Annotated in this window: 54 protein-coding genes; 19 read left to right on the top strand and 35 right to left on the bottom strand. The window is 71.0% G+C overall.

Going from position 1 to position 57077, the window contains the following annotated elements:
* The coding region (locus AB0D94_RS07515; protein ID WP_362047025.1) for a transposase at positions 1–260 on the top strand (260 nt) is incomplete at its 5' end.
* Here the strand turns inward: AB0D94_RS07515 and AB0D94_RS07520 are convergent.
* Positions 257–553, bottom strand: a complete 297-nt coding sequence (locus tag AB0D94_RS07520) for an MTH1187 family thiamine-binding protein (RefSeq protein WP_362047028.1) — start codon at positions 551–553, stop codon at positions 257–259. The genes AB0D94_RS07515 and AB0D94_RS07520 overlap by 4 nt on opposite strands.
* A complete protein-coding gene (locus AB0D94_RS07525; RefSeq protein WP_362047031.1) occupies positions 550–894 on the bottom strand; it encodes a DUF3817 domain-containing protein in 345 nt (114 codons plus the stop codon). The genes AB0D94_RS07520 and AB0D94_RS07525 overlap by 4 nt, the downstream gene beginning before the upstream one ends.
* Positions 895–1057: 163 nt before the next feature.
* On the opposite strand from AB0D94_RS07525, the gene AB0D94_RS07530 reads away from it, so the two are divergent.
* From AB0D94_RS07530 to AB0D94_RS07550, 5 genes are all read left to right on the top strand, one after another.
* Positions 1058–1696, top strand: coding sequence for an AIM24 family protein (locus AB0D94_RS07530; protein ID WP_362047034.1), 639 nt, complete (start codon positions 1058–1060; stop codon positions 1694–1696).
* Complete coding sequence (locus AB0D94_RS07535; RefSeq protein WP_362047037.1) at positions 1696–2346, top strand: AIM24 family protein; 651 nt, start codon at positions 1696–1698, stop codon at positions 2344–2346. The genes AB0D94_RS07530 and AB0D94_RS07535 overlap by 1 nt, the downstream gene beginning before the upstream one ends.
* Before the next feature lie 11 nt (positions 2347–2357).
* Positions 2358–3152, top strand: coding sequence for an AIM24 family protein (locus AB0D94_RS07540; RefSeq protein WP_362047615.1), 795 nt, complete (start codon positions 2358–2360; stop codon positions 3150–3152).
* A 65-nt stretch (positions 3153–3217) separates the two neighbouring features.
* A complete protein-coding gene (locus AB0D94_RS07545; protein WP_362047618.1) occupies positions 3218–3694 on the top strand; it encodes a MarR family transcriptional regulator in 477 nt (158 codons plus the stop codon).
* Positions 3695–3826: 132 nt separating this feature from the next.
* Positions 3827–4402: a PepSY domain-containing protein gene (locus tag AB0D94_RS07550; protein WP_362047040.1), complete on the top strand. Its 576-nt coding sequence runs from the start codon at positions 3827–3829 to the stop codon at positions 4400–4402.
* A gap of 174 nt (positions 4403–4576) precedes the next feature.
* Here the strand turns inward: AB0D94_RS07550 and meaB are convergent, their stop codons facing one another.
* Positions 4577–5536 (bottom strand): methylmalonyl Co-A mutase-associated GTPase MeaB, encoded by a 960-nt coding sequence (gene meaB / locus AB0D94_RS07555; RefSeq protein WP_362047043.1) that lies wholly within the window; start codon positions 5534–5536, stop codon positions 4577–4579.
* Between the two features lie 43 nt (positions 5537–5579).
* Positions 5580–6779 (bottom strand): acetyl-CoA C-acetyltransferase, encoded by a 1200-nt coding sequence (locus tag AB0D94_RS07560; protein ID WP_362047045.1) that lies wholly within the window; start codon positions 6777–6779, stop codon positions 5580–5582.
* 137 nt (positions 6780–6916) lie between these two features.
* Between AB0D94_RS07560 and mce the strand changes: the two genes are divergently transcribed.
* Positions 6917–7345, top strand: a complete 429-nt coding sequence (gene mce, locus AB0D94_RS07565) for a methylmalonyl-CoA epimerase (RefSeq protein WP_031150483.1) — start codon at positions 6917–6919, stop codon at positions 7343–7345.
* A gap of 64 nt (positions 7346–7409) precedes the next feature.
* On the opposite strand, the gene AB0D94_RS07570 is transcribed toward mce, so the two are convergent.
* Positions 7410–7826, bottom strand: coding sequence for a transposase (locus AB0D94_RS07570; protein WP_362047049.1), 417 nt, complete (start codon positions 7824–7826; stop codon positions 7410–7412).
* Positions 7827–8279: 453 nt separating this feature from the next.
* On the opposite strand from AB0D94_RS07570, the gene scy reads away from it, so the two are divergent.
* From scy to AB0D94_RS07600, 6 genes are all read left to right on the top strand, one after another.
* Positions 8280–12749 carry a polarized growth protein Scy gene (scy, locus tag AB0D94_RS07575; RefSeq protein ID WP_362047052.1) on the top strand — a complete coding sequence of 1490 codons (4470 nt, stop codon included), beginning with the start codon at positions 8280–8282 and terminating at the stop codon, positions 12747–12749.
* A 193-nt stretch (positions 12750–12942) separates the two neighbouring features.
* Complete coding sequence (locus AB0D94_RS07580; RefSeq protein WP_030386920.1) at positions 12943–13881, top strand: cellulose-binding protein; 939 nt, start codon at positions 12943–12945, stop codon at positions 13879–13881.
* A gap of 114 nt (positions 13882–13995) precedes the next feature.
* Complete coding sequence (locus AB0D94_RS07585) at positions 13996–15018, top strand: ATP-binding cassette domain-containing protein (protein WP_362047057.1); 1023 nt, start codon at positions 13996–13998, stop codon at positions 15016–15018.
* Positions 15019–15020: 2 nt separating this feature from the next.
* On the top strand, positions 15021–15791 hold the full coding sequence (locus AB0D94_RS07590) for an ABC transporter permease (RefSeq protein WP_362047060.1): 771 nt from the start codon (positions 15021–15023) through the stop codon (positions 15789–15791).
* Between the two features lie 134 nt (positions 15792–15925).
* Entirely contained in the window at positions 15926–17041 is a 1116-nt protein-coding gene (locus AB0D94_RS07595) for an ABC transporter ATP-binding protein (RefSeq protein ID WP_362047063.1), read from the top strand.
* Complete coding sequence (locus AB0D94_RS07600) at positions 17038–17886, top strand: ABC transporter permease (RefSeq protein ID WP_362047066.1); 849 nt, start codon at positions 17038–17040, stop codon at positions 17884–17886. The genes AB0D94_RS07595 and AB0D94_RS07600 overlap by 4 nt, the downstream gene beginning before the upstream one ends.
* A gap of 85 nt (positions 17887–17971) precedes the next feature.
* On the opposite strand, the gene AB0D94_RS07605 is transcribed toward AB0D94_RS07600, so the two are convergent.
* Positions 17972–18331: an ATP/GTP-binding protein gene (locus AB0D94_RS07605; RefSeq protein ID WP_362047069.1), complete on the bottom strand. Its 360-nt coding sequence runs from the start codon at positions 18329–18331 to the stop codon at positions 17972–17974.
* A 250-nt stretch (positions 18332–18581) separates the two neighbouring features.
* On the opposite strand from AB0D94_RS07605, the gene AB0D94_RS07610 reads away from it, so the two are divergent.
* Positions 18582–19613, top strand: coding sequence for an LLM class flavin-dependent oxidoreductase (locus AB0D94_RS07610; RefSeq protein ID WP_362047072.1), 1032 nt, complete (start codon positions 18582–18584; stop codon positions 19611–19613).
* Between the two features lie 50 nt (positions 19614–19663).
* Here the strand turns inward: AB0D94_RS07610 and AB0D94_RS07615 are convergent, their stop codons facing one another.
* Positions 19664–20056 (bottom strand): SCO5389 family protein, encoded by a 393-nt coding sequence (locus tag AB0D94_RS07615; RefSeq protein WP_030660337.1) that lies wholly within the window; start codon positions 20054–20056, stop codon positions 19664–19666.
* 220 nt (positions 20057–20276) lie between these two features.
* On the opposite strand from AB0D94_RS07615, the gene nucS reads away from it, so the two are divergent.
* On the top strand, positions 20277–20948 hold the full coding sequence (nucS, locus tag AB0D94_RS07620; protein ID WP_362047076.1) for an endonuclease NucS: 672 nt from the start codon (positions 20277–20279) through the stop codon (positions 20946–20948).
* Positions 20949–21030: 82 nt separating this feature from the next.
* On the opposite strand, the gene AB0D94_RS07625 is transcribed toward nucS, so the two are convergent.
* The 3 genes from AB0D94_RS07625 to AB0D94_RS07635 form a co-directional block, all read right to left on the bottom strand.
* Positions 21031–23628, bottom strand: a complete 2598-nt coding sequence (locus AB0D94_RS07625; RefSeq protein ID WP_362047079.1) for an ATP-binding protein — start codon at positions 23626–23628, stop codon at positions 21031–21033.
* A gap of 181 nt (positions 23629–23809) precedes the next feature.
* Complete coding sequence (locus AB0D94_RS07630; RefSeq protein ID WP_362047082.1) at positions 23810–24133, bottom strand: STAS domain-containing protein; 324 nt, start codon at positions 24131–24133, stop codon at positions 23810–23812.
* Positions 24134–24302: 169 nt separating this feature from the next.
* Positions 24303–25151, bottom strand: coding sequence for a 3-hydroxyacyl-CoA dehydrogenase family protein (locus AB0D94_RS07635; RefSeq protein ID WP_362047085.1), 849 nt, complete (start codon positions 25149–25151; stop codon positions 24303–24305).
* 263 nt (positions 25152–25414) lie between these two features.
* On the opposite strand from AB0D94_RS07635, the gene AB0D94_RS07640 reads away from it, so the two are divergent.
* Positions 25415–25987 (top strand): cob(I)yrinic acid a,c-diamide adenosyltransferase, encoded by a 573-nt coding sequence (locus tag AB0D94_RS07640; RefSeq protein ID WP_362047088.1) that lies wholly within the window; start codon positions 25415–25417, stop codon positions 25985–25987.
* A 35-nt stretch (positions 25988–26022) separates the two neighbouring features.
* Here the strand turns inward: AB0D94_RS07640 and AB0D94_RS07645 are convergent, their stop codons facing one another.
* Positions 26023–26595 carry a hypothetical protein gene (locus AB0D94_RS07645; protein WP_362047091.1) on the bottom strand — a complete coding sequence of 191 codons (573 nt, stop codon included), beginning with the start codon at positions 26593–26595 and terminating at the stop codon, positions 26023–26025.
* A gap of 207 nt (positions 26596–26802) precedes the next feature.
* On the opposite strand from AB0D94_RS07645, the gene AB0D94_RS07650 reads away from it, so the two are divergent.
* The 3 genes from AB0D94_RS07650 to AB0D94_RS07660 all read left to right on the top strand — a co-directional run bounded on the left by AB0D94_RS07650 (position 26803) and on the right by AB0D94_RS07660 (position 30864).
* Positions 26803–28005, top strand: a complete 1203-nt coding sequence (locus tag AB0D94_RS07650; protein ID WP_362047094.1) for a histidine kinase — start codon at positions 26803–26805, stop codon at positions 28003–28005.
* Positions 28006–28156: 151 nt separating this feature from the next.
* Positions 28157–28822 (top strand): response regulator transcription factor, encoded by a 666-nt coding sequence (locus AB0D94_RS07655; RefSeq protein WP_362047097.1) that lies wholly within the window; start codon positions 28157–28159, stop codon positions 28820–28822.
* Positions 28823–29007: 185 nt separating this feature from the next.
* Complete coding sequence (locus tag AB0D94_RS07660) at positions 29008–30864, top strand: glycoside hydrolase family 18 chitinase (protein WP_362047100.1); 1857 nt, start codon at positions 29008–29010, stop codon at positions 30862–30864.
* Positions 30865–31100: 236 nt separating this feature from the next.
* On the opposite strand, the gene AB0D94_RS07665 is transcribed toward AB0D94_RS07660, so the two are convergent.
* The 24 genes from AB0D94_RS07665 to nrtL all read right to left on the bottom strand — a co-directional run bounded on the left by AB0D94_RS07665 (position 31101) and on the right by nrtL (position 56601).
* Positions 31101–31547 (bottom strand): DUF2550 domain-containing protein, encoded by a 447-nt coding sequence (locus tag AB0D94_RS07665; RefSeq protein ID WP_362047103.1) that lies wholly within the window; start codon positions 31545–31547, stop codon positions 31101–31103.
* 161 nt (positions 31548–31708) lie between these two features.
* A complete protein-coding gene (locus AB0D94_RS07670) occupies positions 31709–32080 on the bottom strand; it encodes a F0F1 ATP synthase subunit epsilon (protein WP_361754900.1) in 372 nt (123 codons plus the stop codon).
* A 165-nt stretch (positions 32081–32245) separates the two neighbouring features.
* Positions 32246–33688 (bottom strand): F0F1 ATP synthase subunit beta, encoded by a 1443-nt coding sequence (atpD, locus tag AB0D94_RS07675; protein ID WP_266784486.1) that lies wholly within the window; start codon positions 33686–33688, stop codon positions 32246–32248.
* The gene (locus AB0D94_RS07680; protein ID WP_362047107.1) at positions 33688–34605 is read right to left on the bottom strand and encodes a F0F1 ATP synthase subunit gamma; all 918 of its coding nucleotides are present in this window, start codon (positions 34603–34605) and stop codon (positions 33688–33690) included. Before AB0D94_RS07680 ends, atpD begins: the two co-directional genes overlap by 1 nt.
* A 20-nt stretch (positions 34606–34625) precedes the next feature.
* Complete coding sequence (gene atpA / locus AB0D94_RS07685) at positions 34626–36221, bottom strand: F0F1 ATP synthase subunit alpha (RefSeq protein WP_362047110.1); 1596 nt, start codon at positions 36219–36221, stop codon at positions 34626–34628.
* Between the two features lie 130 nt (positions 36222–36351).
* Entirely contained in the window at positions 36352–37167 is an 816-nt protein-coding gene (locus tag AB0D94_RS07690; protein WP_362047113.1) for a F0F1 ATP synthase subunit delta, read from the bottom strand.
* On the bottom strand, positions 37164–37715 hold the full coding sequence (locus tag AB0D94_RS07695; protein ID WP_362047116.1) for a F0F1 ATP synthase subunit B: 552 nt from the start codon (positions 37713–37715) through the stop codon (positions 37164–37166). The genes AB0D94_RS07690 and AB0D94_RS07695 overlap by 4 nt, the downstream gene beginning before the upstream one ends.
* 42 nt (positions 37716–37757) lie before the next feature.
* The gene (atpE, locus tag AB0D94_RS07700) at positions 37758–37982 is read right to left on the bottom strand and encodes an ATP synthase F0 subunit C (protein ID WP_030545783.1); all 225 of its coding nucleotides are present in this window, start codon (positions 37980–37982) and stop codon (positions 37758–37760) included.
* 77 nt (positions 37983–38059) lie between these two features.
* Positions 38060–38866 (bottom strand): F0F1 ATP synthase subunit A, encoded by an 807-nt coding sequence (gene atpB, locus AB0D94_RS07705; RefSeq protein WP_362047621.1) that lies wholly within the window; start codon positions 38864–38866, stop codon positions 38060–38062.
* Between the two features lie 241 nt (positions 38867–39107).
* The gene (locus AB0D94_RS07710) at positions 39108–39545 is read right to left on the bottom strand and encodes a hypothetical protein (RefSeq protein WP_362047119.1); all 438 of its coding nucleotides are present in this window, start codon (positions 39543–39545) and stop codon (positions 39108–39110) included.
* A gap of 274 nt (positions 39546–39819) precedes the next feature.
* Positions 39820–41166: an MraY family glycosyltransferase gene (locus AB0D94_RS07715; protein ID WP_362047625.1), complete on the bottom strand. Its 1347-nt coding sequence runs from the start codon at positions 41164–41166 to the stop codon at positions 39820–39822.
* Between the two features lie 104 nt (positions 41167–41270).
* Complete coding sequence (gene glyA / locus AB0D94_RS07720) at positions 41271–42500, bottom strand: serine hydroxymethyltransferase (protein ID WP_362047122.1); 1230 nt, start codon at positions 42498–42500, stop codon at positions 41271–41273.
* Between the two features lie 76 nt (positions 42501–42576).
* Positions 42577–43209, bottom strand: coding sequence for a protein-tyrosine-phosphatase (locus AB0D94_RS07725; RefSeq protein ID WP_362047125.1), 633 nt, complete (start codon positions 43207–43209; stop codon positions 42577–42579).
* Entirely contained in the window at positions 43206–43853 is a 648-nt protein-coding gene (locus AB0D94_RS07730) for an L-threonylcarbamoyladenylate synthase (RefSeq protein WP_362047128.1), read from the bottom strand. The genes AB0D94_RS07725 and AB0D94_RS07730 overlap by 4 nt, the downstream gene beginning before the upstream one ends.
* A gap of 49 nt (positions 43854–43902) precedes the next feature.
* On the bottom strand, positions 43903–44748 hold the full coding sequence (prmC, locus tag AB0D94_RS07735; protein ID WP_030295285.1) for a peptide chain release factor N(5)-glutamine methyltransferase: 846 nt from the start codon (positions 44746–44748) through the stop codon (positions 43903–43905).
* A 56-nt stretch (positions 44749–44804) separates the two neighbouring features.
* Positions 44805–45884: a peptide chain release factor 1 gene (gene prfA / locus AB0D94_RS07740; RefSeq protein WP_362047131.1), complete on the bottom strand. Its 1080-nt coding sequence runs from the start codon at positions 45882–45884 to the stop codon at positions 44805–44807.
* Between the two features lie 126 nt (positions 45885–46010).
* Positions 46011–46229, bottom strand: coding sequence for a 50S ribosomal protein L31 (gene rpmE / locus AB0D94_RS07745; protein WP_362047134.1), 219 nt, complete (start codon positions 46227–46229; stop codon positions 46011–46013).
* A 207-nt stretch (positions 46230–46436) separates the two neighbouring features.
* Entirely contained in the window at positions 46437–47555 is a 1119-nt protein-coding gene (locus AB0D94_RS07750; RefSeq protein WP_362047137.1) for an LCP family protein, read from the bottom strand.
* Between the two features lie 337 nt (positions 47556–47892).
* Positions 47893–49983, bottom strand: coding sequence for a transcription termination factor Rho (gene rho, locus AB0D94_RS07755; protein WP_362047140.1), 2091 nt, complete (start codon positions 49981–49983; stop codon positions 47893–47895).
* A gap of 430 nt (positions 49984–50413) precedes the next feature.
* Positions 50414–51340, bottom strand: a complete 927-nt coding sequence (gene thrB, locus AB0D94_RS07760; RefSeq protein WP_362047143.1) for a homoserine kinase — start codon at positions 51338–51340, stop codon at positions 50414–50416.
* Between the two features lie 283 nt (positions 51341–51623).
* Entirely contained in the window at positions 51624–52694 is a 1071-nt protein-coding gene (gene thrC, locus AB0D94_RS07765; RefSeq protein ID WP_362047146.1) for a threonine synthase, read from the bottom strand.
* Positions 52695–52700: 6 nt separating this feature from the next.
* Complete coding sequence (locus tag AB0D94_RS07770; RefSeq protein ID WP_362047628.1) at positions 52701–53990, bottom strand: homoserine dehydrogenase; 1290 nt, start codon at positions 53988–53990, stop codon at positions 52701–52703.
* A 159-nt stretch (positions 53991–54149) separates the two neighbouring features.
* Positions 54150–55541, bottom strand: coding sequence for a diaminopimelate decarboxylase (lysA, locus tag AB0D94_RS07775; protein ID WP_362047149.1), 1392 nt, complete (start codon positions 55539–55541; stop codon positions 54150–54152).
* Positions 55542–55560: 19 nt separating this feature from the next.
* Positions 55561–56601 (bottom strand): ArgS-related anticodon-binding protein NrtL, encoded by a 1041-nt coding sequence (gene nrtL / locus AB0D94_RS07780; protein ID WP_362047152.1) that lies wholly within the window; start codon positions 56599–56601, stop codon positions 55561–55563.
* Positions 56602–57077: the final 476 nt, after the last annotated feature.

Genomic DNA, 57077 nt, shown 5'->3' on the forward strand with positions numbered 1-57077 from the left:
AAGCAACGATCGCCCAGCCGGACGACCAGCGCGCGAAGCGCCGCAGGCGCGGCCGGGCCGGCGGCCGCCCGCCGGCCTTCGACCGCGAGCAGTACCGCCGGCGCAACACCGTCGAACGCAGCATCGGGAAGCTCAAGCAACACCGGGCCGTCGCGACTCGGTACGACAAACGCGACTACATCTTCAACGGCACCCTGGCCACAGCAGCCATCGTGATCTGGCTCCGCGACCTCATCAAAGAGCCATCAGACACGGCCTAGCCCTCGGCGAGGTGCCGTTCCACCGTCTCGATCTTCGAGGTCATGCCGTCGCTGACGCCGGGGCGGATGTCCGCCTTGAGGATGAAGGAGACCCTGGGCGCCCGCGCCTCCACGGCGGCCACCGCGCGCCTGACCACGTCCATCACCTCGTCCCACTCACCTTCGACGGTGGTGAACATGGCGTCGGTGCGGTTGGGCAGGCCGGACTCGCGCACCACGCGGACCGCGTCGGCCACGTACTCGCCGACCTCCTCGCCGACCCCCAGCGGGGTCACGGAGAACGCGACGATCATGCGTCGGCCGCCGCACGGGCACGGGCCGCGATCACGCTGTCGGCCTCGTCACGCTTGAGCAGCTTGTCGCCGTACAGCCCGCCGAAGGGCAGCAGGGCGAGGCCGAAGAACAGCAGGACCTTCATGAACGGCCACTTCGCCTTGTTCCAGACATCCAGCAGGAAGATCGCGTAGATGACGAAGAGGACCCCGTGGAGGATACCGAGCGGCATCATCAGGTAGTCGATGTCCGAGATCCGGCTCAGCAGCGAGCCGAAGATCAGCAGCGCCGGGAAGGACAGCGCCTCCGGGACGGAGATGAGGCGCAGCCGGTGCAGGGCGGAGGCGGTCTTGATGTCCACGGAGAACCTTCGGGGTGGAGGTCAGGGTCCGTCCCAGTGTCTCAGCCGCTTTGCTGGATCTTGACCCGACCCCCGGTCCGAAATGGGCCCCTGGCGCCCGAGTGTGGCGCATATCGGCCACAGGGCCCTGTTCGGGCTCGCCCGCTGCCGATAACGTCATCCTGTGGCTCAGTTCCGACTCCAAGGCAGCAAGGTGCTCGCCGTCGACCTGACCGGGGATGCCGTCAAAGCGAAGAACGGCTCCATGGTCGCGTACGACGGTCAGATGGCCTTCAAGAAGATGTCCGGCGGCGGTGAAGGCCTCCGGGGGATGGTGACCCGGCGGCTGACCGGCGAACAGATGACCGTGATGGAAGTGCAGGGACACGGCACCTGCTTCTTCGCGGACCGCGCAAGTGAGATCAATCTGGTCAATCTGCGTGGCGAGAAGCTCTACGTCGAATCCAGCAACCTGCTGTGCACGGACGCCGGTCTGCGCACCGGCACGACCTTCACCGGCCTGCGCGGCGGGGCGACGGGCAACGGCCTGTTCACCACGACCGTGGAGGGTTCGGGGCAGGCGGCGATCATGTCGGACGGTCCGGCGGTGGTGCTGCGCGTGAGCGCCCAGTACCCGCTCTCCGTCGACCCGGGGGCGTACATCGCGCACACCGGCAACCTCCAGCAGTCGTTCCAGTCGGGCGTGAACTTCCGCACGCTGATCGGCGAGGGCTCCGGCGAGGCCTTCCAGATCCGCTTCGAGGGCGAGGGCCTGGTGTACGTCCAGCCCAGCGAGCGCAACACCGTCGGGGGTGACATCTGATGCCGTTCCGCGAGGTCAACTCCAAGATGGTCGAGGCCCAGGTCGTCCCGGGCCAGAAGATGTACAGCCAGCGCGGCGCGATGCTCGCGTACCGCGGCGAGGTCTCCTTCACCCCGAGCCTGACCGGCGGTCAGGGCGGGGTCATGGGCATGATCGGGCGCCGGGTGGCGAACGAGCAGACCCCGCTGATGACGGTCGAGGGCAGCGGCACGGTGATGTTCGGCCACGGCGGCCACCACATCCAGGTGATCAGCCTGACCGGCGAGACCCTCTACGTCGAGGCCGACCGGCTGCTCGCCTTCGACGGCACCCTCCAGCAGGGCACGATGTTCATGGGCTCGCAGGGCGGCGTCATGGGCATGGTGCGCGGCCAGGTGACCGGGCAGGGCCTGTTCACGACCACCCTCAAGGGCCACGGCTCGGTGGCCGTGATGGCCCACGGCGGGGTCATCGAACTCCCCATCACCCCGCAGCGCCCGGTCCACGTGGACCCGCAGGCGTACGTGGCCCACCACGGAGACGTCCGCAACAAGCTCTCCACGGCGCTGGGCTGGCGGGACATGGTGGGGCGCGGTTCGGGTGAGGCGTTCCAGCTGGAGCTGTCCGGCCAGGGCGCGGTGTACGTACAGGCCTCGGAGGAGAAGCTGTGAACTTTGGCCCCGTGACGGGCGGACCGGGCGGCCCGACCGTCTTCGACCCGTACACCCTGCCCTCCGACGACAACGTGAACGCGTACACCTTCTGCGTGGAGCTCAAGGGGAGCCAGTGGTTCCTGCAGAAGGGCAAGATGATCTCGTACTACGGGAGCATCGAGTTCAACGGCATCGGCAACGGCCGCTTCGACCGCCTGCTGCGCACCAGCTTCCACTCGCCGCTGCACGCGAGCGACTGGGTGGTGGCCGAGGGGCAGGGCAAGATGCTGCTCGCCGACCGGGCCTTCGACGTGAACTCGTACGACCTGGAGAACGGGAACCTGACGATCCGCTCAGGCAATCTGCTCGCATTCCAGCCCTCCCTCGCGCTGAAGCAGTCGATCGTCCCGGGCTTCCTGACGCTGATCGGAACCGGGAAGTTCGTGGCGGCGTCCAACGGACCGGTGGTGTTCATGGAGCCGCCGCTGCGCGTGGACCCGCAGGCGCTCGTGGGCTGGGCGGACTGCCCCTCGCCGTGCCACCACTACGACCACGGCTACATGTCGGGCGTGATGGGCGGGCTGCGCTCGCTCACCGGCATCGGGGGCGCCTCGGGCGAGGAGCACCAGTTCGAGTTCGTGGGGGCCGGGACGGTGCTGCTGCAGTCCTCGGAGATGCTGATGGCGGAGCAGGCGGTCGGCACGGTCGGCGCGGGCGCGGCCACGGGCAACGCGCAGGGCGTTCCGGGGTCCGGCCAGGGACAGCTGGGCGTGCCGCGGATGCCGGGGCAGCTGGGTGATCTCCAGCGCCGCTTCGGACTGTGATCCCTCAGACCATCCGATTTTTGTACGTAATTCAACTTCTTAGGTAGAGTTCATTCATGGAGACCGTGGAGACCGAGACCGCCACCCGCTGGCTGACCGACGCCGAGCAGTGTGCCTGGCGCACCCACCTGGACGTCAGCAGGCTGCTGATGCACCAGCTGGAAAAGGATCTCCAGCCCTTCGGGCTCACGAACAACGACTACGAGATCCTCGTGAACCTCTCGGAGTCGGGCGACCACCGGATGCGGATGAGCGATCTCGCGACCGCCACCCTGCAGTCCAAGAGCCGGCTGTCCCACCAGATCACGCGCATGGAGGCGGCGGGCCTGGTCCGCCGCGTCAACTGCGAGTCCGACCGCCGCGGCCTGTACGCGGTGCTCACGGACGAGGGCATGGAGACGATGCGCAAGGTCGCCCCGCACCACGTGGCGTCCGTACGCCGTCACTTCATCGACCTGCTGCCCCCGGCGGCGCTGGCGGCGCTGCGCGACTCGCTCAACCCCGTGGCCGACCACCTGAGGGGCAACCGCGGCAAGATCTGAGGCCCGCGGCCCGGCGCGGGGGCGCTCGGCGCGCCTTCCGCCACCCCCGGCCGCAGAATGGTCGGTGTTGCTCGCTGCCGGCCGCCCGCCGCACAAGCACAGGCGCCGTGGCCGGCCTGAGGAGGTCCAGCCATGAAGCGCAACGTGTGCATCTCCGCCGCCGCGGCCGTCGTCCTGATGGCGGGAGGCCCGGTGGCGGCCGCGACAGCGGCAGCCGCCGACACGGCGAGAACCGTCCCCGCGGCCGCCGTCGCCCGGGTCGACGTGACGGCCGAAGGGGCGGCCGACGCGGCCGTGAAGCACTACCCGGGCGTCGTCGAGTCCCTCGACAGGGACGGCTCGGTCTGGCACGTGGACGTGGTCAGCAAGGACGGCAAGGGCCACGCCGAGCTGGAGCTGAACGCCGAGGGCGCGGTCACCCAGGAGGACAAGGACGCCAACGAGGACGCCGACGAGCACAAGGCGCTCCTCGCCGCCAAGGTCACGGCCGGACAGGCCGCCAAGGCGGCCCTCGCCGCCCACCCGGGGCAGGTCTGGCAGGTCGAATGGGACGACGGCGACGACGGCGGCCAGGCGCCGTACTGGCACGTCGAGGTCAGGGCTGCCGACGGCAAGACCTCGGACGCCGCCGTGGACGCCACGACCGCCAAGGTCACCTCGCCGCCCTCGGACTCGGACGGCGACGATGACCAGGACGGCAACTACTGACGGCCGATTCCGGCCCCGCCGACATGGGACGGCACCTACTGACGGCCCCTTCCGGCCCGCCGACCTCCGGGGCGCGGGCGTCCGGGGCGCGGGCGTCCGGGGCGCGGGCGTCCGGGACGTGCGGGCTCCGGAGCCCGGCGCCCCCGCAACGGCGCCGCACCCGCCCCGCGTGCCTCAGCCCTCGGTCAGCGTCGCCAGCAGCGCGTCGGCGGCCGCGTAAGGATCCAGCTCCCCCTCGGCGACCCGGGCGGCCAGCGCGTCCAGATGCGCGTCGCCGTGCAGGTCGGCCATCCGGGCCCGCAGCGCGGTCACCGCGATGGTCTCCACCTCCCGCGCCGCACGCGCCGCCCGCCGCTGCGCCAGCACCCCGCGCTCGTCCATCCACGCGCGGTGCTTCTCCAGCGCCTCGACCAGCTCGTCGATGCCCTCGCCCCGCGCGGCGACGGTCTTCACGATCGGCGGCCGCCAGTCACCGGCACCCCGGGACTCCCCCAGGCCCAGCATGTGGTTCAGCTCCCGGGCGGTGGCGTCCGCGCCGTCCCGGTCCGCCTTGTTCACCACGTAGACGTCGCCGATCTCCAGGATGCCCGCCTTCGCGGCCTGGATCCCGTCGCCCATCCCCGGTGCCAGCAGCACCACCGAGGTGTCCGCCTGCGAGGCGATCTCCACCTCGGACTGCCCGACCCCGACCGTCTCGACCAGGATCACCTCGCAGCCGGCCGCGTCCAGCACCCGGATCGCCTGCGGGGCGGCCCACGCCAGCCCGCCCAGGTGCCCCCGGGTGGCCATCGACCGGATGTACACGCCCGGGTCCGAGGCGTGGTCCGACATCCGCACCCGGTCCCCGAGCAGCGCCCCGCCCGAGAAGGGCGAGGAGGGGTCGACCGCGAGCACGCCGACCCGCTTGCCCGCCTTGCGGTACGCCGACACCAGAGCCGAGGTGGACGTGGACTTGCCCACGCCCGGGGACCCCGTGAGGCCCACGACGTACGCCCCGCCGGTGAGCGGGGCCAGGGCGGCCATGACCTCGCGCAACTGCGGGGACGCCCCCTCGACAAGCGAGATCAGCCTGGCCACGGCCCGCGGTCGGCCTTCACGGGCCTGCTCCACCAGCGTGGGGACGTCCACCGTCATACGTGCTGCGCTCCTCGGCTCTGTACGGGTACGGCAGGTGTGCTTACTTGCGGACGTGGACGATCAGCGCGTCGCCCTGACCACCGCCGCCGCACAGCGCGGCCGCGCCGGTCCCGCCGCCGCGACGCTTGAGCTCCAGCGCCAGGTGCAGCACCACACGGGCGCCCGACATGCCGATCGGGTGGCCCAGGGCAATGGCGCCGCCGTTGACGTTCACCTTTTCCGGGGTCACGCCGAGGTCCTTCATTGACTGCACGGCGACCGCCGCGAAGGCCTCGTTGATCTCGATGAGGTCCAGGTCGGAGACCTGGAGCCCCTCCTTCTTCAGGGCGTGCAGGATCGCGTTGGACGGCTGCGACTGGAGGGAGTTGTCGGGGCCGGCGACGTTTCCGTGCGCACCGATCTCGGCGATCCACTCCAGGCCCAGCTCCTCGGCCTTCGCCTTGCTCATCACGACCACGGCGGCCGCGCCGTCGCTGATCTGCGAGGAGGTGCCGGCGGTGATGGTGCCGTCCTTCGCGAAGGCCGGGCGCAGCCTGCCGAGGGACTCCACCGTGGTCTCCGGGCGGATGCCCTCGTCCTGGGAGAAGATCACCGGCTCGCCCTTGCGCTGCGGGATCTCGACCGGGGTGATCTCGGCCTCGAAGACGCCGTTCTTCTGCGCGGCGGCGGCACGCTGGTGGGAGCCGGCGGCGAACTCGTCCTGCGGGGCGCGCTCGATACCGAGGCGGGTGTTGTGCTTCTCGGTGGACTCGCCCATGGCGATGTTCTCGAAGGCGTCGGTGAGGCCGTCGTAGGCCATCGCGTCGAGCATCTCGATGGCGCCGTACTTGTAGCCCTCGCGGGACTTGGGCAGCAGGTGCGGCGCGTTGGTCATCGACTCCTGGCCGCCCGCGACCACGATGTCGAACTCCCCGGCGCGGATGAGCTGGTCGGCCAGTGCGATGGCGTCCAGGCCCGAGAGGCACACCTTGTTGATGGTGAGCGCGGGGACGTTCATCGGGATGCCGGCCTTGACCGCGGCCTGGCGCGCGGGGATCTGGCCCGCGCCCGCCTGGAGCACCTGGCCCATGATCACGTACTGCACCTGGTCGCCGGAGATTCCGGCCCGGTCCAGCGCGGACTTGATGGCGAAGCCGCCGAGGTCGGCGCCGGAGAAGGACTTCAGCGAACCGAGCAGCCGCCCCATGGGGGTGCGGGCCCCGGCGACGATCACGGAAGTGGTGTTGTTCGATCCGGACATGAGGCACAGCCCCTTGAGGATGAGGAGTGAACGAGGGTTTACCTGAATGTACTGAGCGGTACCCGCGGCGTCACCGGGCTGCCGGTGTGATCGCTGGCACGTTGCGTGACCCCCCTCCGCAGCGGTGCACTGGTCCCATGCTGACAAGAATCGACCACATCGGGATCGCCTGCTTCGACCTGGACAAGACTGTCGAGTTCTACCGTGCCACGTACGGCTTCGAGGTGTTCCACACCGAGGTCAACGAGGAGCAGGGTGTGCGCGAGGCCATGTTGAAGATCAACGAGACCTCCGACGGCGGCGCCTCCTACCTCCAGCTCCTGGAGCCCACCCGCGAGGACTCCGCGGTGGGCAAGTGGCTGGCCAAGAACGGGGAGGGCGTCCACCACATCGCCTTCGGCACCGAGGACGTCCGCGGTGACTCGGAGGCCATCCGCGGCAAGGGCGTCCGCGTCCTCTACGACGAGCCCCGCACCGGCTCGATGGGCTCCTCGATCACCTTCCTGCACCCCAAGGACTGCCACGGGGTCCTCACCGAACTGGTCACGGCCAACCCTGACCACTGACTGGGCCGGACCCGATTCCCCGGCCGTTGGAGTCCTCTCCCCCGCGTGAGGGGGAGATTCCCGCCTACCTTGCGGTGGCGGGTTTGACGCGACGGGCGCGCCTGACGACTGCCCTCCCGGCAGCCGGGATCGCCACGAGGCCGATCCGGTAAAGGTGCAAGACATTCCTTGCCGCATTGTGGTCGGCGTTGCCGGACCAGCCGCAGTCAGGGTTCTTGCACACGAACACAGCCTGGGACTCCCGGCTGCCGGGAATGGCGTGACCACAGGATGAGCAACGTCGGGAGGTTCCGGCGGCGGGGACCTTGTGCAGGGTGCCGCCTCGCTGGATGAGCTTGTACTCCAGCATCGTGGCCTGTGCGGGAAGTACCGCCAGGAAGTCGGTCTCCTTGCGGGCCTGCCGGATCGCAGCATCGGCGTCGGCCAGAGTCCGCCTCTCCCTGGGCATCATCTGCCACCACGCGTGCAGAAGATTCCACATCGTCCGCGCCGCATGCGCCTGTTCATCCGCCCTCATGGCAAAGGCCGGGGACAGCGCCAGCCGGGCCCGATGTCCCGAAAATCGCGCCCGCGTCTCCCCTGAGTCCCCGCCCACACCGCCACTACAGCACAGCAACCACCTCCAATGGGACCAAAGAGCGGAACAGGCATCAGGCACGACAGCTGGTACAACGCACACATAGTCGGCTGGGGGTGCGATCCGGCGCTCCGCGCTGCGAACCAAGGTGCCCCTGGTCTTCGCCCCGAGGGCCGGGCCATGGGCAAGGCCAGAGGTAGAGTGGCCATGGCTCGGCCGGGGTTCGGTGCGGAGACGGGGTCGGGGCCTGTGACCCTTGCCCCGGTATCTGACACCATTCCCCGGGGGCGTCGTTCAGCGGGCGAGCGATGCTCATTGGGAGTGAGCTTGCGACCAGGGGACGGATGGGACCGCGCTGTGCGGGGCTACGAAAGCCAGGAGAGCCATCAGGCCGAGGCCGACCACCTCTCGCGCTTCGAGGCCGAGATGGAGCGGCTGAAGAAGGAGCGCGGGAAGGCCGTCCAGCACGCTGAGGACCTGGGATACCAGGTCGAGGTGCTGCGCGCCAAGCTCCACGAGGTACGCCGGGCTCTGGCGTCCCGCCCCGCCTACGACGGCGCGGACATGGGGTACCAGGCGGAGCAGCTGCTCCGCAATGCCCAGATCCAGGCCGACCAGATGCGCTCCGACGCCGAGCGCGAGCTGCGCGACGCCCGGGCGCAGACCCAGCGCATCCTCCAGGAGCACGCCGAGCACCAGGCCCGGCTCCAGGCCGAGCTGCACACCGAGGCCGTCAACCGCCGCCAGCGCCTGGACCAGGAGCTCAACGAGCGCCGCCAGACCGTCGAGGCGCACGTCAACGAGAACGTGGCCTGGGCCGAGCAGCTGCGTGCCCGTACGGAGTCCCAGGCGCGCCGGCTCATGGAGGAGTCCCGCGCCGAGGCCGAACAGGCCCTGAACGCCGCCCGGGCCGAGGCCGCCCGCCTCGCCGAGGAGGCCCGCCGCCGGCTGACCTCCGAGGCGGAGGCCTCCCGCGCCGAGGCCGAGTCCACCCTGCTGCGGGCCCGCAAGGAGGCCGAGCGGCTGCTGACCGCCGCCTCCGCGCAGGCCCAGGAGGCCAGCGAGCACGCGGAGCGGCTGCGTTCCACCACCTCGGCCGAGGCCGAGCAGACCCGCCAGCAGACCCTCGACCTCGGCCGGGTGGCCGAGTCGCGGGTACAGGAGGCCGACGCCGCGCTGCGCGAGGCCCGCGCCGCGGCCGAGAAGCTGCTCGCCGAGGCCAAGGAGAGCGCCTCCCGGCAGCTCGCCTCGGCGGAGTCCGTCAACGAGCAGCGCACCCGTACCGCCAAGGAGCAGGTGGCCCGGCTGGTCGGCGAGGCCACCAAGGAGGCCGAGGTCCTCAAGGCCGAGGCCGAGCAGTTGCTGGCGGACGCCCGCGGCGACGTGGAGCGGCAGCGCGCCGAGGCCGGGGAGCAGGCCCGCGCGGCCGCCGCCGAGGAGTCCGCGGCGCAGCTGGCGAAGGCCGCCCGGACGGCGGAAGACGTTCTGAACAAGGCCTCCGAGGACGCCCGGGCCACCACCCGGGCGGCATCGGAGGAAGCCGAACGGATCCGCCGCGAGGCGGAGTCCGAGGCCGAGCGGCTGCGTTCGCAGGCGGCGGCGACGGCGGACGAGCTCAAGGGCGCCGCGAAGGACGACACCGAGGAGTACCGGGCCCGTACCGTCGAGCTCCAGGAGGAGGCCCGGCGGCTGCGCGGCGAGGCGGAGCAGCTGCGCGCCGAGGCCGTCGCCGAGGGCGAGCGGATCCGCGGCGAGGCCCGCCGCGAGGCGGTCCAGCAGATCGAGGAGGCGGCCCGGACGGCCGAGGAGCTCCTCGGCAAGGCCAAGGCGGACGCGGACGAGCTGCGCGGCGGGGCGAACGCCGAGAGCGAGCGGGTCCGCGCCGAGGCCGTGGAGCGGGCGACCACCCTGCGCAAGCAGGCCGAGGAGACCCTGGAGCGCACCCGCGCCGAGGCCGAACGGCTGCACGCCGAGGCCGCGGAACAGGCGGAAGCCGTACGGTCCGAGGCGGACGCGGAGGCCCGGCGGCGGCGCGAGGAGACCGAGCAGGCCCTGGCCGCGAAGCGGGCGGAGGCCGACGAGGAACTCGTACGGCTGCACACGGACGCCGAGAGCCGGCTGGGCACGGCCGAGCAGACCCTGCGCGATGCCCGGGCGGCGGCGGAGAACATCCGCAAGGAGACCACCGAGGAGACCGACCGGCTGCGGGCCGAGTCGGCCGAGCGCAACCGCACCCTCCAGGCACAGTCGGAGGCGGAGGCCGAACAGCTGCGCACGGACGCGGCCGAGGACGCCGGGCGGGTCCGCGCGGAGGCCGAGCAGGTCGCCGTACGGCTGCGCGGCGAGGCCGAGGCCGAGGCGGAGCGGGTGCGCTCCGAGGCGCAGGAGACCGCGGACCGGCTGCGCGCGGAGGCGAAGACCGCCGCCGAGCGGGTCGGCGCGGAGGCCGCCGAGGCGCTGGCCGCCGCGCAGGAGGAGGCCGTCCGGCGGCGCCGGGAGGCCGAGGAGACCCTGTCGTCGGCGCGGACCGACGCCGGCAACGAGCGGGCGCAGGCCCGCGAGCAGAGCGAGGAGCTGCTGGCCGCGGCCCGCAGGCGCTCCGAGGAGGCGCAGGCCGAGGCGGCCCGCCTGACCGAGGAGGCCGAGCGGCGCGCGTCGGAGCTGGTGGCGGCGGCCGAGGCCACCGCCCAGCAGGTACGGGACTCCGTGGCCGGGCTGCACGAGCAGGCCGAGGAGGAGATCACCGGGCTGCGCAGCGCCGCCGAGCACGCGGCGGAGCGTACGAAGACGGAGGCCGAGGAAGAGGCCGGCCGGGTCCGCGCCGACGCCTACGCGGAACGCGAGCGGGCCACCGAGGACGCGAACCGGGTCCGCAGCGAGGCACGTGCCGAGACCGACGCGGCGAAGGCGCTGGCCGAGCGCACGGTCGGCGACGCGATCGCCGAGGCGGAGCAACTGCGCACCGACACGGCCGAGTACGCGCAGCGGGTGCGCACCGAGGCCACCGACGCGCTGGCGGCGTCCGAGCGGGACGCGGCCCGGACCCGGGCGGACGCCCGGGACGACGCGAACCGTATCCGCGGCGAGGCGGCCGAGGCCCTGGAGGCGTCGCGCGCCGAGGGGGCCCGGATCGTCGGCGAGGCGAAGGCCGAGGCCGACCGGCTCACCGAGGAGACCCTGGCGGCCAACGCGGCCACGGTCGGCGAGGCCACGGCGGAGGCCGAGCGGATCACCGCCGAGGCCGCCGCGGCCGCGGACGCGACCCGCGCGGAGGCGGCCGGCACGCTGGACGAGGCCCGCGTGGAGGCGGGCCGGCTGCGCACGGAGGCGGCCGAGCAGGCCGACCGCCTGGTCGGCAAGGCGGCCTCGGAGGCGGAGAAGCTCACGTCCCAGGCGACCGCGACGATGGCGGCGGCCGAGCGGGACGCCACGCGCATCCTGGTCGACGCCCGTACCGAGGGCGACCGGCTGGTCGACGAGACCCGCGCGGCCAACGAGCTCATGGTCGGCGAGGCCGCGGCGGAGGCCGAGCGGCTGCGCGCGGAGGCCGCGCGGACCCTGGACGACGCCCGCGCGGAGGGCGGCCGGATCATCGGCGAGGCCACCGCGGAGGCGGACCGCGTCACGGTGGCGGCGAACGAGACGCTGGCGGCCGCCGAGAGGGAGTCCGAGCAGACCCTGGACGAGGCGCGCGCCGAGGCCGGCCGGCTGCGGAGCGAGGCCGCCGAGCAGGCGGACCGGCTCATCGGCGAGGCCACGTCCGAGGCGGACAAGCTCACGGCGCAGACCCGCAAGGACAACGAGCGCACGGTCGGCGAGGCCGCGAACGAGGCCGAGCGGCTGCGCGCGGAGGCGTCGGAGGCGCTGTCCTCGGCGCAGGAGCACGCGACCCGTACCCGGTCGGAGGCCGAGCGGGTCAAGGCGGAGGCGGCGACCGAGGCGGAGCGCGTCCGCGCCGAGGCCCGTACGGAGTCCGAGCGGCTGCTGGACGAGGCCCGCGAGGAGGCCAACAAGCGCCGCAGCGAAGCTGCGGAGCAGGTCGACCGGCTCATCACCGAGGCCTCGGCGGAGGCCGACAAGCTCACCGGCGACGCGCAGAAGCAGGCTCTGGCCGCCACCACGGCGGCCGAGGAGCAGGCGGACGCGATGGTGGACGCCGCCCGCAAGGAGGCGGCGCGGATCACCTCGGAGGCGACCGTCGAGGGCAACTCCATGGTGGAGAAGGCCCGTACGGACGCGGACGAGCTGCTGGTCGGCGCGCGTACGGACGCCTCGGCCATAAGGGAGCGGGCGGAGGAGCTGCGCGGCCGCGTCGAGGCGGAGGTCGAAGAGCTGCACGAGCGGGCCCGCCGGGAGTCGGCCGAGCAGATGAAGTCGGCCGGCGAGCGCGTGGACAAGCTGGTGCGCGCGGCGACCGAGCAGAGCGTGGAGGCCGAGGCGAAGGCCAAGGAGCTGGTGTCGGACGCGAGCAGCGAGGCGAGCAAGGTGCGCATCGCGGCGGTCCGCAAGGCGGAGGCGCTGCTCAAGGAGGCCGAGCAGAAGAAGGCCGAGCTGTCGCGGGAGGCCGAGTCGGCTCTGGCGGAGGCCCGGGCGGAGGCCGACCGGATCGTCGAGGAGGGTCGCCGTGAGCTGGAGGTCCTGGTGCGGCGGCGCGAGGACATTCAGGCGGAGATCTCCCGTGTCCAGGACGTTCTTGAGGCGTTGGAATCATTCGAGGCGCCTTCGGGTGGCGCGAAGCCCACGGTCGGCGGTCAGGGCGCGGGGGGCGTGAAGGCCGGAGCGGCAGCGGGTTCCACTCGATCGGGCGGTAAGACGTCAGAGGGCTAGTCGGTGCGCTGGATGTGTGCTCCTGATGGAGGTTCAGGCGAACGAGTGACAACCATTCTGTCGCCTTGCCACTCAAAAGGGGTGTCATTGTCCAGATCAAACGTGGAATGACTCGATGACACGCCGCCTGGGCGCCTAGGATTCCCCTAACACCTCACGTAGCACCTCATCGGTCTCATTCGACAGGAACCCCATGAGCGACACTTCCTCCCCCTTCGGCTTCGAGCTCGTGCGGCGTGGTTACGACCGCGGTCAGGTGGACGACCGCATTACCAAGCTGGTCTCCGACCGCGACAGCGCCCTTGGACGTATCAACTCTCTGGAAAAGCGGATCGAGGAGTTGCACCTCGAGACGCAGAACGCCCAGGCCCAGGTGAACGACGCGGAGCCGTCGTACGCCGGCCTCGGCGCCCGGGTCGAGAAGATCCTGCGCCTGGCCGAGGAGGAGGCGAAGGACCTGCGCGAGGAGGCCCGTCGCGCGGCCGAGCAGCACCGTGAGCTGGCCGAGTCGGCTGCCCAGCAGGTGCGCAACGACGCCGAGTCGTTCGCCGCCGACCGCAAGTCGAAGGCGGAGGACGAGGGCGTCCGCATCGTCGAGAAGGCCAAGGGCGACGCCTCCACCCTGCGCGCCGAGGCCCAGAAGGACGCGGCCTCCAAGCGCGAGGAGGCCGACGCCCTGTTCGAGGAGACCCGCGCCAAGGCCGCCCAGGCCGCCGCGGACTTCGAGACCAACCTGGCCAAGCGCCGCGAGCAGTCCGAGCGCGACCTGGCCTCGCGTCAGGCCAAGGCCGAGAAGCGCCTCGCGGAGATCGAGCACCGCGCGGAGCAGCTGCGCCTGGAGGCCGAGAAGCTGCGTACGGACGCGGAGCGCCGTGCCCGCCAGACCGTGGAGACGGCGCAGCGCCAGGCCGAGGACATCGTGGCCGACGCCAACGCCAAGGCCGACCGCATCCGCAGCGAGTCCGAGCGCGAGCTGGCGGCGCTCACCAACCGCCGCGACTCCATCAACGCGCAGCTCACCAACGTCCGCGAGATGCTGGCGACGCTCACCGGTGCGGCCGTCGCGGCGGCCAACCCGATCGTGGACGACGAGCCGGTCACCCGTGGGGTCCCGGCGCAGCAGAGCCGCTAGTACAGAGCGCCGGTACGCCGATTCCTACTCGCTGGTAGCGAAACTGGCACGTCAGGGCCGTATGTCACCTGTTTGAGGTGGCGTACGGCCCTTCCGCGCTCTAGCGTGGCCCGCATGATCGAGCTTGAGGGCCTTACCAAACGATTCGGCGCGAAGACCGCCGTGAACAACCTCAGCTTCCAGGTCAGACCGGGGGTGGTGACCGGCTTCCTCGGCCCCAACGGGGCCGGGAAGTCCACGACCATGCGCATGATGCTCGACCTCGACAATCCGACCAGCGGGACGGTCCGGATCGACGGGAAGCACTACCGGGACCTGCGGGAGCCACTGAAGTACATCGGCGCGCTGCTGGACGCCAAAGCCATGCACGGCGGCCGCAGCGCTTACAACAACCTGCTCTGCCTCGCGCAGTCCAACAGCATTCCGGAGAGCCGGGTCGGGGAGGTACTCGACCTGGTCGGACTGACGGCCGTGTCGAAGAAGAAGTCGAAGGGATTCTCCCTGGGCATGGGGCAGCGGCTCGGCATCGCCGCCGCACTGCTCGGCGACCCGGAGATCTTGATGTTCGACGAACCCGTCAACGGCCTGGACCCGGAAGGAATTCTCTGGATCAGGAATCTCATGAAGGGTCTTGCGGCGGAAGGACGGACGATCTTCGTTTCTTCCCACCTCATGAGCGAAATGGCGCTGACCGCAGAGCATTTGATCGTGATCGGGCAGGGAAAGCTGCTGGCCGACACGTCGATGGCCGATTTCATCCACCAGAACTCGCGCAGTTACGTCCGGCTGCGCTCCCCGCAGCAGGAACGGCTCAAGGACGTCCTGCACGCGGAAGGAATCGACGCCATCAGCGTTCCGGCCACCGGGGCGCTGGAGATCGACGGTGTGGGTCCGGAGCGGCTCGGCGAACTGGCCGCCCAGCACCAGATCGTCCTGCACGAACTCAGCCCGCAACGGGCTTCACTGGAAGAAGCGTTCATGCGCATGACGGCGGATTCCGTCGAGTACCACGCTCACGCGCCCGGGGTCCCGGGGACCCTGGGGGCTCCTGGCATGTCCCCCGACAACCCGGCCCGGCCGGCCGACGTCCCCGCCTGGGGCGCCGGCTTCGAGGCGACGCGCAAGGGCGGCGAGTGACCATGTCCTACCCTGCCGTCCTCCGGTCCGAGTGGACCAAGATCCGCACGGTCGCCTCCACGAGCTGGACGCTCGCCCTCGTCTTCCTCGTCACCGTCGGGTTCGCCGCACTGTTCAGTGCCACGTTCGACACGAGCAGCATGAACGCGGCCGACCGGGCCACCTTCGATCCCACCGCCATGAGCCTCAGCACGATGCAATTCGGTCAGCTGGCGATGATCGTCTTCGGCGTGATGGTCGTGAGCACCGAGTACAGCACGGGCATGATCCGCACGTCGCTGGCCGCCGTGCCGCACCGCGGCCGCTTCCTGCTCGGCAAGATGACCGTGGCGACGGGGCTTGCCCTGGTCGTCGGGCTGCTGACCAGCTTCGTGTCCTTCTTCCTCACCCAGGCACTCCTCGGTGAGGCAGGCATCGGGATCGGCGAGGAGAACGTGCTGCGCGCCGTGGTCGGCGCAGGTCTGTACTTGGCGCTGCTCGCCCTGTTCTGCATGGGCGTGGCGGCCATGCTGCGCAGTTCGGTCGCCGCCATCAGCCTCCTGATCCCGTTCTTCCTGATCGTCTCGAACCTCCTCATCGGCTTCGACGCGACCCGTACGGTCGGCCAGTACCTGCCGAGCAACGCCGGGGGACGGATCATGCAGGTCGTGCCCAACGCCTTCGGGTCGCCCGAGACCCCGTACGGCCCGTGGGCCGGCTTCGGGATCATGGCCCTCTGGACACTCGCCTCGGTGCTCGGGGGCTACCTCGTCCTCCGCAAGAGGGACGCCTGACGTACTACGGGTGATCCCCGGGTCGGTCTCAGGGGCAGCTCAGGGATCGGCCCGGGACGGAACCAGCGGGGACTCGTTATCCTCTTAACCCTTACGCGGGCGAAAGTCGTCCCGGCCTGGTAAGGGGCAGCAAGATGATCGAGGCAGTCGGACTGACCAAGCGCTTCGGCGCGAAGACCGCCGTCGACCAGTTGTCCTTCCAGGTCAGGCCGGGGCACGTCACCGGATTCCTGGGGCCCAACGGCTCCGGGAAATCCACCACCATGCGCATGATCGTCGGCCTCGACCGGCCCACGTCCGGTCATGTCACGATCAACGGCCTCCCCTTCCGGGAGCTGCCGAACCCCCAGCGGCACGTCGGTGCCCTGCTCGACGCCAAGGCCGTCCACGGCGGCCGCCGGGCCCGTACCCACCTCCTGTCCATCGCCCAGCTCTCCGGGATCCCGGAGCGGCGGGTGGACGAGGTGCTGGCCGTGGTCGGCCTCCAGGACGTCACCCGCCAGCGCGCGAAGGGCTTCTCCCTCGGCATGGGGCAGCGGCTCGGCATCGCCACCGCCCTGCTCGGGGACCCGCAGGTGCTCCTGTTCGACGAGCCGGTCAACGGGCTCGACCCCGAGGGCATCCTCTGGGTCCGCAACCTCATGCGGCAGCTCGCCTCCGAGGGCCGGACCGTCTTCGTCTCCTCGCACCTCATGAGCGAGATGGCCCTGACCGCCGACCACCTGATCGTGATCGGCCGGGGCCGGCTGCTGGCCGACATGGGCACCCAGGAGTTCATCACGCACAACTCGGCCGGATTCGCTCGGGTACGCGCGGCCGACACTGATCCCGATGGCCGGGACACGCTGGGTACGACCCTGACCAAGGCGGGCGGCCGGGTCCTCCAGGAACCCGACGGAGCACTGCGCGTGACCGGGCTGGAGCTGCCCCGCATCTCGGATCTCGCGCACGAGGCGGGCGTACGGCTGTGGGAGCTGTCACCGCACCGGGCCTCGCTGGAGGAGGCGTACATGCGGATGACCCAGTCCTCCGTCGAGTACACCTCCTCGGAGGACCCGCGGGCCGAGCTGTGGGAGCCGGAGCCGCTGAGCGTCCCGGCGTGGGAGGAGGAGCCGCAGGCTCCCGAGGTCCCGCACAGCGGCTTCTACGCGCCCCCGCCTCCCGGAGCCGGCGGGCAGCCCTTCCTGATGCCCAGCAGCCCCGGTGAGCTCGCCGGAGCCGCCCAGAACAACCCCGAGGACACCCGATGACCGGCCCCACGCCCCGCGGCGCGACGACGACCGGCCCGGCGGCGGCCGGCCCCGCACCGCTGCCCTCGCCGCGGCCGCACCTGGGGCACGCCCTCGCCTCGGAGTGGACCAAGATGACCTCCGTGCGCTCCACGGTGTGGACGCTCGGCTCCCTCGTGGTGATCGTCGTCGGCATCGGGCTGCTCGTCATCACGCAGACCGACGACCGCGCCTTCCGGGAGATCGCCTACACCTCGCCGGCCCTGTTCGGCCTGCTGGTCGGGCAGATCGCCGTGATGGTCCTCGGCGTCCTGACGATCACCTCCGAGCACGCGACCGGTCTGGTGCGGACCACCTTCACGGCCGCCCCGGAGCGGCACCGGGTGCTCACCGCCAAGTACGTCGTCTTCAGCCTCACCGCCTTCGCCGCCATCGCCGGATCCGTCGGCCTCGTCGGCACGGCCGCCGCGATCGTGCACAGCGGTGCGGACGCCGGATCGCACGGGATCTCCGAGTGGTTCGCCGCGCTGGCGGGCAGCCTCTACGTCACCCTGCTCGGGGTACTCGCGCTCGCGGTCGGCGCGCTGGTGAGGCATTCGGCCGGGGCGATCGCCGTCATGCTGGGCCTCGTCACGCTCCCGCCGGTGATAGGCGCCATGCTCATCAGCTGGCAGGCGACCACGTCCATCGGCAACACGATCATCAGCTACAACGCGCCCGTGGCGATGATGCAGCTGTTCGGCATGCAGGGCGGCAGCGAGGGGGGCACGCCGCCCTCGGACCTCTCCCACCTGCTGCTGATCCTGCTGGTCGCGGGCGGCGCGGTGGCCGCCTCGTACGTGACGGTCGGCCGCCGGGACGTCTAGCGCTGTGGCCGGAAGGGTTTGCCGGGCGGCGCGACCCGGTGAACCCTTCCGGCCACAGCGCTAGGTCCTGTCCGGGCCGGCAGCCCTAGTACTTCGGCGCGTTACGGGACCGCTGCACCCGCGAGGTGCGGCGGTCCTTCGCGTTCCAGCAGGCCTTGTGCCAGTGGCGCCGGTCGTCCACGCCGCCGTACTCCGGCCAGGCCACCAGGTGCGGGGTACCGGAGGGGATCTCCTGGTCGCAGCCGGGGCAGCGGTAGCGCTTGCCCACCGCGCTTGCGCCCGCGACGTGGCGGACCTTCCAGTCCTCGCCCTGGTACTCCTCGGTGCGCTCCAGCCCGTACCGGTCCATGCCTCCCGGGCCGGTCCCCGACCCCGATCCGGCACCCGAGTCCGAACGGTCGGCTGGATTCCCGCCGCCCCTGGGGCGGTTGTGGCGCGGTGACACGTATACCTCACGGAGGGGCGGACGGCAGTGACTTTCTCCCAGACTACGCGCAGCGAGCCCGGGTAGCCGCAGGGTGTCCGACAGAGGCGGCCGCACCGGGGGGACTGGCCCGACAATCCCAATAACTTTCCTGTCAGGCCGTGCCTTTGGCACGTGTCAGACGTTGTTGCCGGTAAGACGTTAGTCGTAATGGATCAAGAAGCCGGTCCACCTGGGGGAGGCCGCGCCAGCCGCGAGGAGGCTAAAGGCGATGCGCGTAGGAGCGTTCATTCTGGCGGCCCAGTTCCCGGGTCAGGGACAGGGCGAGGCACTGCACCGGGCGGTACGGACCGCCGAGGTGGCCGAGGAGGCCGGGCTCGACTCGGTCTGGCTCGCCGAACACCACTTCGTCCCGTACGGGGTCTGCCCGTCGGCGGTGACCCTGGCGGCCCTGCTGCTCGGCCGGACCCGGCGGCTGCGGGTCGGCACGGCGGTGAGCGTGCTGCCGAACGTCCATCCGGTGGCCCTCGGGGAGCAGGCGGCGCTGCTGCACCTGACCTCGGGCGGCCGGTTCACCCTCGGGGTGGGGCGTGGTGGCCCGTGGGTCGACCTGGAGGTGTTCGGGGGCGGCGCGGACGCGTACGAGAACGGCTTCCCGGAGGCCCTGGACCTGCTGCGGCGCTGGCTGACCGAGGCGCGCGTGGGTGCCTCCGGCGAGCGGTACGCCTTCCGCGAGGTGGCCGTCGTACCGCGGCCCTCGGAGGCCCTGGACGGGGACGGCACCGGTCCGGAGGTCATCGTGGCCTGCACCTCGCCGAGGTCGGTACGGCTGGCCGCGGAGCGGGGGCTGCCGATGCTGCTGGGCATGCACTGCGGGGACGAGGACAAGGCGGAGATGGTCGGGCTGTGGCGGCGTACGGCGCTGGCGGCGGGCCACTCGCCGGAGCGCGTGACCGCCGCGGGGCACGTCTCGGCCGGGGTGTGCCAGCTGGCGGACCGCTCGGCGGACGCCCGCGAGGTGCTGCTGAAGGCGCTGCCGGGATGGCTGAAACAGGGGCTGGACGCGCACGTGACGGTGGACGGCCGGGTGCGCGCGATGCGGGATCCGGTCGCGTACACGGAGCTCCTGTGCGCGCTGCACCCGGTGGGCACCCCGAAGCGGGCGGCGGACCGCCTGGCGGCCACCTCCGAGCGCACCGGCATCACCCGGTTCGCACTGCTGTCGGAAGGCTCCGGCGATCTCGCCGCGACGGAGGAGAACGTCCGGCGCCTCGGCGCCGAAGTCCTGCCCCGCCTCGGCTGAGAAGGGCTGCCGCCCCCCGTCGCGGAGCGGCAGCGAAAGTACGAGAACTGCTAGCAGTCCCGCAGTTCAGGCGACTGGTTGAGCAGCTGGCCGCGGATCGAAGTGAACTTGGCCAGCCGGTCGTCCACCGAGGGATCCAGCGGGAACACCGCTACCCGGTGACAGTTCTGGAAGGCCAGGCGTACTCCGAAGTGCCGCTGCAGCGCACCGCGTATCGCGTCACTCGCGAGAGCGCGCAGCAGCTGACCGCGCGCCTGCTCGTCGGGCGGGGGCGTCTGGTTGTCGGCGAACTGTCCGCCGTCCACCTTCAGCTGGGCCACCAGCGAGCTGATCATCTCCCATGCGTAGGGCAGGGAGGTCCGGACGCAGTCGACGAAGGCGGCTTCGTCGACCTCGCCTCGCTCGGCCTGTTCGAGTAGGGCCGGTGAGACGTCGAGCGACATGGGTTCTCCTCTCGCGACCCCGGCTATTTGGGTTGCCGGAGTCTTACGGGCAGGGAAGGAGGCCGCGACGCAGCGTGCACGCTCGGCAACCTCCCGCTCACCACGGTAGGCGCCCCATGGGTGACGCACCAGGAGAATGCGCATACAACGCGCCATCCGCGAACGGGGCTTTCAGGGGCGAATCGCGTGGAGGCCCGTCGGTCGAGTAGCGTTGCCGACCATGCGTCTCGTCATTGCCCGCTGCTCCGTCGACTACGCGGGCCGGCTCACCGCCCATCTGCCCTCGGCACCCCGTCTGATCCTCGTGAAGGCTGACGGCAGTGTCTCGATCCACGCGGACGACCGGGCGTACAAACCGCTCAACTGGATGTCGCCTCCGTGCACCCTCAAGGAGGGGACGGGTGACGACGCCGGCGTGTGGACGGTCGTCAACAAGGCGGGCGAGAAGCTCATCATCACCATGGAGGAAGTCCTCCACGACTCCTCCCACGAGCTGGGCACCGACCCGGGGCTCATCAAGGACGGCGTCGAGGCGCACCTCCAGGAGCTCCTCGCGGACCGCATCGACACGCTGGGCGAGGGCTACACCCTGATCCGGCGCGAGTACATGACGGCCATCGGCCCGGTGGACATCCTGTGCCGGGACTCCGCCGGTGCGACGGTGGCCGTGGAGATCAAGCGGCGCGGCGAGATCGACGGCGTCGAGCAGCTGACCCGCTACCTGGAGCTCCTCAACCGCGACCCGCACCTGGCCCCGGTCCGGGGCATCTTCGCGGCGCAGGAGATCAAGCCGCAGGCCAAGGTCCTGGCCAACGACCGCGGGATGGACTGCGTGGTGCTGGACTACAACGCGCTGCGCGGCATCGAGGACGACAAGCTCCGCCTGTTCTGACCGGCCTCGCCCAGGCCGCTGTCGCGACCGGTCTCCCCCAGGTCCCTGTCCTGCCGGACGGGGACCTGGGCGTTTGCGGCCCTCACGTCGCGGAGGCCGAGACCGAGTTCGTGACGGGCGGCGTCGTGGGCGACGGCGCGGTCTCCGTGGGCACGGGCGACGGCGACTGCGACACCGTCGGGTCCGGGGACGACTGCGTGGGGGTCGGCGAACCGGTCGGCTGCGTCGGGGGCTTCGGCGGCGTCGGGGACGGGCGCTGCGACGGGGTGCGGACCGGGGTCCGGCCGGGCGCCGGGGCGTTGTTGCTCTGCTCCGGCGAGGACGGGGCCTCCTCCGACTCCGGGGCCGACGCGGGGGGCTCCGGTGCAGGATCGTTCCCGCCGGCGCTCGGCACCACCTGGGGCAGCAGCGGCTTCGGGGTCGGGGACCCCGACGGCCCGTGCGAGGGCGCCGACGGCGCCTCCGATGAGCCCATCGTCAGGCTCACCACCGTGCCCAGCGCGACCACCGTGAACACCCCGGCGGCGGCCAGCAGCGCGGCGCGGCGCCGGTCGGGCCGCCGCGCGGGTTCCGGGGCGGGCGCGGGGGCGGGCTTCGGGGCCATCGGGAAGGCGTCCTCGAAGACCTGCGACAGCGTCGTCGGGTTCGCCGGACGCCGTACGCCCGGCGCGGACGACTCCGCGGAGGGCACGGACGTCCCGGGCGTCACCGGCGTCACCGGCGTCACCGGCGTCACCGGCGTCACCGGCGCTACGGACGCCATGGGCGACACCGGGCTGATCGGGCTGCCCGGGCTGACCGCGTTGACCTGGACCACGGGCGCCACCGGCGTCACGGGCGCCACCCGGGTCACCGCCTCCGAAGCCGCCGAGGGCAGCGGAGCCGTCACGGCCGCCGGGCCGGCCGGCTTCACGGGACCCGTCACGCCCAGCGGCGTCGGCCGCGTCACGGCCTCCGGGGCGGCGGACGGCCCGACCGGCGGCTCCAGCCGCAGCGGCGGCGACACGGCCGCCCCGGCCGCGGCCGTCTCCCGGTCCGTGACCAGCGCCAGCGCCCGCCGGCCCGCCACGGTGCCCCGCTTGTCGGCGAGGGCCCCCCGCAGCCCGATCGAGGCCTCCAGCTCGGCCCGCGCCCGGTCCAACCGGCCCTCGCACAGCGCGAGCACGCCCAGCTCGTGGTGGAAGTACGCCTGCTCCGCGACCTCGCCCGCCTTCCGGGCGGCCTCGGAGCCCGCGCGCAGCACCCGCTCCCACGCCTCCCAGCGCAGCGAGGCCGCGAACGCCGGAGCGGCCGTACGGGCCAGCAGTACGGCCGCCACCACGTCGGCCCCGCCCAGCGCCGCGAGCACCGCGTCCGTCTCCGCCGCGACCCGCTCCGGGGTCACCGAGGTGTGCCCGGTCCACCAGGCGTAGTGCCGGGCGGCCGTACGGGCCTCCTCCGGCGCGGTGTCCCCGTACCCGGCCTCCTCCAGCTGCCGGGCGACGCCCGCGGCCAGCCGGTAGCGCGCGCCGACCGGGGTGAGCAGCCCGCAGCCCAGCAGTTCCGCCACCGCCGTGTCCGCGTGGGTGTCCCCCACCAGCGCGGGCAGGTGCGCGTGGTGCGGCATCTCCCCGCCCAGCGCGCACGCGATGCGCAGGGCCGCGCGCGCCGACTCGCTGACGCGCGAGGCCAGCAGTTCGGCCGGGGCCGCTCCCTCGGCCAGCGTCGGCAGCGGCACCTGGGCCGTGTCGCGCGGGCGCTCCTCGAAGACTCCGGGCTCTTCCTCGTCGTCGTCCTCGGCGGCGTGGTTGAGCTCGTCCCGCTGCCGCAGCAGCGCGGCGGCCTGTACGAAGCGCAGCGGCAGCCCTTCGGAGGCGAACCGCAGGTCGCCCGCCCAGGCGGTCTCCGCGTCCGTCAGGGGCCGTCCGACGCCCGCCTCCAGCAGTTCCAGGGAGTCGGCCTTGCCGAGTCCGCCGAGGAAGACCTCCTCCAGGTGCGAGTCGTCGGAGGGGGACTTGACGTCGGGGGTCGCGGCCAGCAGGTAGGCGCACTCGGGGGTGGCGCGCAGCAGTTCGTCGAGGGCGGTGCCGCCGATCTCCAGGTCGTCCAGGAGGACCACGGCGCCGATGTCGCGGACGCGGGCGAGGAGGTCGATCCGGTCCGGGCGCACCTCCGTGGCCTCGTACACGGTCGCGTACAGCGCGTACAGCAGCTCCAGCGGCTGCTGGTAGCCGCGCCCGGAGAGCCGTACGACGCCGTCGGGCGCGAGGCCCTCGCAGGCTGCGGCCACGGTGTCGAGCAGGGCGGTGCGGCCCGATCCGCCGGGTCCCGTCAGCCGTACGGACCGGCCCCGGCCCAGCAGGCGTACGAGCCGCTCCTTCTCCTCCGCGCGCTCCAGCAGCGACGTGGCGGGGAGGCGGGGGCCGGGCAGTACGGGCGGCCGTGCGGCCTCGTCCCGGGCCCTGCGGGCGGCCGCGTCGCGCTTGGCGGGGCGGCCGGTGTCGGTGCCGGGGCGGTGCGGCTCTATCTCGCTGCCGTCGACCGGGTTGACGGTCAGGGTGTAGTCCCCGGCCGTCAGCGTGACGACCCGCGCGGGGGCACCGGACGCCCCGGGCGTGGCAGGCGTACTGGGCATACCGGGCGTTCCCGGCGTGCCGGAGGGCTGCTCCTGCGGATCGGCCTGCTTCTCTGTTCGGTCCATGACCAAGTCCCCCGATCGCGGGCCGTGCGCCTCGCCGTCGTACCGCCCGGCCTTCGCACGCCGCTCTCGTACTGGTCCGGTTTTCCGCCCGAACCCTAGACCGTGGCCGCGCTCACCGGTACCGCAGGGGTGCCATCACCACCGGACCGTTACGTTTCCGCAGGAAAACGGAACACAGCATTCACACCCGGGGCAGGGACTCGGCTTCCAGTCCGCCCTCGATCGCGAGGATCCGGTGCAGGCGGGTGGCGACGAGCAGACGCTGCATCTGCGCCGGCACTCCGCGCAGGACGAGGCGCCGCCCGGTCCGCCCGGCCCTGCGGTGCGCGCCCATGATCACGCCGAGTCCGGTGGCGTCCCAGGAGTCGAGCCCGGTGAGGTCGAGCACGAGATCGCCGTGGCCCTCGTCGAGGGCGGTGTGCAAGGCCGTACGGGCGTCCGCCGCGCTGCGCACGTCGAGGCGACCCCCGACAGCGAGTTCGGCGTGGTCGCCCCTGATGTGCATGTGTACTCCCGGCGGTACTGCGTACGTATGGTCCGACTGGTCCCTGGTCGGCAACTCTCACTGCAACTGACTGCCGCGAGGGCGGCGAAGTTGCCGACCGTGAGCGAACCGATACCTAATTCACCCCGAGGGGTGAAGGCACTCGAACAGTGGTGCTCGGCGTCCCGGCTCAGTGCTTGTAGAAGCCCTGGCCGCTCTTGCGGCCGATGTCCCCGGCGTCCACCATCCGGCGCATGAGCTCCGGCGGCGCGAACTTCTCGTCCTGCGACTCGGTGTAGATGTTGCTGGTGGCGTGCAGCAGGATGTCGACGCCGGTGAGGTCGGCGGTGGCCAGCGGCCCCATGGCGTGGCCGAATCCCAGCTTGCAGGCGATGTCGATGTCCTCGGCGGAGGCCACGCCCGACTCGTACAGCTTGGCGGCTTCGACGACCAGGGCCGAGATCAGACGGGTCGTCACGAAGCCGGCGACGTCGCGGTTGACGACGATGCAGGTCTTGCCGACGGACTCGGCGAAGGCCCGCGTGGTGGCGAGGGTCTCGTCGCTCGTCTTGTAGCCGCGCACGAGCTCGCACAGCTGCATCATCGGGACGGGCGAGAAGAAGTGCGCGCCCACGACCCGCTCCGGACGCTCCGTCACGGCCGCGATCTTGGTGATCGGGATGGCGGAGGTGTTGGAGGCCAGGATCGCGTCGTCCCGGACGAGCTTGTCGAGCGCGCGGAAGATCTCGTGCTTGACCTCGAGCTTCTCGAAGACGGCCTCGACGACGATGTCGGCGTCGGCGACCGCGTCGAGGTCGGTGGTCGTGGTGATGCGGGCCAGCGCCGCCTCGGCGTCCTCGGCCGTCAGCTTGCCCTTGGAGACGAACTTGTCGTACGAGGCCTTGATCCCGTCCGTGCCGCGGGTCAGCGCGGCGTCGGTGACGTCGCGCAGGACGACGTCCCAGCCCGCCTGCGCGGAAACCTGAGCGATCCCTGAACCCATCAGTCCGGCACCGATGACGGCGAGCTTCCCAGCCACTGCACACCCCTCGTTCTCAAAAAGACCCGGCCTCGTGGCCTCTTCGGCGGAGACTAGCGCCCGGGCGGTGCAGTGTGACCGCGAAGTAACACGCGTCACGTCTCAGATGACGGACATCACACCGGGACGGCCCAGCAGCCCTGCGGAGCCGACCAGTTCACCCGGGGTCCGCACCGGCGGAGCGCCCGCCCGGCCGCCGACGGCGCCGGGAAGGGGCGGCTCCCGCCCGGATTTTCCGGGGCCCGCCCGTCTACGCTGGCCGCATGGTGAACCTCACGCGCATCTACACCCGTACCGGCGACAAGGGCACGACCGCCCTGGGCGACATGAGCCGCACGGCCAAGACCGACCTGCGGATCTCCGCGTACGCCGACGCCAACGAGGCCAACGCGGCGATCGGGACGGCGCTCGCGCTCGGCGGGCTGGCGCCCGAGGTCGCGAAGGTCCTGGTCCGCGTGCAGAACGACCTGTTCGACGTCGGCGCCGACCTGTGCACCCCGGTGGTCGAGAACCCGCAGTACCCGCCGCTGCGCGTGGAGCAGTTCTACGTGGACAAGCTGGAGGCCGACTGCGACGCCTTCAACGAGCAGCTGGAGAAGCTGCGCAGCTTCATCCTCCCGGGCGGCACCCCCGGCGCGGCGCTGCTCCACCAGGCCTGCACGGTGGTCCGGCGCGCCGAGCGCTCGACGTGGGCGGCGCTGGAGGTGCACGGCGAGTTGATGAACCCGCTGACGGCGACCTACCTCAACCGCCTCTCCGACCTCCTGTTCATCCTGGCCCGGGTGGCCAACAAGGAGGTCGGGGACGTGCTCTGGGTGCCGGGCGGCGAACGCTAGGACACGCACCGGCCGCACCCGGGACCGCGGGGAGCTCAGCTCTCGGTCTTCGCGAACGAGGGCCGCTCCTCCGCGCCGGCCGGGGCCTTCTTCGGCCAGACCGTGTACGCGACGGCGACCAGGGCGTGGATGCCGACCACCCGCAGGGCGGCGTACTGCCACCCCTGGAGCGAGCTGACGTCGCCCGCGTCGCCGACGTACCAGATGGCGGCCTGGAGCAGGCCGAGGGCGACGGCCGCGGCCAGTACGGTGCGGCCCCACAGCTTCCACTCGTGGACCGCCCGCGCCTTCCCGTACCCGGCCCCGGGCGGCTTCGGCCCGCCCGCGAAGCGGTATGCGGCGTGGCTGTCGAGCCACTTGACCGTGTAGTGGCCGAAGGCGACGGTGTAGCCGATGTAGAGCGCGGCGAGGCCGTGCTTCCAGTCCGGCGCGGCGCCGTTCTTGAGGTCGAGCGTGGTGACGACCAGCAGGACCAGCTCCAGCAGCGGCTCGCACAGCAGGACCGCGGCCCCCAGTGCGGGCTTCTTCGCGAGGTAGCGCAGGGCCAGGCCGGCGGCGAGCAGCACCCAGAAGCCGACCTCGCAAGCGATGATCAGGGCGACGATCACGGGGATCTCCGTTCGGTTCGGTCGGTTCGGTCGGTTGGGCCGGTTTCGGTCGGTTCGGGATCCACCCGGACCCCGATCCCTTCCAGACTCGCGCCCGGTCCGGCCCGTTTCGTCGTCGCCGGTGAGGAAAGACGGCTGCATCCTTCGATGTAGTCGGCGCATTCGGCCTTCGATCCCAGTGCCGAGGACCGCCCCCGCGCCACCGTGTTGGATGGGACCGTGACCGCCAAGAACCTCCGCCCCCACCGCGACGACGTCCTGCTCGCCGTGGGAAGCGTGCTCGCCGGCCTGACGCTGTGGTCGCTCGGCGTCCACAGCAACACCACCCGGCACCTGCTGCCCGAGTGGGCCGCCCTGGTCCCCCTGGTGGTGCTCGGCGCGATGGAGCTGCTGCGCCGCACCGCCCCGCGGGTCACGCTGGTCGTCGGCACCCTCGGGCTGGTCGCCGACCAGTTCACGGTGGGCAACCTCGGCACCGTCCTGATCTTCACCGACCTGATGTACGCGGCGGTGGTCTACGGGCCGCCCCCCATGGCCCGGCGGCTCCCGGTCACCACCGGCCTGATCACCGTGGCCGTCACCATCGTCTCGGTGGCCTGGCTGCGGACCCCGCAGGCCCTGCTGATCGGCGTGCTCACCGGCATCGTCAGCTTCGGCCCGGCCCTGACCGGCGCCACCCTGCGCAACCACCGCGAGGCCGCCGAGGCCGCCCGGCTGCGGGCCGAGCAGACGGCGCTGCTGGCCGAGATGGACCGCAGCCAGGCCGTCGTCGCCGAGCGGGCCCGGATGGCCCGGGAGCTGCACGACATGGTGGCCAACCACCTGTCCGCCATCGCCATCCACTCCACCGCCGCGCTCTCCATCGACCAGGCCGGCACGAGCCGGGAGGCCCTCGGGGTGATCCGGGAGAACAGCGTGCAGGGGCTGGCCGAGATGCGCCGCCTGATCGGGCTGCTGCGGGATGCGGGGGCGGGGCAGGAGGCGGTCGCCGTGCCCTCGCTGGACGGGCTGGAGGCCCTGCTGGAACAGGCCCGCACCAACGGTTCGGGGAGCGGGCTGGACTTCGTACTCCACGACGGACGGCCGCCCGGGGAGCGGGTGCCGGCCCCGGTGGAGCTGGCGGCGTACCGGATCGTCCAGGAGTCGCTGACCAATGCGCTCAAGCACGCGGCCCCGGGCACGGTCCGGGTCCGCGTGGCCCGCCCGGAGGGGATGCTGACCGTGGCGGTGGACTCCCCGTACGGGGACCGCCCCGGCCCGCGGGCCCCCGGCTCCGGGGCGGGGCTGATCGGGATGCGGGAGCGCACGGAACTGCTGGGCGGGGCCTTCACGGCGGGCCGCAGCGGAACGGTGTGGCAGGTGCGGGCGACTCTGCCCGCGATGCCCTGGCCGGTCGATCAGGCCGGATGAGCGAGCGGGGTCTGGTGCGTGCGCTCGCAAGGCGGAGGAGGGAATCGACGCGGAGCGTCGGTGACCGACGACAACGCGGCGAGCGTGCGTGCCAGGGCACGCGAGCCCGGCCGGATCGACCGGCCAGGGCATACAAGAAGGCGGTGGAGGCATGACCATCCGGGTGGTGGTGGCGGACGACCAGAGCGCGGTACGGGCCGGGCTGGTGCTGATCCTGCGCAGCGCGGGCGACATCGAGGTGGTGGGCGAGGCCGCGGACGGGGAGGAGGCGGTGCGCCTGGCCCGGGAGCTGCGGCCGGATCTGGTCCTCATGGACGTGCAGATGCCGAGGCTGGACGGGGTCTCCGCGACCGGCCAGGTGGTCGCGGAGGGGCTGGCCGACGTACTGGTGCTGACCACCTTCGACCTCGACGAGTACGTCTTCGGGGCGCTGCGGGCGGGAGCGGCGGGCTTCCTGCTGAAGAACGCGGACGCGGCGGAGCTGATCGAGGCGGTACGGACCGTCGCGCGCGGGGAGGGGCTGATCGCCCCGGCGGTGACCAGGCGGCTGATCGCCGAGTTCGCGTCGCCGCAGGTACGGCGGCCGCAGACCCCACCGGGGACGGCTGCCGCGGTGGCCTCGCTGACGCGGCGGGAGCGGGAGGTCTTCGGATGTCTGGGCGAGGGGCTCTCGAACGCGGAGATCTCCGTACGGCTGGAGATGGCGGAGGCGACGGTGAAGACCCACGTCAGCAGGCTGCTGGGAAAGCTGGAGCTGCGCAGCCGGGTCCAAGCGGCGGTGCTGGCCCAGGAGTTGGAGATCCGGGGGCCTCGGTAGAGGCTCGCTCGCACCGCCTTCGCCATGAGGTCTGGACCTCTTGACGCTTGGTCCAGACCTTTCTACGCTCACCGCAACACTGTGGTGAGCGTGCCATGACAAAAGCGTGCTCACGGGCGGCGCAGGTCCCACCCCCATGTCGAACGTCGGCCCCGCGACCTCGACGGACCTACGGAGGAGCACCCTTGAGCACAGCATCCCCACCCCGTTCCAGGCGTACCCGGTTCTTCACGCGGGTCGCGGCCGTCCTGGCCGCCCTCGCCGTGCCCGTCTCCGGCCTCGTCGCGCTGGCCGGCCCCGCACAGGCCGCGACCTCCGCGACCGCGACGTACACCAAGGTCTCCGACTGGGGCTCCGGCTTCGAGGGCAAGTGGGTGGTGAAGAACACCGGTACCACCACCCTCACCAGCTGGACCGTGGAATGGGACTACCCGGCCGGCACCGCCGTCACCTCGGCCTGGGACGCCACCGTCACCAGCTCGGGCACCCACTGGACGGCCAAGAACCTCGGCTGGAACGGCACCCTCTCCCCCGGCGCCACCGCCAGCTTCGGCTTCAACGGCTCCGGCTCCGGCGCCCCCAGCGGCTGCAAGATCAACGGCGGCTCCTGTGACGGCACCACCCAGCCCGGCGACAACCCGCCCTCCGCCCCCGGCACCCCCACCGCGAGCGGCGTCACCGAGACCTCGCTGACCCTGTCCTGGCCGGCGGCCACCGACGACAAGGGCGTCAAGAACTACGACGTCCACCGGGGCGGCGCCAAGATCGCGACCGTCACCGGCACCAGCTACGCCGACAGCGGCCTGACCAAGGGCACGACGTACGGGTACACCGTCACCGCCCGCGACACCGCCGACCAGACCGGCCCCTCCTCCGGCTCCCTGTCGGTCACCACCGCCGGCGGCACCACCCCGCCCCCGGACCCGGGCGGCAAGGTCAAGCTCGGGTACTTCACCGAGTGGGGCGTCTACGGACGCAACTACCACGTGAAGAACCTGGTCACCTCCGGCTCCGCCGCGAAGATCACGCACATCAATTACGCCTTCGGCAACGTCCAGGGCAGCAAGTGCACCATCGGCGACGCCTACGCCGACTACGACAAGGCCTACACCGCCGACCAGAGCGTCGACGGCAAGGCCGACACCTGGGACCAGCCGCTGCGCGGCAACTTCAACCAGCTGCGCAAGCTCAAGGCCCAGTACCCGAACATCAAGGTGCTGTGGTCCTTCGGCGGCTGGACCTGGTCCGGCGGCTTCGGCCAGGCCGCGGCCAACCCGGCCGCCTTCGCCCAGTCCTGCTACGACCTGGTCGAGGACCCCCGCTGGGCCGACGTCTTCGACGGCATCGACCTCGACTGGGAGTACCCGAACGCCTGCGGTCTGACCTGCGACACCAGCGGGTCCGCCTCCCTGAAGAACATGATGCAGGCCATGCGCGCCAAGTTCGGCACGGGCAACCTGGTCACCGCCGCCATCTCCGCCGACGGCTCCAACGGCGGCAAGCTCGACGCGGCCGACTACGCCGGAGCCGCCCAGTACGTCGACTTCTACAACGTCATGACCTACGACTTCTTCGGCGCCTGGGCGGCGCAGGGCCCCACGGCCCCGCACTCCCCGCTCACCTCCTACACGGGCATCCCGCAGCAGGGCTTCAACTCCGAGGCCGCGATCACCAAGCTCAAGGGCAAGGGCATCCCCGGCTCCAAGCTCAACCTCGGCATCGGCTTCTACGGCCGCGGCTGGACCGGTGTCACCCAGGCCGCCCCCGGCGGCACCGCCACCGGACCCGCGCAGGGCACGTACGAGCAGGGCATCGAGGACTACAAGGTGCTCAAGAACAGCTGCCCGGCCACCGGCACCGTCGCCGGCACGGCCTACGCCAAGTGCGGCAGCAACTGGTGGAGCTACGACACCCCCGCCACGATCGCCGGGAAGATGACCTGGGCCAAGCAGCAGGGCCTCAAGGGAGCCTTCTTCTGGGAATTCAGCGGGGACACCACCAACGGTGAACTCGCGAACGCGATCCACACCGGGCTCCAGTAACCCCCACTACGGCCCCCGGTGACAGACGAAGCCGGGGAGACGGGTCCGCCCCCGTCTCCCCGGCTTCTCCTTCTTGACGCGCCACTCGCACGGCTCGGCCCCTGGGGGCCTCCCCGGCTTCGCGCCGCTGCGCCGGACTCCGTCCGGCGGGGACGATCCGTCCCCGCCGGCCCTCAGGCCACGTTCACCCTCCCCCAGACTTCGTCCGGGGGACCCCCATTCAACGGGCAAGGAATTTAGGCAACATTTACCCGTTGCCCGGGAGGCGCCGCCTCAAGCCAGGCCAGGAAGCCGGTCAGCGCGTCCTCGCTCATCGCCAGCTCCAGGCGCGTCCCCTGGTGGAGACAGCCGAGCACGATGGCGTCGGAGAGCAGGGCCAGCTCCTCCTCGCCCTCGGGGGCGCGGCGGGAGACCACCTCGATGGAGGACCGCTCCAGCAGCCGGCGCGGGCGCGGCGAATAGCTGAACACGCGGAACCATTCGATCCGGTCACCGCTGTAGCGCGCGACCCCGTACACCCAGCCCTTGCCGGAGATGTCGGGTTTCTCCGAGACCCCCCAGCGCAGACTGCAGTCGAAGGTGCCTCCGGAACGCTGGATGAGCCTCCGGCGCAGCCCGAAGACAAACAGCCCGATCACCACCATGGCTACGACCAGGCCGCTCACAAGCAGAGCGAGGAGCATCTTCACCGACCTCCTCGCTCATCGAATGCCTCACGAAAAACGGACCTGCATCGCCTCAGCCGCGACCCGGTCTGGAAAATTCCAGAACGGACCGCGGCTGAGGTCTGCTGAGCCCCGGAGGTCGCCCTCCGGAACCCAGCGGTTCAAACTCCGACGGGCGATCAGCCCGTTACGGCGCGCAGCCGGACATCCGCGCGACGCTCGGCGGCCGCATCGGCCTCCGCCTTCGCGCGCTCCAGTGCCCGCTCCGCACGCTGGACGTCAATCTCGTCCGCGAGCTCGGCGATCTCGGCCAGCAGGGACAGCTTGTTGTCCGCGAACGAGATGAAACCGCCGTGCACCGCGGCGACGACAGTGCTGCCCTCGCTGGTGCGGATGGTCACAGGGCCCGATTCCAGCACACCGAGAAGCGGCTGGTGACCGGGCATGACGCCGATGTCGCCGGACGTGGTGCGGGCGACAACAAGGGTGGCCTCGCCGGACCAGACATTGCGGTCCGCCGCGACCAGCTCGACGTGCAGCTCAGCAGCCAAGGTGGCTCCTCGGGTCACCACCCGGCGGGTCAGCCGGGTGTTGGGTCAAATTCTAATGGGCGTGGGGAGAGGGACGGGACATACCCGCCCCTCTCCGTCTGCAGACAGTGTCAGCGTTCGCTGGCGGCCTGCTCACCGGATGCGCTCCTCGCGGAGCGCGCCGGATCAGGAGACGCCCAGCTCCTTGGCGTTGGCCTTCAGGTCCTCGATGCCACCGCACAGGAAGAACGCCTGCTCGGGGAAGTGGTCGTAGTCACCGTCGCAGATCGCGTTGAACGCGGTGATCGACTCGTCGAGCGGAACGTCCGAACCGTCCACACCGGTGAACTGCTTCGCCACGTGGGTGTTCTGCGACAGGAAGCGCTCGACGCGACGGGCACGGTGGACAACGAGCTTGTCCTCCTCGCCCAGCTCGTCGATACCGAGGATCGCGATGATGTCCTGGAGGTCCTTGTACTTCTGGAGGATCCCCTTGACGCGCATCGCCGTGGCGTAGTGGTCCGCCGCGATGTACCGCGGGTCGAGGATGCGGGACGTCGAGTCCAGCGGGTCCACGGCCGGGTAGATGCCCTTCTCGGAGATCGGACGGGAAAGAACCGTCGTCGCGTCGAGGTGGGCGAAGGTGGTCGCCGGCGCCGGGTCGGTCAGGTCGTCCGCGGGGACGTAGATCGCCTGCATCGAGGTGATCGAGTGACCACGGGTCGAGGTGATGCGCTCCTGGAGGAGACCCATCTCGTCGGCCAGGTTCGGCTGGTAACCCACCGCGGAGGGCATACGGCCGAGCAGGGTCGACACCTCGGAACCCGCCTGGGTGTACCGGAAGATGTTGTCGATGAAGAAGAGCACGTCCTGCTTCTGCACATCGCGGAAGTACTCCGCCATGGTCAGACCGGCAAGCGCGACACGCAGACGCGTGCCCGGCGGCTCGTCCATCTGGCCGAAGACGAGGGCCGTCTTGTCGATGACGCCCGAGTCGGCCATTTCCTCGATGAGGTCGTTGCCCTCACGGGTACGCTCACCGACGCCCGCGAAGACCGACACACCGTCGTGGTTGTTGGCGACGCGGTAGATCATTTCCTGGATCAGAACGGTCTTGCCGACACCGGCACCACCGAACAGACCGATCTTTCCACCCTTGACGTACGGGGTGAGAAGGTCGATGACCTTGACGCCGGTCTCGAACATCTCGGTCTTCGACTCGAGCTCGTCGAAGCGAGGGGCCTTGCGGTGGATCGGCCAGCGCTCGGTGACGTTGGCGTTCTCCTCCGGGTAGTTCAGCACCTCACCGAGGGTGTTGAACACCTTACCCTTGGTGAAGTCACCGACGGGGACGGTGATGCCCTCGCCCGTGTCGGTCACCGGGGCCTGGCGGACCAGACCGTCGGTCGGCTGCATCGAGATGGTACGGACGAGGCCGTCACCCAGGTGCTGCGCGACCTCGAGGGTCAGGGTCTTGAGCTTGCCGTCCTCGGCCGGGTCTGCGACCTGGACCTTGAGGGCGTTGTAGATCTCGGGCATGGCGTCGACGGGGAACTCCACGTCGACGACCGGGCCGATGACCCGGGCGACGCGGCCCGTGGCGGCGGCCGTCTCAACAGTGGTCGTCATTACTTGTCACTCCCCGCGGTCGCGTCAGCCATGGCGCTCGCGCCACCGACGATCTCGCTGATTTCCTGGGTGATTTCGGCCTGGCGGGCCGCGTTGGCAAGCCGGGAGAGGCTCTTGATGAGATCCCCGGCGTTGTCGGTCGCCGACTTCATCGCGCGGCGGCGGGCGGCGTGCTCGGAAGCGGCCGACTGCAGCAGTGCGTTGTAGATACGGCTCTCGACGTAGCGCGGCAGCAGGGCGTCGAGGACGTCCTCCGCCGACGGCTCGAAGTCGAACAGCGGAAGGATCTCGCCCTTCGTACCGCTCTCCTCCGCAGCCTGGTCGAGGCTGAGCGGCAGCATCCGACCGTCCACCGGGTTCTGCGTCATCATCGACACGAATTCCGTGTAGACGATGTGCAGCTCGTCGACGCCGCCCTCGGCCGTTTCCAGCTGGATGGCCTCGATCAGCGGCCCGGCGACGCGCTTGGCGTCGGCGTAGGCCGGGCTGTCGGTGAAGCCGGTCCACGAATCCGCGACCTTGCGCTCGCGGAAGCCGTAGTAGGCGACACCCTTGCGGCCGACGATGTAGGTGTCGACGTCCTTGCCCTCAGCGCGCAGCCGCTCGGTGAGCCGCTCCGCCTGCTTGATGGCGTTCGAGGAGTAGCCGCCGGCCAGACCGCGGTCGCTCGTGATGAGCAGGATCGCGGCACGGGTCGGCTTCTCGACCTCGGTGGTCAGGGCGTGCTTGGTGTTCGAGCCGGTCGCCACCGCGGTCACCGCACGGGTGAGCTCGGTCGCGTACGGCATCGACGCCGCCACCTTGCGCTGCGCCTTGACGATGCGCGAGGCGGCGATCATCTCCATCGCCTTGGTGATCTTCTTGGTCGCCGTGATGGCACGGATGCGACGCTTGTAGACCCGGAGCTGCGCTCCCATGAGTCAGGTCCCTTCCGTCGTCACTTGGAGACGTTGACGGCCGGTGCGTCCTCGCCCAGGAGCTTGCCGTCCGAGGTCTCGAACTGGCGCTTGAAGGCAGCGATGGCGTCCGCGACCGACGTCAGGGTGTCGTCCGACATCTTGCCGCCGTCGGCGATGGAGGTGAGGAGGTCCTTGCGCTCGCGGCGCAGGTGCTCCAGCAGCTCCGACTCGAAGCGACGGATGTCGTTGACCGGGACGTCGTCCATCTTGCCGGTGGTGCCGGCCCAGACGGAGATGACCTGCTCCTCGACGGGCATCGGCTGGTACTGGCCCTGCTTCAGCAGCTCGACCAGACGCTTGCCGCGCTCCAGCGAAGCCTTCGACGCGGCGTCCAGGTCGGAACCGAAGGCGGCGAACGCCTCCAGCTCACGGTACTGGGCGAGGTCCAGGCGCAGACGGCCGGAAACCTGCTTCATGGCCTTGTGCTGGGCGGAGCCACCGACGCGGGAGACCGAGATACCGACGTTCAGCGCCGGGCGCTGGCCCGCGTTGAACAGGTCGGACTCCAGGAAGCACTGGCCGTCGGTGATGGAGATGACGTTGGTCGGGATGAACGCCGACACGTCGTTCGCCTTGGTCTCGACGATCGGCAGACCGGTCATCGAACCGGCACCCATGTCGTCGGACAGCTTCGCGCAGCGCTCCAGCAGACGGGAGTGCAGGTAGAAGACGTCGCCCGGGTAGGCCTCACGGCCCGGCGGGCGGCGCAGCAGCAGCGACACGGCGCGGTAGGCGTCGGCCTGCTTCGACAGGTCGTCGAAGATGATCAGGACGTGCTTGCCGGCGTACATCCAGTGCTGGCCGATGGCGGAACCGGTGTACGGCGCCAGGTACTTGAAGCCGGCCGGGTCGGACGCCGGGGCGGCGACGATCGTCGTGTACTCGAGCGCGCCCGCGTCTTCCAGCGCGCCGCGAACGGACGCGATGGTCGAGCCCTTCTGGCCGATGGCGACGTAGATGCAGCGAACCTGCTTGTTCACGTCACCGGAGCGCCAGTTGTCGCGCTGGTTGATGATCGTGTCGACGGCCAGGGCGGTCTTACCCGTCTGACGGTCGCCGATGATCAGCTGACGCTGGCCGCGGCCGACGGGGACCATCGCGTCGATGGCCTTGTAGCCGGTCTGCATCGGCTCGTGGACCGACTTGCGGACCATGACGCCGGGGGCCTGCAGCTCGAGGGCGCGACGGCCTTCGGTCGCGATCTCGCCGAGACCGTCGATCGGGTTGCCGAGCGGGTCGACAACGCGGCCGAGGTAACCCTCGCCGACGCCGACGGAGAGCACCTCACCGGTGCGCTGCACCGGCTGGCCCTCCTCGATACCGCTGAACTCGCCGAGGACGACCGCACCGATCTCGCGCTCCTCGAGGTTGAGGGCGAGACCGAGGGTGCCGTCCTCGAACTTCAGCAGCTCGTTCGCCATGGCGGAGGGCAGGCCCTCCACCTTCGCGATGCCGTCGCCGGCAACGCTGACCGTTCCGACCTCCTCGCGCGAGGCCGCGTCCGGCTGGTACGACTGGACAAAGTTCTCCAGTGCGTCCCGGATCTCCTCCGGCCGGATCGTGAGCTCCGCCATCTGGGTTCCCTGCTCTCCTTGTTGGGCCTGAAGCTTCTTAGGGGTCTGGGGGCGACCCCCAGGAATCTTCTGCAAGTTCTGCACGGCCCAACCGGGCCGCTAGGAATGCTTTTGTTCTATTGGTGGCTGGTCAGCCGGCCATGCGGCGGGACGCCTCTGCGAGGCGGTCCGCGATGGTGCCGTCGATGACCTCGTCGCCGACCCGCACCGAGATCCCGCCGAGGACCTCGGGGTCCACGTCGAGGTTCAGGTGCATCTGGCGGCCGTACAGCGTGGCCAGCACCGCGCCGAGACGCTGCTTCTGCCCGTCGCTGAGCGGAACCGCGCTGGTCACGGTGGCGACCATGCGGTCACGGCGCTCGGCGGCGAGCTTGGAAAGGGACTCGAGTCCCGCTTCCAGGCTACGTCCACGCGGCTGCGTGACAAGACGGATCACCAGGCGCTCGGTGACGGCGTTCACCTTGCCGCCGAGCAGGCTGCGCAGCAGCTCGCTCTTGGCGGAGGTGGTGGCCGCGCGGTCGGTCAGCGCGGAACGCAGCTCGGTGCTCGAGGCGACGATCCGGCCGAACCGGAAGACCTCGTCCTCGACGTTGTCGAGCGCGTCACCCTGCTGGGCCGCCGTGAGGTCGGCGGTGGCCGCCAGCTCCTCCAGCGAGTCCACCAGGTCACGGGACTGCGACCAGCGGGACCGGGCCATGCCGGACACCAGGTCGAGGGTTTCCCCGCCGACCTGACCGCCGAGCAGCCGAGCGACGAGCTCGGCCTTGGCCTCGCCGGACTGCGCCGGGTCCGTGATGACCCGACGCAGCGAGACCTCACGGTCGAGCAGCGCGGTGACGGCTGCCAGCTCACCGGCGAGCTTCGCCGCGTCGACGGACGTGTTGTCCGTCAGCGCGTCGAGACGCTCGCGTGCGGAGGCCAGCGCCTCGCGGCTCGCTCCGTTCATCGGGCGGCCCCACTCGATGCAGCCTTCTCCTCGAGCTCGCTGAGGAAACGGTCGATCGTGCGGCTCTGCCGGGCGTGGTCCTCAAGGGACTCGCCGACGAGCTTTCCGGCCAGGTCGGTGGCGAGCTTGCCCACGTCCTGACGGAGTGCCTGAGAGGCGGCCTTACGGTCGGCCGCGATCTGGGCGTGGCCGGCAGCGATGATCTCCTCACGCTGCCGCTGGCCCTCTGCGCGCAGTTCTTCCTTCAGCGCAGTGCCCTGCTCCAGCGCTTCCTGGCGCAGGCGCGCGGCCTCGTGCCGGGCTTCGGCGAGCTGGGCCTTGTACTGCTCCAGGACGCTCTGGGCCTCGGTCTGGGCGGCTTCCGCCTTCTCGATACCGCCTTCGATGGCCTCGCGGCGCTCGTCCAGAACCTTGTTGATGTTCGGGAGGAGCTTCTTCGCGAGGAAGCCGAAGACGATGACGAAGGCGATCAGACCGATGACGAGCTCGGGGATCGGCGGAATGAGGGGATTCTGAGGCTCCTCAGCCGCGAGAACCAGGAGGTTCACATCAGTGCCTTTCGTCGATTCGGACTAGTCGTGAGGTTCGTCTTAGTAGACGAACGGCATGACCAGACCGATGAGGGCGAGCGCCTCACAGAAGGCGAAGCCGAGGATCTGGTTGGCGCGGATCAGACCGGCAGCCTCAGGCTGACGGGCGAGAGCCTGCGTGCCGTTACCGAAGATGATGCCGACGCCGACGCCCGGGCCGATCGCCGCGAGACCGTAACCGACGGAGCTGAGGGAACCTTCGACGGCAGCAAGGGTCTGGGACATGCCAGTTCTTCCTTCTCTTTCATGGACCGGTGGGGGTTGGCCACCGGACGATTCGGGGTTTTGCGGAGCGAACTCGCTCAGTGGTGCTCGGCGAGCGCGCCCTGCAGGAAGCTGCAGGCCAGGAGCACGAAGACGTAAGCCTGGACAGCCTGGATGAAGAGCTCGAACGCGGTCATCACGATGACCATGACGAACGAGACACCGGCGTAGGCGATGCCGATCCCGTTCAGCAGGTACCAGCTGGCGATGGTGAACAGCAGCAGCAGGGTGTGACCGGCGAACATGTTCGCGAACAGTCGGACCGCGTGGGTGAAGGGGCGGACGATGACGTTCGAGAAGAACTCGATCACCATGACCATCGGCAGGATCGCGCCGAGGGACTTGTCGTAGCCCGTGACGTTCTTCAGGCCACCGACGAAGCCGTGACGCTTGAAGGTCACCGACATCCACATGACGTAGATGACGAGCGCGAGCCCGACCGGGTAGGCGAAGACCGCGGTGACCGGGAACTGGGCGAGCGGCACGATCGACCACAGGTTCATGATCCAGACGAAGAAGAACGTCGCGACCATGAAGGGGACGTACTTCTCGCCTTCCTTCTTACCGAGCGTCTCGTAGACGATGCCGCGGCGCACGAAGTCGTAGCCCGCCTCGGCGACCATCTGCAGCTTGCCCGGGACGACCTTCGGCTTCCGGAACGCGGCCCAGAAGAACGCAACGATGACGATCGAGCCCAGCAGGGCGAGCAGCATCGTCTTGTTGAAGTACAGGCCATCCGCATCGCCGAAGATCGGCTTGAAGAGGAACGAGTACAGGGTCGGGGCCGGGAAGCCACAGCCAGTGCCGTCTTCGAAATGACAGTTGATATCGAAGGCGAGCGTCATGTCAGCAGCACTCACCGCAGGGCTCCTTCAGCGTGGCGCATAGGTACGGCAACCTCGTTGTGTCGGCGCGGCGCGCAGCCGCGGTTCGGCACTGGACTGGTGTAACGGATGGTGGGGCGGCAGTCAGGCATCGAGCCTCGCGATGGAACAGGCGTCAGCTCAGATGCCCGCGCCCGCAGTGCCGCAGTTGGCACCGGACGATAGCAGGATCCCGAACGCCCACTTATCCCGGCCCTACCCTTCACGACTTCGGCCCCGGATTGTCGGGCTTGTCGCCCTTCACCGAGTCCGGTTCGACGTAAAGAATCTTGGCCTTCATATGAGCACGCGTCTGTGCGCCGATCCACACGAGGGTGGTGGCGACGAGCGTGATCGCGAAAGCCTTGGGGTGGAACAGCGTGGTGTTCTTGAACGCGGCGAGAAAGACGAAGAGCAGCAGAATCTGGGCCGCGTAGAGCATGAGCCCCATGGCCTGGAAGAGATGCGGAAGTGATTTCGCCGTGCGCTGGAGAACGACGAATCCGATGCCCATGAACAACATCACGACCAGCGTCGCGACGACGGCTCCGACGGCACCCTTGCTCCCGACGACCAACGCGCTGATCGCGGCGGCGAGAGCGCCGGCGACAGCCGTGGGTACGGCGGCTTGCATGAGGAATCGGACGTCATCTGACCGCATGGCGGTTTGCTCCGCGTGGTGGTGGGGGCAAGGGACTCGTACGGGACGAGCGTAAGCCCGGTCCGAGTGAGAGCCTCGGGCCAAGGGACCGTCGCACTACGGTCCTTCGGCTCTGTCGCCGGGTTTAGTGAACGGTATCACAAACTATTTGATGAGAGCTTTACCTGCGTGATGTGCTGACTGTCACACATGAGAGGGACCCTGCGCGTGTGTGCGCGACAGGCGACCGGGTTGTCTGGTAAAGGACCGCCATGTCGGACATGCGCCCGAGGCGTCAGCGGGTCGATCCGGCCTTACGCCGGTCGGGGAAGCGCGAACGGGGGCCCACGGCGGTCGCGCCGTTGACGCCCGAGACTCCCGCCACGATCGGCCGGACGGGCTCCGGTTCCGCCCCTGGAGCCTCCTGCACGGCCGCCTCGGCCGCGGCCTCCGCGGCCCGCGCGGCGTGCCGGTAGCGGGGCGGCACCAGCCCCTCCGCCCAGCGCGGGGCCCGCGGGGTGAAGCGCGGCAGGAGCAGCAGGACCAGGCCCAGCGCGCTGAGCCCGGCGATCGCGAGCACGATCCACATCGAGGCGGAATGCACCGAATAGGCGACCGCGCCGAAGGCGATCAGGCCCGACCAGAAGTACATGATCAGGACCGCTCGACTGTGGGAATGTCCGAGCTCCAGCAGCCGGTGGTGCAGGTGGCCGCGGTCGGCCGCGAACGGCGACTGGCCCTTCCAGGTGCGCCGCACGATGGCCAGGACCAGGTCCGCCACCGGGATGGCGATGATGGTCAGGGGCAGCAGCAGCGGGATGAAGACCGGCAGCATCGCGTGCGTCGCGTTGCGCTCACCGCCCGCGAACAGGGCCATGGTGTCCGGGTCCACCTGCCCGGTGATGGAGATCGCGCCGGCCGCCAGCACCAGGCCGATCAGCATCGAGCCGGAGTCGCCCATGAAGATCCGGGCCGGATGCATGTTGTGCGGCAGGAAGCCCAGGCACATGCCCATCAGGATGGCGGCGAACAAGGTGGCCGGGGCCGCCTGCTCGATCCCGTAGCCGTACCAGAGGCGGTATCCGTACAGGAAGAACGCGGCCGACGCGATGCACACCATGCCGGCGGCGAGGCCGTCCAGGCCGTCCACGAAGTTCACCGCGTTGATGGTGATCACGACGAGGGCGACGGTGAGCAGGGTGCCCTGCCACTGGGTGAGCGCGACCGTGCCGATGCCCGGGACCGGGATGAAGAGGATCGTCAGGCCCTGCATGACCATCACGCCGGCAGCGATCATCTGCGCGCCGAGCTTGATCAGGGCGTCGAGCTCGAACTTGTCGTCCAGCACGCCGACCAGCCAGATCAGGGCCGCCCCGGAGAGCAGGGCCCGCGGCTCGTTCGACAGCTCGAAGACGCCGTTGAGGTTGCGCAGGTGGTCGGCGACGAGGAGGCCCGCGCACAGGCCGCCGAACATCGCGATGCCGCCGAGGCGCGGTGTGGGTTCGCGGTGCACGTCCCGGGCACGGATCTCCGGCATCGCCCCGGCCGCGATCGCGAACTTCCGCACGGGCCCGGTGAGCAGGTAGGTCACCGCGACCGTGACGCAAAGCGTCAGCAGATATTCACGCACGGGCTGCCCCAGATGTATCGCCGGCCATCTCAGCCCCACACATTAGCTGCGATGTCCCTACTACCAAGGACGCCGGGTGGCCGCTTCCCGGTTGCACTACGACCCCCTTGTCCCGATTACTCCCCGTACGGGGGAAACCCGAACGTCAGCTGCTTGACCTCCGTACGGGTTTTCGCGGCTTCCCCGTGCAGTGCCGCGGCAAACAGCGAGGCGATGGTGCGCATCTCCGGCTCCCCCATGCCCTGGGTCGTGACGGCGGCCGTGCCGAGCCGGATGCCGCGCTGGTCCCCGTACGGCAGGGCGCACGTCTCCAGCACGATCCCGGCGGCGGCCAACCGGCCGCGCGCGGTCGGGCCGTCGACGCCCAGCGGCGCCGGGTCGGCGGTGATCAGATGCGTGTCCGTGCCCCCGGTGGTGACCGCGAAGCCGAGTTCCGCGAGCGCCTGGGCCAGGACCCGCGCATTGGCGACGACCCGGTGGGCGTACGTGGTGAACGCGGGCCCGGCGGCCTCGCCGAAGGCCACGGCCTTGGCGGCGATGGTGTGCATCTGCGCGCCGCCCTGGGTGAAGGGGAACACCGCCCGGTCGATCCGCTCGGCGTACTCGGCGCCGCACAGGACCATCCCGCCGCGCGGCCCGCGCAGCACCTTGTGCGTGGTCGCGCAGACGATGTCGGCGTACGGGACGGGGCTGGGGGCGGCCCCGCCGGCGACCAGCCCGATCGGGTGGGCGGCATCGGCGATCAGGTAGGCCCCGGCCTCGTCGGCGATCTCCCGGAAGGCCGAGTACTCGGGGTGGCGGGGGTAGGAGATGGATCCGCAGACGATGGCCTTGGGCCGGTGCGTCCGCGCGAGCTGCTGCACCTGCTCGTAGTCGATGAGCCCGGTCTCCGCGTCCACGCCGTAGCCGACGAAGTCGAACCACCGCCCCGAGAAGTTCGCGGGCGAACCGTGGGTGAGGTGTCCCCCGTACGTGAGCCCCATCGCGAGCACCGTGTCCCCGGGCCGCAGCAGCGCGGCGTACGCGGCCAGGACGGCGGAGGAACCGGAATGCGCCTGTACGTTGGCGTGCTCCGCCCCGAACAGGGCCTTGGCCCGCTCCACGGCGAGCTGCTCGGCCAGGTCGGCGTACTCGCACCCGCCGTGGTGCCGGGCGCCCGGGTACCCCTCGGCGTACTTGTTGGCCAGCGGGGAGGCGAGGGCGGCGAGCACGGCGGGCGAGGTGAAGTTCTCGGCGGCGCTCAGCTGCAAGGTGCCGGCCTGCCGCTGCCGCTCCCCTTCGAGGATGTCGGCGAGCTGCGGATCCTGCTGCCGCAGGGCATCGGTGGCCTGGGTGATGACGCTCATGGCGCGACTCCCGCGCAGTGGGGGTTCCGGTACGAGCCACTGTAGGCCGCCCCCGCCCGTCCCGCCTCGCGGCGCCTCAGCGCGAGGCGGTGACGCCCGTCAGGGCCGTGACCACCGGGTCCAGCGCCTGGTTGATCTCGTCGCCGATCGAGCGGAAGAAGGTGATCGGGGCGCCGTACGGGTCGTACACCTCGTCGGCGTCCGGCGAGGGGGCCAGCAGCCAGCCGCGCAGCGCGGCGGCGGCCCGCACCAGGGCGCGCGCCCGCTCCGCCATCCCGTCGTCGAGCGGCGGGAGCGTGGCCGGGTCTATGGCCCGTACCAGCCGGGTGAACTCCTTCAGCGTGAAGGTCCGCAGGCCCGCGGAGTGGCCCATCGAGATGACCTGCGCCCGGTGGTCGCGGGTCGCGGTCAGCACCAGGTCGGCCCGGATGACGTGCTCGTCGAGCAGCTCCCGGCCGGTGAAGCCGGTGGCGTCGGCCCCGAAGTCCGCCAGCACCGCGGCCGCGTTCGCCTCCATCGGGGCGCCCTCGTGGCCCCAGGTGCCGGCGCTCTCCACGATGAGGTCGCCGGTGACGAGCCCGCCCAGGCGGTGCGAGAGGGCGTGCCGCGTCAGCCGCTCGGTGATGGGCGAGCGGCACACGTTGCCGGTGCTGACGTGGAGTATGCGGAAGGTGCTGTCCCCGGCTATGCCACGCCCCTCAGGGGTCACGGGGCTACCTCGAGGTCGGGTACGACCTCCCGCAGCTGGTCCGCGGTGAGCGCGCCCTCGCGCAGCAGGACGGGGACCTTCCCGGTGACGTCGACGATCGACGACGGCTGGATGCCGGGCGTCGGCCCGCCGTCCAGGTACACGGACACGGAGTCGCCGAGCATCTCGCGCGCCGCGTCGCAGTCCTCGGGCGCCGGGTGGCCGGTCAGGTTGGCCGAGGACACGGCCATCGGGCCGACCTCGGTCAGCAGCTCGATGGCGACCGGGTGCAGGGGCATGCGTACGGCCACGGTGCCCTGGGTGTCCCCCAGGTCCCAGGCCAGCGACGGCTGGTGCCTGGCGACCAGGGTCAGCGCGCCCGGCCAGAAGGCGTCGACGAGCTCCCAGGCCTGCTCCGAGAAGTCCGTGACGAGGCCGTGCAGGGTGTTCGGGGAGCCGATGAGGACCGGGGTGGGCATGCCGCGGCCGCGCCCCTTGGCGGCGAGCAGGTCGTTCACGGCCTCCGGGCTGAAGGCGTCCGCGCCGATCCCGTACAGGGTGTCGGTGGGCAGCACGACGAGCTCGCCGCGGCGCACGGCGGATGCGGCTTCGCGCAGGCCCGTCTTGCGGTCCGTCGCGTCGTTGCAGTCGTATCGCCGGGCCATCAGCGGGCCTCCTCAAGCAGCAGGGGGGTGACGGGAAGGGTCGCGCCGGTCACGGCAGCGCCTTGCGGGCGGTCGCGAAGCGCGGGCGGTTGTTGAGGTCCGGGTGGTCGGCCGCGTCGGCCCAGCCACGCTCCTCGGCGAAGATCCACGGCACCTGGCCGCCCTGGGTGTCGGCGTGCTCGATGACGACGATCCCGCCGGGCCGCAGCAGCCGGTGGGCGGTGCGTTCGATGCCGCGGATGGTGTCGAGACCGTCCTCGCCGGAGAAGAGCGCCATCTCGGGGTCGTGGTCGCGGGCCTCGGGGGCGACGTACTCCCACTCGGTGAGCGGGATGTACGGCGGGTTCGAGATCACCAGGTCGACCTGGCCGTCCAGCTCGGGCAGGGCGCTCAGCGCGTCACCCTGGTGGACGGTGACCCGGGAGCCCTCGGCGTTCTTACGGGTCCACCGCAGGGCGTCCTCGGACAGCTCTACCGCGTGCACGCGCGAGCGCGGCACCTCCTGTGCCATGGCCAGCGCGATGGCGCCGGAGCCGGTGCACAGGTCCACGATCATCGGCTCGACCACGTCCATGGCCCGCACGGCGTGTATGGCCCAGTCCACGACCGACTCGGTCTCGGGCCGGGGCACGAAGACCCCGGGCCCGACCTGGAGCTCCAGGTAGCGGAAGAAGGCGCGGCCGGTGATGTGCTGGAGCGGCTCGCGCGCCTCGCGGCGGGCGACCGCCTCCCAGTAGCGGGCGTCGAAGTCCGCGTCCTTGACGTGGTGCAGTTCCCCCCGTTTGACGCCGTGCACGAAGGCGGCGAGCTCCTCCGCGTCGAAGCGCGGTGAGGGCACGCCGGCGGCGGCCAGCCGCTGGGTGGCCTGGGCCACCTCGGCAAGCAGCAAGTTCACGCTGGTCCTCCGGGCTGCTGTCGTACGGGGGGGGTGGTGCGGGGATCGGGCAGGGATCAGTGTGCGGCAGCGAGCTTGGCCGCGGAGTCGGTGTCGACGCAGGCCTGGATGACCGCGTCGAGGTCGCCGTCGAGCACCTGGTCCAAGTTGTACGCCTTGAAACCGGTCCGGTGGTCCGAGATCCGGTTTTCCGGGTAGTTGTACGTGCGGATCTTCTCGGAGCGGTCCACGGAGCGCACCTGGCTGCGGCGCACGTCCGAGGCCTCCTGTTCGGCGGCCTCCTGGGCGGCGGCCAGCAGCCGCGAACGCAGGATGCGCATGGCCTGCTCCTTGTTCTGGAGCTGGCTCTTCTCGTTCTGGCAGGAGGCGACCACACCGGTCGGCAGGTGCGTGATGCGCACGGCCGAGTCGGTGGTGTTGACGGACTGGCCGCCGGGGCCCGACGAGCGGTACACGTCGATGCGGAGGTCGTTCATGTTGATCTCGACCTCGACCTCCTCGGCCTCCGGGGTGACGAGCACGCCGGCGGCGGAGGTGTGGATGCGGCCCTGCGACTCGGTGGCCGGAACCCGCTGGACGCGGTGCACGCCGCCCTCGTACTTCAGGCGGGCCCACACGCCCTGGCCGGGCTCGGTGGCGCCGTTGCCGCCCTTGGTGCGGACGGAGACCTGGACGTCCTTGTAGCCGCCGAGCTCGGACTCGGTGGCGTCGATGATCTCGGTCTTCCAGCCCACGCGCTCGGCGTAGCGCAGGTACATGCGCAGCAGGTCGCCGGCGAACAGCGCCGACTCGTCGCCGCCCGCGCCCGCCTTGACCTCGAGGAGCACGTCCTTGTCGTCGCTGGGGTCGCGCGGGACCAGCAGCAGGCGGAGCTTCTCGGTGAGCTCCTCGCGCTGCGCGGTCAGCTCCTTGGCCTCGGCCGCGAAGTCGGGGTCGTCGGCCGCGAACTCCTTGGCCGTCGCGATGTCCTCGGCCGACTGCTTCCAGGCGCGGAAGGTCGCCACGATCGGGGTCAGCTCCGCGTAGCGCTTGTTCAGCTTGCGCGCGTTGGCCTGATCCGAGTGGACCGAAGGGTCGGCGAGCTTCTTCTCAAGATCGGCGTGCTCGCCGATCAGTTCCTCGACCGCCTCGAACATCGGGGGCTCCTGTGGTGAAAGTACGAAAGGACTGCAAGGGGTGTCGTGCCGGGACGACGACAAAGGCGCCGGTCCGGCCGCCCCCGAGTGGACAGGGGGCGGCCGGTGACCGGCGCCTGGGTGTCGCTACTTCTTGGCCGCACCCTTGCCGAAGCGCGCCTCGAAGCGGGCCACGCGGCCACCGGTGTCGAGGATCTTCTGCTTGCCCGTGTAGAACGGGTGGCACTCGGAGCAGACCTCGGCACGGATGGCGCCGCTGGTCAGCGTGGAGCGGGTGGTGAACGACGCGCCACAGGTGCAGCTGACCTGGGTCTCGACGTACTCGGGGTGGATCTCGCTCTTCAAGGTGTCTCCTAGATTCGGGAGGGCGCCGGGTCGCAGGAGCCGAATTGCGCACTGCGTGAACCGGGGCCGACAGACCAGTCTGCCAGGACCGGGCTGCCTGTCAAAATTCTGAGGACGCCTCCCTCAACGGGAGCGGGTCGGCATCTATTCCGCACCCCCTCGGATCCCTCCCCGACCCCTCCCCGATCCCTTGCGGACACCGGGCTCCTACTGGACGATCCCGCCGGCCGAGGTCTTGTCCCCCATGGAGTTCTTGGTGGCCTCGGCCGGGATCGGCTGGTCCACCAGCAGGGCGTCCCAGACGAGCTTGGACTCCCTGGTGAGCGGCGTGACGCGGTCCTTGTCGCGGGGGTCCACGGTCACCGGCAGGGTGATCATCTGCATGTCCTGGGCGTCGATGCCCTGGAGGCCCTGGGCGAAGCCCATGAGGGACTTCACGTCGCCGAGCGCCCTGTCGGTGGTGAGCGCCTTGGTCCCGGAGTCGGCGAGGGAGAGCAGCTGCTTGGGGTTGTCGAACAGGCCGATGGTCTTGACCTGCTTGATCAGTGCCTTGATGAAGGCCTGCTGGAGCTGTATCCGGCCCAGGTCGCTGCCGTCGCCGACGCTCTTGCGGGTACGGACGAGGCCGAGGGCCTGCTCCCCGTTGAGCTTGTTGGGGCCGGCCGCGAGGTCGAGGTGGCTGGCGTCGTCCTTGATCGGCTTGGTGGTGGTCACGTCGACGCCGCCGAGGTTGTCGATGATCTTCTTGAAGCCCGTGAAGTCGACCTCGATGTAGTGGTCCATGCGGATCCCCGACATCTTCTCGACCGTCTTGACCGCGCAGGCCGCCCCGCCGATCGTGTAGGCCTCGTTGAACTGCCTGTGCGTCCCGCCGGGGTCGGTCTTCCCGTTGGTCGTGGTGCAGGAGGGGCGCGCGGTCATGGTGTCGCGGGGTATCGATATGACGCTGGCCTTCTCGTGGCCCTCGTACAGATGGACGATCATCGCGGTGTCGGAGCGGGCGGAGCCGCCGTCGTCCCGGCCGTACTCGCCGTTGGCGCCGCCGCGGGAGTCCGAGCCGAGGACGAGGATGTCCATCGAGCCGTTGTCCACGTTCTGCGGGCGGTCGGTGCCCAGGGCCGCGTCGATGTCGACGGTCTTCAGATTGCCGTTGAGCTTGAAGTAGAAGTAGCCCAGGCCCGCACCGCCCAGCAGGATCACGCCCGCGGCGCTCCATGCGGCGATGACGAGGGCTCTGCGGCGCCTGGGCGGTTTCCGTCGCCGCCGGCCCGCGGCACGCCGGCCGCCCCCCGTGCCCCCCGTGCCGCCCGTGCTGTCCTGGCTCATGCTCTCCTCAGTCCTGGGTCCGGTCCCCGGCCGCCACGGCCGGTCGCTTCTCACCCTGCGGTCCTCTGACACAGACGGCCGAACGGCCCCCCAGGGTTCCACGGCCGCGACAACCGCCCCGCCACGGCGGCGCGCCCGGCCCCGCGCCGCCCGCCGCGCGCGGCACCGCGCCGACCTGGGGCTTTGGCCGGGGACTGCGGGAGTGGGGCGGAGGTTCGGGGGAACCCGGAGTGTGGCGAAGCTCGCACCGGGCGTACACAGCACACAGCCGCCCCCGCCGCGGGTGCGACGGGGGCGGCTGTGGTGACGCGGACCTGTGCGGACCGGCGTCGGGACCTCAGTCGTCGTTCTTGCCCGACGGGGTCGTCTTCGCGATCTGCATCAGGAACTCGGCGTTCGACTTCGTCTGCTTCATCTTGTCGAGCAGCAGCTCGATCGCCTGCTGCGAGTCGAGCGCGTGCAGCACCCGGCGCAGCTTCCATGTGATGGAGAGCTCCTCGCTGTTGAGCAGGATCTCCTCCTTGCGGGTGCCCGACGCGTCGACGTCCACCGCGGGGAAGATGCGCTTGTCGGCGAGCTTCCGGTCGAGCTTGAGCTCCATGTTGCCGGTGCCCTTGAACTCCTCGAAGATCACCTCGTCCATGCGCGAGCCGGTGTCGACCAGCGCGGTGGCCAGGATGGTCAGCGAGCCGCCGTCCTCGATGTTGCGCGCGGCACCGAAGAAGCGCTTCGGCGGGTACAGCGCGGTCGAGTCGACACCACCGGACAGGATGCGGCCGGAGGCGGGCGCCGCGAGGTTGTACGCGCGGCCCAGACGGGTGATGGAGTCCAGCAGGACGACCACGTCGTGACCCAGCTCGACGAGACGCTTGGCGCGCTCGATGGCCAGCTCGGCGACGGTGGTGTGGTCCTCGGCCGGACGGTCGAAGGTCGAGGAGATGACCTCGCCCTTGACCGACCGCTGCATGTCGGTGACCTCTTCCGGACGCTCGTCGACCAGGACGACCATCAGGTGGCACTCGGGGTTGTTGGTGGTGATCGCGTTGGCGATCGCCTGCATGATCATCGTCTTGCCGGCCTTCGGCGGCGAGACGATCAGACCACGCTGACCCTTACCGATCGGTGCGACCAGGTCGATGATCCGGCCGGTCAGCACACCCGGGTCGGTTTCCAGGCGGAGCCGGTCCTGCGGGTAGAGCGGGGTGAGCTTCTGGAACTCCGGCCGCCCGCGCCCGGATTCGGGCGCCATGCCGTTCACCGAGTCAAGCCGCACAAGGGCGTTGAACTTCTCGCGGCGCTCGCCGTCCTTGGGCTGGCGCACGGCACCGGTGGTGTGGTCGCCCTTGCGCAGACCCGCCTTGCGGACCTGTGCGAGGGAGACGTACACGTCGTTGGGGCCGGGCAGGTAGCCCGAGGTCCGGATGAACGCGTAGTTGTCGAGGATGTCGAGGATGCCCGCGACGGGGATCAGCACGTCGTCGTCGGCGACCTGCGGCTCGTTCGGGGCGAACTCGTCGCGGCCACGACGGCCACGGCGGTCGCGGTAACGGCCCCGGCGGCCACGGCGGCCGCCCTCGTCGTCGAAGTCGTCCTGCGGACCGTTGTCCTGCGGACCCTGACGGCCCTGCTGGCCCTGACCCTGGCCCTGACCCTGACCGCGGCCGCCCTGCTGCTGGCGGTCCTGACGGTCGGCGCGGTCCTGACGGCCGCCGCCCTGCGCGCCCTGGCCCTGGCCGCCCTGGCCCTGGTCATCGGCCTTCACGCCGCGGTCGCGGCGGTCACGCTGGCGGTCGCCGCGCTCGGCACGGTCACCGCGGTCGCGGCGGTCGCGGCGGCCGCGGCCCTCGCCGTCCTGGCCCTGCGGCTGGCCGGAGACGGCCGTGGCGGCCTCCGCCTTCGCCTCGGGCTGGGCGACGGGCTCGGCCTTGACGGTCTCGGTCTTCTGCTCCACCTGCACGGCGGCGGGGGCCGAGGCCTCCGGGCTGCCGGAGGGGGCGGTGGCCCGACGGCGGCGGCGCTCGCCGGCCGGGGCGTCGTCGCTGGCCGGCTGACCCGGGATCTCGATCTGCGCCTGCGTGGCAGGCTTCTCGGCGGGCGCCTCGACGGCGGCCTCACCCGTACGGGCCTTGCTGGTGGCGCGGCGCTTCGGCTTGGCCTCGGCGGTGTCGGCGGCTCCGGCGGCGGAGGACGCGGCCTTGGGGGCACTGCCGCCCGCCTGCGCCTCCTTGATGACCTCGATCAGCTGGCTCTTGCGCATCCGCGCGGTGCCCCTGATACCGAGGCCCGACGCGACCTGCTGCAGCTCGGCCAGGACCATGCCGTCAAGGCCGGTGCCGGTGCGGCGACGCTTGGGTGCGGCGCCCGCGGCGGGGGCACTGGTGTCGACATTGGTGTCGGCAGCGCCCATCAGATCGGTGGTGTCGCTCACGAAGGGTCCTTCCCTGGAGCGGACGTCGGCCTGTCTGGCTCGGCGACCGGTTGTGCTGTCCGACAACAGTCCTAGGTGTGGACTGTGCCGGGGCGGTGGTCCGCCGGTAGAGATACGGCGGAGAGAAACGTGCATGGGTGGTTCCGGCGAGAAGCCCCCGAGCTGGAAGCGTGGGAATGTCACGCCGATTCCGGAGCGTGCTCGAAACTGCTGGAAGTGATCAAAGCAGTCGGGGAGGCTCCCGGAAGAAAGGTGGTCCCGGATGGGGACACTGAGCACCGAGCCATGGCGGCTTCGGATGCGCACTTGAGATTAACACTACCGGATCCAACAGACATTCCCCCTCTCAATCACCGGCAATCGCGCTTTCCCGCGCGGGCGGCCTGCCCTGGCCGCCCGCCCCGGACCGGCCGGGTACCCGTGGAACGGCTCAGCCGCCCTGGGTACCCAGCGGGAGTACGCTCGCGCCCGCGGCGTCGAGGGCCAGCCGGGTGGCGGCCCATCCCTCGCCCGCGAGCTGCGCGACCTTGTCGGCCGCGCCGTTGTCGACCAGCGCCAGGACCGTGGGGCCCGCGCCGGAGATGACCGCGGGGATGCCGTCCGCCCGCAGTCGGCCCACCAGTGCCACGCTCTCGGGCATCGCCGGGGTCCGGTACTCCTGGTGGAGCCGGTCCTCGGTCGCCGCCAGCAGGTACTCGGGACGCCTGGTCAGGGCCTCCACGAGCAGGGCGGCGCGGCCCGCGTTGACCGCCGCGTCCACGTGCGGGACCGTACGCGGCAGCAGGCCGCGCGCGGTCTCGGTCAGGACCGGCTTCGAGGGGACGAAGACCACCGGAACGATGGAATCGGCGGGCTCCATACGGATCGCCTTGGCGCTGCCCCCGTCCATCCACGCGAGGGTGAAACCGCCGAGCAGACAGGCGGCGACGTTGTCGGGGTGGCCCTCGATCTCGGTGGCGAGCTCCAGCAGCGCCGAGTCGTCGAGTCTGCCCTCGCCGCCTATCGTCACGGCGCGGGCGGCCACGATGCCCGCGCAGATGGCGGCGGAGGAGGATCCGAGGCCGCGGCCGTGCGGAATGCGGTTCGCGCAGACGACCTCCAGGCCCCGGGGCTGTCCGCCCAGCAGGTCGAAGGCCGTGCGCATGGAGCGCACGAGCAGGTGGCTCTCGTCCCGCGGGAGGCTGTCGGCGCCTTCGCCCGCGATGTCGATGTCCAGGCCGGAGTCGGCCACGCGGACGACGACGTCGTCGTAGAGCCCCAGGGCGAGACCGAGGGTGTCGAAGCCCGGGCCGAGGTTGGCACTACTGGCGGGGACGCGCACCCGTACGGCGGCGGCGCGGAACGCTGGACCGGCCATCGTCCGATGACACTCCTTGTGACTGTGCGAGATCTTTGCTCTTCGCTGGCTCGCTGCGAATGTACTGGAGAACGTACGACACCCGAAGGCCCTCGGGGCAGCACCGCAGTCATATGCGCGGTGGCGGATGTAAGTACAGCGTATCGAAGGAAGGTTCTCTCGCGACATAGGGCGCACACGAGGCGCACGATGCGTGTCGCGGACTTCCGCCGCACTTTTGTCGTCGTACGCGGTGAGTTGCCGGGTTCCGGATCACTCCGGAACCCGGCTCACGGGCGGTACGTCAGACCAGGCCGAGGCGGATCGCGGCGGCTTCCGCGTCCACCGGAACGGTGACCGGCTGCGGAGCGCCGGCGATCGCCCAGTCGGGGTCCTTCAGGCCGTTGCCGGTGACGGTGCACACGATCTTCTGGCCGGGATCGACCAGGCCCAGCTCGGCGGCCTTGAGCAGGCCCGCCACCGAGGCGGCCGAGGCGGGCTCGACGAAGACGCCCTCCTGAGCGGCCAACAGCCGGTAGGCGGCGAGGATCTGACGGTCCGTCACCTCGTCGATGAAGCCGCCCGACTCGTCACGCGCGGCGAGCGCGTACTCCCAGGAGGCCGGGTTGCCGATCCGGATCGCGGTGGCGATGGTGTGCGGCTCCTTGACGATCTCGCCGCGCACGATGGGCGCGGAACCGGATGCCTGGAAACCCCACACACGGGGCGTACGGGAGGCCAGGCCGTCGGCCTTGTACTCCTTGAACCCCTTCCAGTACGCGGTGATGTTGCCCGCGTTGCCGACGGGAAGCACGTGGATGTCGGGTGCGTCACCGAGCGCGTCGACGATCTCGAACGCTGCCGTCTTCTGGCCCTCGATGCGGACCGGGTTGACGGAATTGACCAGCGCCACCGGGTAGTTGTCGGACAGCGCGCGGGCCAGGGCCAGGCAGTCGTCGAAGTTGCCGTCCACCTGGAGGATCTTGGCGCCGTGCACGAGGGCCTGGCCCATCTTGCCCAGCGCGATCTTGCCGCGGGGCACGAGCACCGCGGAGACCATCCCGGCGCGCACCGCGTACGCGGCGGCGGAGGCCGAGGTGTTGCCGGTGGAGGCGCAGATGACCGCCTTCGCGCCCTCCTCCTTGGCCTTGGTGATCGCCATGGTCATGCCGCGGTCCTTGAAGGACCCGGTGGGGTTGGCCCCCTCGACCTTCAGGTGCACCTCGCAGCCGGTGCGCTCCGAGAGCACCTGCGCGGGGACGAGGGGAGTGCCGCCCTCGCGGAGCGTGACCACGGGAGTGGTGTCCGTCACCGGCAGGCGGTCCCGGTACTCCTCGATGATGCCGCGCCACTGGTGGGTGCGATTGCTGCTCATGGGTCCTTACTCCCCTTCAACACGCATGATGCTGGCGACACCGCGTACGGTGTCCAGCTTCCGCAGTGCGTCGACGGTCCCGGAGAGGGCTGCGTCGGGCGCGCGGTGAGTGACGACGACGAGGGAGGCCTCGCCGTCCTTGCCCTGCTGGCGGACCGTGTCGATCGACACGCCGTGCTCGGCGAAGGTGGTCGCCACCTGGGCGAGGACGCCCGGCTTGTCCGCCACATCGAGGCTGATGTGGTAGCGGGTGACGACCTCGCCCATGGCACTGACCGGCAGCTGGGTGTACGCCGACTCGCCCGGCCCCGTTGCCTCGGCGAGCTTGTTGCGGCAGACGGCGACGAGGTCGCCCAGGACCGCGGAGGCGGTCGGCGAACCGCCCGCGCCGGGCCCGTAGAACATGAGCCGCCCGGCGGCCTCCGCCTCGACGAAGACCGCGTTGTACGCCTCGCGGACGGAAGCCAGCGGGTGCGTGAGCGGGATCATCGCGGGGTGCACGCGGGCCGTGACGGACTCGCCGTCCGCGGCGCGCTCCAGGATCGCCAGGAGCTTGATGGTGCATCCCATGCGCTTGGCGGAGGCGAAGTCGGACGCGCTGACCTCGGTCATGCCCTCGCGGTAGACGTCGTCGAGGCGGACCCTGGTGTGGAAGGCGATGCCGGCCAGGATCGCGGCCTTGGCGGCGGCGTCGTAGCCCTCGACGTCGGCCGTGGGGTCGGCCTCGGCGTACCCGAGGGCGGTGGCCTCGTCGAGCGCCTCCTGGTACCCGGCGCCGGTGGAGTCCATCTTGTCGAGGATGAAGTTCGTCGTGCCGTTGACGATGCCCATCACCCGGTTGATCTTGTCGCCCGCGAGGGACTCGCGCATCGGGCGCACGAGCGGGATGGCGCCGGCCACGGCGGCCTCGTAGTAGAGGTCCAGCCCGTGCTGCTCGGCGGCGGCGTGCAGCGCGGCGCCGTCCTGGGCGAGCAGCGCCTTGTTCGCCGAGACCACGGACGCGCCGTTCTCGAAGGCGGTGGTGATCAGCGTACGGGCGGGCTCGATCCCGCCGATGACCTCGATGACCACGTCGATGTCGCCGCGTTTGAGAAGGGCGGTCGCATCGGTGGTGATCAGCGCCGGGTCGATGCCCGCACGGACCTTGGAGGGGCGGCGCACGGCCACGCCGGCGAGCTCGACGGGCGCGCCGATCCTGGCCGTCAGATCGTCGGCGTGCGTCGTCATGATGCGCGCCACCTCTGAGCCGACCACTCCACAGCCCAGCAGCGCCACCTTCAGCGGACGCGTACGCATCATTCGACCTACGCCTTTCGATCTTCCATCAGTACCCTGCGGGCGGTTTGCCCGCCGGGTGGAACCAGTCTCACTCAATGGACAGCAGTTTCCATCCTCGGTCCATTGAGTGAGACACCTATTTTGGGGGTCTGGGGCCTTCCACCAGAAATATGGGAATCATCCGAGGTCGAGACGCAGGAGATCTTCCTCCGTCTCGCGCCGGACGATCACCCTGGCCTGACCGTCACGCACGGCGACGACGGGCGGGCGCAGCGCGTGGTTGTAGTTGCTGGCCATGGAGCGGCAGTACGCGCCGGTCGCCGGGACGGCCAGCAGGTCGCCGGGGGCGAGGTCGGCGGGCAGGAACGCGTCCTTGACCACGATGTCACCGCTCTCGCAGTGCTTGCCGACGACGCGGACGAGCATCGGCTCGGCGTCGGAGCGGCGCGAGACGAGGGAGATGGAGTACTCGGCGTCGTACAGGGCCGTGCGGATGTTGTCGGACATCCCGCCGTCCACGCTGACGTACGTACGCAATCCCTCCAGCGGCTTGATGGTGCCGACCTCGTAGAGGGTGAAGGCGGTCGGGCCGACGATGGCGCGGCCGGGCTCGACGGAGATCCGGGGGGCCCGCAGCCTCGACGCCTCGCACTCCCGGGCGACGATCTCGGTCAGCGCCTTGGCGATCTCCTGCGGCTCGCGCGGGTCGTCGTCGGCGGTGTAGGCGATGCCGAGGCCGCCGCCGAGGTCGATCTCGGGCAGCTCCACCCCGTGCTCGTCGCGCACGGCGGCCAGCAGCTGCACCACCCGCTTGGCGGACACCTCGAAACCGGCCATGTCGAAGATCTGCGAGCCGATGTGGGAGTGGATGCCGAGCAGCTCCAGCGAGTCGTGCCCGAGCACGCGGCGCACGGCCTCGGCGGCGGAGCCGTCGGCCACGGCGATGCCGAACTTCTGGTCCTCGTGAGCCGTGGCGATGAACTCGTGGGTGTGCGCCTCGACGCCCACCGTCACGCGGATCTGCACGGGCTGGCGCACCCCCAGCTCACGGGCGACGTGCGCGACGCGGGCGATCTCCTGGAAGGAGTCGAGGACGATGCGCCCGACGCCGGCCTCGACCGCGCGGGTGAGCTCGGCGACGGACTTGTTGTTGCCGTGGTAGGCGATCCGCGAGGCGGGCATCTCGGCGGCGAGCGCGACGGTCAGCTCACCGCTGGAGCAGACGTCGAGATTCAGCCCTTCTTCCTTCAGCCACCTCACGACGGCCTTGGAGAGGAAGGCCTTGCCCGCGTAGAACACGTCGGCGTCCTTGCCGAAGGCGTGCGCCCAGGCACGGCAGCGCGCGCGGAAGTCCTCTTCGTCCAGGAAGTACGCCGGGGTCCCGAACTCCTCGGCGAGCCGGGTCACTTCCATGCCGCCGACGGAGACGACGCCGTCCTCCGCGCGCCGCACGGTCCGGGCCCACACCTTCTCGTCGAGGACGTTCAGGTCGGCGGCCGGCGGGGCGTAGTGGCCCTCGGGCAGGACATCGGCGTGACGGGGTCCGGCGGGGTGCGCGGAACGGCTCATCGGAATCTCTCTTCGCAGGTCACAGGCGTTCAGGTGCGTCTATACCGAGCAGGGCCAGGCCGCCGGCCAGCACCGTCCCGGCGGCTTCGGCGAGAGCCAGCCGGGCGCGGTGGGCGGCCGAGGGTTTCTCGTCCCCGTGGGGCAGCACGCGGTACTGGAAGTCGAGGAGGGCATCGGCCAGCTCGACGAGGTGGCGGGCGAGCCGCTCGGGGGCGCGGTGGTGCGCGGCGGCTTCGAGGACCAGGGGGTACTCGGTCAGGGCGCGCAGGAGGGGGCCGGCCCCGGTGTCCTCCGGGGGCCCGGGGAGGGGGGTGAAGCCGAGCTGGGCGGCGTTGCGCAGGAGCGCGCGGCTGCGCGAGAAGGCGTACCGGACCCGGAAGAACTCGCCGGGCTCGCTCTGGAGCAGCAGGGCCGGGGAGAAGACGGGGGTCTCCTGGGGGGCGACGGTGAGCATGGCCCAGCGGGCGGCGGCGTCCCCGTAGCGGGCCACGACGTCGCCGTCGCGCCGGGCGACGGGGGCGACGGGGGCGGGGGCGGCGGGGGCGGCGGTCGGGGCGGGGGCGAGGCCCTGGCTGCGCCGGATCCGCAGCACCGCCTCGTGGACGGCGCGTTGGCGGAGCCCGGTCACGGCGGGGGCCGGGACTTCGGGGACGGCGCGTTCGCGGAGGCCGGTCACGGCGGGGGCCTCTGCCTCGGGCGCGTGCTGGGCCTCGTACTCGGGGCGGGGGGCGTGCGCCTGGGCGGCGCGTACGACCTCGGCGGCGGAGGGCGGGGCCAGCACGAAGTTCAGGAAGCCCGCACCGGTGATCTCGACCCGCTCGATGCCGTCCACCCGGTCCAGCCGGCGGGCGAGCAGCCGGGCGACGTCGGCGGGGCGGCGTCCGGCGCCCTTGGCGAGCTGGAAGGCGACGGGGGTGGCGTACTCCCCCACCCCACCGGGCCGGGTCCGCTCGACGACCACCCGTCCGCCGGGCACACCGGCCTGGGCCGGCAGCTCCCCGTCCTCGACGGCGCAGCGCACGGCGCGCACGAGGGTACGGGAGAGGTCGGCGGGGGTCACGGGACCAGCCTAGGCGAGAAGACCTCGGGTCACGCGAAGGGTTTCGCCATGTGAACACCGCCACCGGCCCCGCCCGCCCGCCCGAAAGGACCCACGGGCCCGCTCGGCCGCGCACCGCCCGCTACGGCCGGGGGGGGCGCGGCCATGCACGGGACACGGCCGGGCAGTCCGCTGACGCGGGGCGACGGGGGCGGGGGCGGCGGCCGGACGGCGGGACGGCGGGACGGCGGGACGGCGGGACGGCGGGACGGCGGGGAACTGGACAGCGCGACGAGCCGGTACGGCGGAGCACGCGGCGGGCCGGCACGGCGGGCCGGCACGGCGAGGCGCACGGGCGGCCGATACGGGGGAGCACGCGGCGGGCCGATGCGGCGAGCCGCGCGAGCAGCCGATACGGCGGAGCGCTTGGCTGGACGGCGCTAAGACCGCCGTGGCCAACCGGTGCGGCCAGCCGATACGGCGGAGCACGCGGGGTG

Source organism: Streptomyces sp. NPDC048255 (genome assembly GCF_040652415.1).
GTDB lineage: Bacteria > Actinomycetota > Actinomycetes > Streptomycetales > Streptomycetaceae > Streptomyces.

Bases quoted from the DNA above. Each gene is read 5' to 3' on its own strand.
- AB0D94_RS07520 (WP_362047028.1), bottom strand. From the start codon at position 553: ATGATCGTCGCGTTCTCCGTGACCCCGCTGGGGGTCGGCGAGGAGGTC.
- AB0D94_RS07535 (WP_362047037.1), top strand. From the start codon at position 1,696: ATGCCGTTCCGCGAGGTCAACTCCAAGATGGTCGAGGCCCAGGTCGTC.
- AB0D94_RS07550 (WP_362047040.1), top strand. From the start codon at position 3,827: ATGAAGCGCAACGTGTGCATCTCCGCCGCCGCGGCCGTCGTCCTGATG.
- meaB (WP_362047043.1), bottom strand. From the start codon at position 5,536: ATGACGGTGGACGTCCCCACGCTGGTGGAGCAGGCCCGTGAAGGCCGA.
- AB0D94_RS07560 (WP_362047045.1), bottom strand. From the start codon at position 6,779: ATGTCCGGATCGAACAACACCACTTCCGTGATCGTCGCCGGGGCCCGC.
- mce (WP_031150483.1), top strand. From the start codon at position 6,917: ATGCTGACAAGAATCGACCACATCGGGATCGCCTGCTTCGACCTGGAC.
- AB0D94_RS07570 (WP_362047049.1), bottom strand. From the start codon at position 7,826: ATGTGGAATCTTCTGCACGCGTGGTGGCAGATGATGCCCAGGGAGAGG.
- AB0D94_RS07580 (WP_030386920.1), top strand. From the start codon at position 12,943: ATGAGCGACACTTCCTCCCCCTTCGGCTTCGAGCTCGTGCGGCGTGGT.
- AB0D94_RS07585 (WP_362047057.1), top strand. From the start codon at position 13,996: ATGATCGAGCTTGAGGGCCTTACCAAACGATTCGGCGCGAAGACCGCC.
- AB0D94_RS07590 (WP_362047060.1), top strand. From the start codon at position 15,021: ATGTCCTACCCTGCCGTCCTCCGGTCCGAGTGGACCAAGATCCGCACG.
- AB0D94_RS07595 (WP_362047063.1), top strand. From the start codon at position 15,926: ATGATCGAGGCAGTCGGACTGACCAAGCGCTTCGGCGCGAAGACCGCC.
- AB0D94_RS07600 (WP_362047066.1), top strand. From the start codon at position 17,038: ATGACCGGCCCCACGCCCCGCGGCGCGACGACGACCGGCCCGGCGGCG.
- AB0D94_RS07610 (WP_362047072.1), top strand. From the start codon at position 18,582: ATGCGCGTAGGAGCGTTCATTCTGGCGGCCCAGTTCCCGGGTCAGGGA.
- AB0D94_RS07615 (WP_030660337.1), bottom strand. From the start codon at position 20,056: ATGTCGCTCGACGTCTCACCGGCCCTACTCGAACAGGCCGAGCGAGGC.
- nucS (WP_362047076.1), top strand. From the start codon at position 20,277: ATGCGTCTCGTCATTGCCCGCTGCTCCGTCGACTACGCGGGCCGGCTC.
- AB0D94_RS07625 (WP_362047079.1), bottom strand. From the start codon at position 23,628: ATGGACCGAACAGAGAAGCAGGCCGATCCGCAGGAGCAGCCCTCCGGC.
- AB0D94_RS07630 (WP_362047082.1), bottom strand. From the start codon at position 24,133: ATGCACATCAGGGGCGACCACGCCGAACTCGCTGTCGGGGGTCGCCTC.
- AB0D94_RS07640 (WP_362047088.1), top strand. From the start codon at position 25,415: ATGGTGAACCTCACGCGCATCTACACCCGTACCGGCGACAAGGGCACG.
- AB0D94_RS07655 (WP_362047097.1), top strand. From the start codon at position 28,157: ATGACCATCCGGGTGGTGGTGGCGGACGACCAGAGCGCGGTACGGGCC.
- AB0D94_RS07665 (WP_362047103.1), bottom strand. From the start codon at position 31,547: ATGCTCCTCGCTCTGCTTGTGAGCGGCCTGGTCGTAGCCATGGTGGTG.
- atpD (WP_266784486.1), bottom strand. From the start codon at position 33,688: ATGACGACCACTGTTGAGACGGCCGCCGCCACGGGCCGCGTCGCCCGG.
- AB0D94_RS07680 (WP_362047107.1), bottom strand. From the start codon at position 34,605: ATGGGAGCGCAGCTCCGGGTCTACAAGCGTCGCATCCGTGCCATCACG.
- atpA (WP_362047110.1), bottom strand. From the start codon at position 36,221: ATGGCGGAGCTCACGATCCGGCCGGAGGAGATCCGGGACGCACTGGAG.
- AB0D94_RS07690 (WP_362047113.1), bottom strand. From the start codon at position 37,167: ATGAACGGAGCGAGCCGCGAGGCGCTGGCCTCCGCACGCGAGCGTCTC.
- atpE (WP_030545783.1), bottom strand. From the start codon at position 37,982: ATGTCCCAGACCCTTGCTGCCGTCGAAGGTTCCCTCAGCTCCGTCGGT.
- atpB (WP_362047621.1), bottom strand. From the start codon at position 38,866: ATGACGCTCGCCTTCGATATCAACTGTCATTTCGAAGACGGCACTGGC.
- AB0D94_RS07710 (WP_362047119.1), bottom strand. From the start codon at position 39,545: ATGCGGTCAGATGACGTCCGATTCCTCATGCAAGCCGCCGTACCCACG.
- glyA (WP_362047122.1), bottom strand. From the start codon at position 42,500: ATGAGCGTCATCACCCAGGCCACCGATGCCCTGCGGCAGCAGGATCCG.
- AB0D94_RS07730 (WP_362047128.1), bottom strand. From the start codon at position 43,853: ATGGCCCGGCGATACGACTGCAACGACGCGACGGACCGCAAGACGGGC.
- prfA (WP_362047131.1), bottom strand. From the start codon at position 45,884: ATGTTCGAGGCGGTCGAGGAACTGATCGGCGAGCACGCCGATCTTGAG.
- AB0D94_RS07750 (WP_362047137.1), bottom strand. From the start codon at position 47,555: ATGAGCCAGGACAGCACGGGCGGCACGGGGGGCACGGGGGGCGGCCGG.
- thrB (WP_362047143.1), bottom strand. From the start codon at position 51,340: ATGGCCGGTCCAGCGTTCCGCGCCGCCGCCGTACGGGTGCGCGTCCCC.
- thrC (WP_362047146.1), bottom strand. From the start codon at position 52,694: ATGAGCAGCAATCGCACCCACCAGTGGCGCGGCATCATCGAGGAGTAC.
- AB0D94_RS07770 (WP_362047628.1), bottom strand. From the start codon at position 53,990: ATGCGTACGCGTCCGCTGAAGGTGGCGCTGCTGGGCTGTGGAGTGGTC.
- lysA (WP_362047149.1), bottom strand. From the start codon at position 55,541: ATGAGCCGTTCCGCGCACCCCGCCGGACCCCGTCACGCCGATGTCCTG.